At 65.1% G+C, this 57,414-nt stretch carries 50 protein-coding genes (1 of these 50 cut by a window edge); 25 read left to right on the top strand and 25 right to left on the bottom strand.

Going from position 1 to position 57,414, the window contains the following annotated elements; genetic code table 11:
• A protein-coding gene (locus tag AC1DRO_RS06970) for an HhH-GPD-type base excision DNA repair protein (RefSeq protein WP_476950295.1) crosses the window boundary here: on the bottom strand, positions 1-546 show its 5' portion. The gene continues 39 nt to the left of window position 1, outside the view; 546 of the gene's 585 nt are visible here — the first part of the coding sequence; it begins with the start codon at positions 544-546; its stop codon lies off the left edge, out of view.
• Positions 547-650: 104 nt separating this feature from the next.
• Between AC1DRO_RS06970 and AC1DRO_RS06965 the strand changes: the two genes are divergently transcribed.
• Positions 651-2,114, top strand: coding sequence for a protein adenylyltransferase SelO (locus AC1DRO_RS06965; RefSeq protein ID WP_476950294.1), 1,464 nt, complete (start codon positions 651-653; stop codon positions 2,112-2,114).
• A gap of 12 nt (positions 2,115-2,126) precedes the next feature.
• A complete protein-coding gene (locus AC1DRO_RS06960; protein ID WP_028276623.1) occupies positions 2,127-2,450 on the top strand; it encodes a hypothetical protein in 324 nt (107 codons plus the stop codon).
• Positions 2,451-2,522: 72 nt separating this feature from the next.
• Here the strand turns inward: AC1DRO_RS06960 and AC1DRO_RS06955 are convergent, their stop codons facing one another.
• The 6 genes from AC1DRO_RS06955 to AC1DRO_RS06930 form a co-directional block, all read right to left on the bottom strand.
• A complete protein-coding gene (locus tag AC1DRO_RS06955; RefSeq protein ID WP_476950293.1) occupies positions 2,523-3,713 on the bottom strand; it encodes a VWA domain-containing protein in 1,191 nt (396 codons plus the stop codon).
• The gene (locus tag AC1DRO_RS06950; protein ID WP_476950292.1) at positions 3,710-6,007 is read right to left on the bottom strand and encodes a DUF5682 family protein; all 2,298 of its coding nucleotides are present in this window, start codon (positions 6,005-6,007) and stop codon (positions 3,710-3,712) included. Before AC1DRO_RS06950 ends, AC1DRO_RS06955 begins: the two co-directional genes overlap by 4 nt.
• A 3-nt stretch (positions 6,008-6,010) precedes the next feature.
• Complete coding sequence (locus AC1DRO_RS06945; RefSeq protein WP_476950291.1) at positions 6,011-7,117, bottom strand: ATP-binding protein; 1,107 nt, start codon at positions 7,115-7,117, stop codon at positions 6,011-6,013.
• Positions 7,114-8,565 carry a DUF5691 domain-containing protein gene (locus AC1DRO_RS06940; protein WP_476950290.1) on the bottom strand — a complete coding sequence of 484 codons (1,452 nt, stop codon included), beginning with the start codon at positions 8,563-8,565 and terminating at the stop codon, positions 7,114-7,116. The genes AC1DRO_RS06945 and AC1DRO_RS06940 overlap by 4 nt, the downstream gene beginning before the upstream one ends.
• Entirely contained in the window at positions 8,562-9,860 is a 1,299-nt protein-coding gene (locus tag AC1DRO_RS06935; RefSeq protein ID WP_476950289.1) for an SWIM zinc finger family protein, read from the bottom strand. The genes AC1DRO_RS06940 and AC1DRO_RS06935 overlap by 4 nt, the downstream gene beginning before the upstream one ends.
• 91 nt (positions 9,861-9,951) lie before the next feature.
• The gene (locus AC1DRO_RS06930; RefSeq protein ID WP_476950288.1) at positions 9,952-10,290 is read right to left on the bottom strand and encodes a hypothetical protein; all 339 of its coding nucleotides are present in this window, start codon (positions 10,288-10,290) and stop codon (positions 9,952-9,954) included.
• A gap of 123 nt (positions 10,291-10,413) precedes the next feature.
• Between AC1DRO_RS06930 and AC1DRO_RS06925 the strand changes: the two genes are divergently transcribed.
• Both AC1DRO_RS06925 and ppsA read left to right on the top strand, forming a co-directional pair.
• Complete coding sequence (locus tag AC1DRO_RS06925) at positions 10,414-11,232, top strand: pyruvate, water dikinase regulatory protein (protein WP_476950287.1); 819 nt, start codon at positions 10,414-10,416, stop codon at positions 11,230-11,232.
• Between the two features lie 151 nt (positions 11,233-11,383).
• Positions 11,384-13,801, top strand: coding sequence for a phosphoenolpyruvate synthase (gene ppsA / locus AC1DRO_RS06920; protein ID WP_476950286.1), 2,418 nt, complete (start codon positions 11,384-11,386; stop codon positions 13,799-13,801).
• Between the two features lie 107 nt (positions 13,802-13,908).
• On the opposite strand, the gene AC1DRO_RS06915 is transcribed toward ppsA, so the two are convergent.
• The gene (locus tag AC1DRO_RS06915; protein ID WP_476950285.1) at positions 13,909-14,370 is read right to left on the bottom strand and encodes a hypothetical protein; all 462 of its coding nucleotides are present in this window, start codon (positions 14,368-14,370) and stop codon (positions 13,909-13,911) included.
• Positions 14,367-16,874, bottom strand: coding sequence for a molybdopterin oxidoreductase family protein (locus tag AC1DRO_RS06910; RefSeq protein ID WP_476950284.1), 2,508 nt, complete (start codon positions 16,872-16,874; stop codon positions 14,367-14,369). Before AC1DRO_RS06910 ends, AC1DRO_RS06915 begins: the two co-directional genes overlap by 4 nt.
• Before the next feature lie 344 nt (positions 16,875-17,218).
• Between AC1DRO_RS06910 and AC1DRO_RS06905 the strand changes: the two genes are divergently transcribed.
• On the top strand, positions 17,219-17,989 hold the full coding sequence (locus AC1DRO_RS06905; protein ID WP_243177900.1) for a sigma-70 family RNA polymerase sigma factor: 771 nt from the start codon (positions 17,219-17,221) through the stop codon (positions 17,987-17,989).
• Here AC1DRO_RS06905 and AC1DRO_RS06900 read toward each other — a convergent pair.
• Positions 17,947-18,894 carry a glycosyltransferase family 9 protein gene (locus tag AC1DRO_RS06900; protein WP_243177899.1) on the bottom strand — a complete coding sequence of 316 codons (948 nt, stop codon included), beginning with the start codon at positions 18,892-18,894 and terminating at the stop codon, positions 17,947-17,949. The genes AC1DRO_RS06905 and AC1DRO_RS06900 overlap by 43 nt on opposite strands.
• Positions 18,895-18,991: 97 nt before the next feature.
• Between AC1DRO_RS06900 and AC1DRO_RS06895 the strand changes: the two genes are divergently transcribed.
• The 7 genes from AC1DRO_RS06895 (at position 18,992) to AC1DRO_RS06865 (ending at position 25,824) form a co-directional block, all read left to right on the top strand.
• The gene (locus AC1DRO_RS06895; RefSeq protein WP_476950283.1) at positions 18,992-19,546 is read left to right on the top strand and encodes a D-glycero-alpha-D-manno-heptose-1,7-bisphosphate 7-phosphatase; all 555 of its coding nucleotides are present in this window, start codon (positions 18,992-18,994) and stop codon (positions 19,544-19,546) included.
• The gene (locus tag AC1DRO_RS06890) at positions 19,543-20,619 is read left to right on the top strand and encodes a glycosyltransferase family 9 protein (protein WP_476950282.1); all 1,077 of its coding nucleotides are present in this window, start codon (positions 19,543-19,545) and stop codon (positions 20,617-20,619) included. Before AC1DRO_RS06895 ends, AC1DRO_RS06890 begins: the two co-directional genes overlap by 4 nt.
• The gene (locus AC1DRO_RS06885) at positions 20,616-21,632 is read left to right on the top strand and encodes a glycosyltransferase (protein WP_476950281.1); all 1,017 of its coding nucleotides are present in this window, start codon (positions 20,616-20,618) and stop codon (positions 21,630-21,632) included. The genes AC1DRO_RS06890 and AC1DRO_RS06885 overlap by 4 nt, the downstream gene beginning before the upstream one ends.
• Entirely contained in the window at positions 21,629-22,909 is a 1,281-nt protein-coding gene (locus tag AC1DRO_RS06880) for a glycosyltransferase (protein WP_476950280.1), read from the top strand. Before AC1DRO_RS06885 ends, AC1DRO_RS06880 begins: the two co-directional genes overlap by 4 nt.
• A gap of 62 nt (positions 22,910-22,971) precedes the next feature.
• Positions 22,972-23,625: a D-sedoheptulose-7-phosphate isomerase gene (locus AC1DRO_RS06875; RefSeq protein ID WP_439954083.1), complete on the top strand. Its 654-nt coding sequence runs from the start codon at positions 22,972-22,974 to the stop codon at positions 23,623-23,625.
• Positions 23,622-25,025 (top strand): PfkB family carbohydrate kinase, encoded by a 1,404-nt coding sequence (locus AC1DRO_RS06870; RefSeq protein ID WP_476950279.1) that lies wholly within the window; start codon positions 23,622-23,624, stop codon positions 25,023-25,025. Before AC1DRO_RS06875 ends, AC1DRO_RS06870 begins: the two co-directional genes overlap by 4 nt.
• 85 nt (positions 25,026-25,110) lie before the next feature.
• A complete protein-coding gene (locus AC1DRO_RS06865; protein WP_476950278.1) occupies positions 25,111-25,824 on the top strand; it encodes an SDR family oxidoreductase in 714 nt (237 codons plus the stop codon).
• On the opposite strand, the gene AC1DRO_RS06860 is transcribed toward AC1DRO_RS06865, so the two are convergent.
• Complete coding sequence (locus AC1DRO_RS06860; protein WP_476950277.1) at positions 25,790-26,947, bottom strand: glycosyltransferase family 9 protein; 1,158 nt, start codon at positions 26,945-26,947, stop codon at positions 25,790-25,792. The genes AC1DRO_RS06865 and AC1DRO_RS06860 overlap by 35 nt on opposite strands.
• A gap of 304 nt (positions 26,948-27,251) precedes the next feature.
• On the opposite strand from AC1DRO_RS06860, the gene rfaE2 reads away from it, so the two are divergent.
• From rfaE2 to AC1DRO_RS06845, 3 genes are all read left to right on the top strand, one after another.
• Complete coding sequence (gene rfaE2, locus AC1DRO_RS06855; RefSeq protein WP_476950276.1) at positions 27,252-28,862, top strand: D-glycero-beta-D-manno-heptose 1-phosphate adenylyltransferase; 1,611 nt, start codon at positions 27,252-27,254, stop codon at positions 28,860-28,862.
• Positions 28,859-29,383 (top strand): hypothetical protein, encoded by a 525-nt coding sequence (locus AC1DRO_RS06850; protein WP_476950275.1) that lies wholly within the window; start codon positions 28,859-28,861, stop codon positions 29,381-29,383. The genes rfaE2 and AC1DRO_RS06850 overlap by 4 nt, the downstream gene beginning before the upstream one ends.
• A gap of 155 nt (positions 29,384-29,538) precedes the next feature.
• Positions 29,539-29,712: a CsbD family protein gene (locus AC1DRO_RS06845; protein ID WP_476950274.1), complete on the top strand. Its 174-nt coding sequence runs from the start codon at positions 29,539-29,541 to the stop codon at positions 29,710-29,712.
• 102 nt (positions 29,713-29,814) lie between these two features.
• On the opposite strand, the gene AC1DRO_RS06840 is transcribed toward AC1DRO_RS06845, so the two are convergent.
• Positions 29,815-30,072 (bottom strand): hypothetical protein, encoded by a 258-nt coding sequence (locus tag AC1DRO_RS06840; RefSeq protein WP_028276206.1) that lies wholly within the window; start codon positions 30,070-30,072, stop codon positions 29,815-29,817.
• Between the two features lie 191 nt (positions 30,073-30,263).
• Positions 30,264-30,689, bottom strand: coding sequence for an Hsp20/alpha crystallin family protein (locus AC1DRO_RS06835; protein WP_476950273.1), 426 nt, complete (start codon positions 30,687-30,689; stop codon positions 30,264-30,266).
• A gap of 132 nt (positions 30,690-30,821) precedes the next feature.
• On the opposite strand from AC1DRO_RS06835, the gene AC1DRO_RS06830 reads away from it, so the two are divergent.
• Entirely contained in the window at positions 30,822-31,121 is a 300-nt protein-coding gene (locus tag AC1DRO_RS06830; RefSeq protein ID WP_476950272.1) for a MerR family transcriptional regulator, read from the top strand.
• 125 nt (positions 31,122-31,246) lie between these two features.
• Here AC1DRO_RS06830 and AC1DRO_RS06825 read toward each other — a convergent pair whose 3' ends face one another.
• Positions 31,247-31,936 carry an HAD family hydrolase gene (locus tag AC1DRO_RS06825; RefSeq protein WP_476950271.1) on the bottom strand — a complete coding sequence of 230 codons (690 nt, stop codon included), beginning with the start codon at positions 31,934-31,936 and terminating at the stop codon, positions 31,247-31,249.
• Between the two features lie 186 nt (positions 31,937-32,122).
• On the opposite strand from AC1DRO_RS06825, the gene AC1DRO_RS06820 reads away from it, so the two are divergent.
• Positions 32,123-32,947: a VOC family protein gene (locus AC1DRO_RS06820; RefSeq protein ID WP_476950270.1), complete on the top strand. Its 825-nt coding sequence runs from the start codon at positions 32,123-32,125 to the stop codon at positions 32,945-32,947.
• Positions 32,948-33,031: 84 nt separating this feature from the next.
• Here AC1DRO_RS06820 and AC1DRO_RS06815 read toward each other — a convergent pair whose 3' ends face one another.
• Complete coding sequence (locus AC1DRO_RS06815) at positions 33,032-33,808, bottom strand: ion transporter (RefSeq protein WP_243177885.1); 777 nt, start codon at positions 33,806-33,808, stop codon at positions 33,032-33,034.
• Positions 33,809-34,198: 390 nt separating this feature from the next.
• Here AC1DRO_RS06815 and AC1DRO_RS06810 point away from each other — a divergent pair, with 390 nt between their 5' ends.
• Genes AC1DRO_RS06810 through AC1DRO_RS06800 form a run of 3 tightly spaced genes read left to right on the top strand, consistent with a single transcriptional unit; the run spans position 34,199 to position 38,282 of the window.
• Positions 34,199-35,323 carry an S-(hydroxymethyl)mycothiol dehydrogenase gene (locus AC1DRO_RS06810; protein WP_476950269.1) on the top strand — a complete coding sequence of 375 codons (1,125 nt, stop codon included), beginning with the start codon at positions 34,199-34,201 and terminating at the stop codon, positions 35,321-35,323.
• The gene (locus tag AC1DRO_RS06805; protein ID WP_476950268.1) at positions 35,320-35,940 is read left to right on the top strand and encodes an MBL fold metallo-hydrolase; all 621 of its coding nucleotides are present in this window, start codon (positions 35,320-35,322) and stop codon (positions 35,938-35,940) included. The genes AC1DRO_RS06810 and AC1DRO_RS06805 overlap by 4 nt, the downstream gene beginning before the upstream one ends.
• Complete coding sequence (locus AC1DRO_RS06800; protein ID WP_476950267.1) at positions 35,937-38,282, top strand: FdhF/YdeP family oxidoreductase; 2,346 nt, start codon at positions 35,937-35,939, stop codon at positions 38,280-38,282. The genes AC1DRO_RS06805 and AC1DRO_RS06800 overlap by 4 nt, the downstream gene beginning before the upstream one ends.
• Before the next feature lie 242 nt (positions 38,283-38,524).
• Here the strand turns inward: AC1DRO_RS06800 and AC1DRO_RS06795 are convergent, their stop codons facing one another.
• From AC1DRO_RS06795 to AC1DRO_RS06750, 10 genes are all read right to left on the bottom strand, one after another.
• Complete coding sequence (locus AC1DRO_RS06795; RefSeq protein WP_476950266.1) at positions 38,525-39,724, bottom strand: amidohydrolase; 1,200 nt, start codon at positions 39,722-39,724, stop codon at positions 38,525-38,527.
• A gap of 1,290 nt (positions 39,725-41,014) precedes the next feature.
• A complete protein-coding gene (locus tag AC1DRO_RS06790) occupies positions 41,015-41,272 on the bottom strand; it encodes an FUSC family protein (RefSeq protein WP_476950265.1) in 258 nt (85 codons plus the stop codon).
• Positions 41,269-41,475, bottom strand: a complete 207-nt coding sequence (locus AC1DRO_RS06785) for a hypothetical protein (RefSeq protein ID WP_476950264.1) — start codon at positions 41,473-41,475, stop codon at positions 41,269-41,271. The genes AC1DRO_RS06790 and AC1DRO_RS06785 overlap by 4 nt, the downstream gene beginning before the upstream one ends.
• A gap of 692 nt (positions 41,476-42,167) precedes the next feature.
• Positions 42,168-42,386: a hypothetical protein gene (locus AC1DRO_RS06780; protein WP_243178584.1), complete on the bottom strand. Its 219-nt coding sequence runs from the start codon at positions 42,384-42,386 to the stop codon at positions 42,168-42,170.
• The gene (locus tag AC1DRO_RS06775; protein WP_476950263.1) at positions 42,386-43,594 is read right to left on the bottom strand and encodes an acetyl-CoA C-acyltransferase; all 1,209 of its coding nucleotides are present in this window, start codon (positions 43,592-43,594) and stop codon (positions 42,386-42,388) included. The genes AC1DRO_RS06780 and AC1DRO_RS06775 overlap by 1 nt, the downstream gene beginning before the upstream one ends.
• Before the next feature lie 73 nt (positions 43,595-43,667).
• A complete protein-coding gene (locus tag AC1DRO_RS06770) occupies positions 43,668-44,768 on the bottom strand; it encodes a 3-hydroxyacyl-CoA dehydrogenase family protein (protein WP_476950262.1) in 1,101 nt (366 codons plus the stop codon).
• A gap of 18 nt (positions 44,769-44,786) precedes the next feature.
• Complete coding sequence (locus AC1DRO_RS06765; RefSeq protein WP_476950261.1) at positions 44,787-46,298, bottom strand: aldehyde dehydrogenase family protein; 1,512 nt, start codon at positions 46,296-46,298, stop codon at positions 44,787-44,789.
• The gene (locus tag AC1DRO_RS06760) at positions 46,295-47,497 is read right to left on the bottom strand and encodes an acyl-CoA dehydrogenase family protein (protein WP_476950260.1); all 1,203 of its coding nucleotides are present in this window, start codon (positions 47,495-47,497) and stop codon (positions 46,295-46,297) included. Before AC1DRO_RS06760 ends, AC1DRO_RS06765 begins: the two co-directional genes overlap by 4 nt.
• Before the next feature lie 68 nt (positions 47,498-47,565).
• The gene (locus tag AC1DRO_RS06755) at positions 47,566-48,738 is read right to left on the bottom strand and encodes a CaiB/BaiF CoA transferase family protein (protein WP_476950328.1); all 1,173 of its coding nucleotides are present in this window, start codon (positions 48,736-48,738) and stop codon (positions 47,566-47,568) included.
• 34 nt (positions 48,739-48,772) lie between these two features.
• A complete protein-coding gene (locus AC1DRO_RS06750; RefSeq protein ID WP_476950259.1) occupies positions 48,773-50,131 on the bottom strand; it encodes an aminotransferase class III-fold pyridoxal phosphate-dependent enzyme in 1,359 nt (452 codons plus the stop codon).
• Between the two features lie 123 nt (positions 50,132-50,254).
• On the opposite strand from AC1DRO_RS06750, the gene AC1DRO_RS06745 reads away from it, so the two are divergent.
• From AC1DRO_RS06745 to AC1DRO_RS06725, 5 genes are all read left to right on the top strand, one after another.
• Positions 50,255-51,694, top strand: a complete 1,440-nt coding sequence (locus tag AC1DRO_RS06745; protein ID WP_476950258.1) for a PucR family transcriptional regulator — start codon at positions 50,255-50,257, stop codon at positions 51,692-51,694.
• A gap of 377 nt (positions 51,695-52,071) precedes the next feature.
• Complete coding sequence (locus tag AC1DRO_RS06740; protein WP_476950257.1) at positions 52,072-53,223, top strand: alcohol dehydrogenase catalytic domain-containing protein; 1,152 nt, start codon at positions 52,072-52,074, stop codon at positions 53,221-53,223.
• Positions 53,224-53,256: 33 nt separating this feature from the next.
• Positions 53,257-54,744: a flavin-containing monooxygenase gene (locus AC1DRO_RS06735; RefSeq protein ID WP_476950256.1), complete on the top strand. Its 1,488-nt coding sequence runs from the start codon at positions 53,257-53,259 to the stop codon at positions 54,742-54,744.
• A gap of 101 nt (positions 54,745-54,845) precedes the next feature.
• Positions 54,846-55,694, top strand: a complete 849-nt coding sequence (locus AC1DRO_RS06730) for an alpha/beta hydrolase (RefSeq protein WP_476950255.1) — start codon at positions 54,846-54,848, stop codon at positions 55,692-55,694.
• Positions 55,695-55,797: 103 nt separating this feature from the next.
• On the top strand, positions 55,798-57,306 hold the full coding sequence (locus AC1DRO_RS06725; RefSeq protein WP_476950254.1) for an NAD-dependent succinate-semialdehyde dehydrogenase: 1,509 nt from the start codon (positions 55,798-55,800) through the stop codon (positions 57,304-57,306).
• Positions 57,307-57,414 lie beyond the last annotated feature (108 nt).

Raw genomic sequence — 57,414 nt, 5'->3', positions numbered from 1 at the left:
GGCAGCCTGCTTGCTGGCGCGCACTCTTTTCAGCGACTCGGGGTCCACGATGTCGGCGACAGAAAGAAATGCGCTCTCCTGGCCATAGGGGCCGGCGGCCTCACGCCAGCCTGGCGCCTGCAGGCCGCACTGCTTGCCGAGCAGCGCAAGGAAGATCTTGGCCTTTTGCTCTCCGAAGCCGGGCAAGCCTTTCAACCTGCGCAGCACTTCCTCACCGTCCGGGCCGTCCTGGTTCCAGATGGCAGTTGCGTCCCCATTCCAATCGCCTTGGACGGTCGCGGCGAGGTCCTGGACGCGGCCGGCCATGGAGCTGGGGAAGCGGTGGATGGATGGACGCTCCTTGAAGATCTCAACGAAGCCGGCCGGGTCGTATTCGGCGATTGCGGCAGGGGCCATGGACCCGATGCGCGTCCGGATCTTTTCGGGTCCGGCAAACGCAGACTCCATGGTCACCTGCTGGTCAAGCAGCATGCCAACGAGGAGTGCGAACGCGTCATTGCTGAGCAGTTGGTCGGCGGCGGGGTCGCCCGTGATGTGCAGTTCCATGCGCCCATCCTGCCACCAGCTCCGCGCCACGTCATGGCACCGGCCCGAATCTGCTCCGCCGCGACCAGCGGCATTGCTGACGCTGTGGCCGGTATCCTTGAAAGATGAGTGGCACAGCGCATTCAACCGTCACATTTGATGGCCGCTTCGCCCGGGAGTTCCAGGAGATGGCCATTCCCTGGCGCGCGGAGGAGGCGCCCGAGCCGCACCTTTTGGTGCTCAACGAGCACCTCGGCACTGAGCTGGGCCTCGATCCGGCCTTCCTCCGGAGTCCGGAGGGTCTGCGCCTGTTGACCGGCAACGCCGTCCCTGCCGATGCCAGTCCGGTGGCGCAGGCCTACGCCGGCCACCAGTTTGGCTGGTACGCGCCCCGCCTCGGCGACGGGCGCGCGCTCCTGCTGGGCGAGATCGGGCACGCGGACGGGCAGCTCCGCGACGTCCACCTCAAGGGATCAGGACGCACGCCGTTTGCCCGCAACGGGGACGGCCAGGCGGTGGTCGGTCCCATGCTGCGCGAATACATCGTGAGCGAGTCGATGCACGCGCTGCACATCCCCACGACCCGTTCCCTCGCCGTCGTCGCGACGGGACGTTCGGTGCAGCGCGAAACGCTCCTGCCGGGCGCCATTCTGACCCGGGTAGCCAGCAGCCACCTGCGCGTGGGCAGCTTCCAGTACGCCCGGTCCACGGGCGACATCGGCCTCCTTCGCCGCCTCGCCGACTACGCCCTGACCCGTCACCACCCCGCCGCCGCGGAGGCCGGGAACCGCTATCTAGCACTCTTCCAAGCGGTCATATCCGCCCAGGCTTCGCTGGTGGCCCAGTGGATGCTCGTCGGATTCGTTCACGGGGTCATGAACACCGACAACATGACGATTTCGGGCGAAACGATCGACTACGGGCCGTGTGCCTTCATGGAAGGCTTCGACCCGGCCGCCGTCTATAGTTCGATCGACGAGAGCGGGCGCTACGCCTACCGCAACCAGCCGGTGGTGGGGGAGTGGAATCTTGCCCGGCTCGCGGAGTCGCTTCTGCCCCTGCTCCACGATGACGAGGAGCAGGCGGTGGAGCTCGCGGTGGGAGCCCTCGGCGAGTTCCGCCGGCAGTACAGTGACGCCTGGTCGGCAGGCATGAAGGCCAAGCTGGGGTTCCGTGACGGGCTCGACGACGGCGTGACCTCGGCTCTCGTGGATGAAGTTGTGGCCTTAATGCAGGAGTCACGGGCCGACTACACCTCGTTTTTCCGGCACCTCGGCAAAGCCGCCCGCGGCCGTGCCGAAGCCGCGCGGGCCCAGGTCCTGGACACGGCAGCCTTCGATGCCTGGGTAGGGCGCTGGCGTGCCTTGGCGCCGGATGCTGACACCATGGACCGGGTCAACCCGGTCTACATCCCGCGGAACCACCTGGTGGAGGAGGCCCTGGCGGCCGCTACCGGCGGAAACCTGGATCCGCTGGCACGGCTGCTGGACGCAGTCGCCGCACCTTTCGACGAGCGGTCCGGCCTCGAGCGCTACGCCGCTGCCGCCCCGGAAAGCTTTGGCCCGTACCGGACCTTCTGCGGAACCTGAGGGGAGCTGATCATGGATACGGAATTCGCCGAGGTCATCGATCATGACGTCACCACCATCACCTGCGTTTGCGGCAATACCGTCAGCAGCGAGGGATTGATTCAGGCCAACTCAGAGGGAATGCCCGTTCACATTGGCGGCAACGTTCCCGTGCCCGCGGGCCTGGCTACCTGGCCTGAGGACGAGGATCTCTACACCCTGTGCTCCTCTTGCGGCCGCGTTTACCATGACGCCGTCATCGAGGAGACTGGGACCGCGCCCGTTGCTTTCCGGATTGATGTCACCGCTGGGCCGGTTGCCGAGGCGATCCGTGTCCACTGGGACCTCAACACGTAGCCACCTTCGGGGAAACTTCCGTTTCCCGGTCTTTCCCGGACCGGGTACCGTGCCGGGCAAGCCGTCGACCCTCTAACCTTCGTGGCTCGTCGGGATGTCCTGGGCGGCTGCCCATTCGCCCACGTCCCGGCGTTCAATGGCCGCGGCCATCAGATCCGGGAACAGGTCGGGCGTGCAGGCGAAGGCCGGGACGCCAATTCCGGCAAGTGCCCTGGCATGGTCTGAGTCGAACGACGGATGACCGCTGTCACTTAACGCCAGGAGCGCGATCATGGTCGTCCCCGACCCGACGATCGTGGCCGCCCGTTGCAGCATCTCTTCGGCGATGCCGCCTTCGTAGAGGTCGCTGATGAGCACCAGAATCGTCTCGGTGGGCCGGGTGATCTGGTCCTGGCAGTATGCCAGGGCGCGGTTGATGTCCGTGCCGCCGCCGAGTTGCACACCAAAGAGCACATCAACCGGATCGTCCAACTCGTCCGTCAGGTCGACAACCTCCGTGTCGAAGACCACCAGGCGGGTCCGCACCGACCGCAGCGAGCTGAGCACCGCCCCGAACACGCTGGAGTAGACCACGGACTCGGCCATCGACCCGGACTGGTCGATACACAGGATGATTTCACGCTGGACCTCGGTGCTGCGCCGGGTGTGCCCGACCAGACGCTCGGGCACGATCGTCCGGTATGCGGGCTGGTAGTGCCTAAGATTTGCGGCGATAGTTCTGTTCCAGTCAATGTCCCGATGCCGGGGCCGTCGTGTCCGTGCCGCCCGGTTCAATGCTCCGGAGAGCGCCTGTATCGTCTTGGAGCGCAGACGGTCCTCAAGCTCGTTCGTCACCTGACGGATGACTGTCCTGGCGGTCTCGCGTGACTGCTCGGGGATGACACGGCCGAGGCCGACGAGCGTGCTCACCAGCCCGACGTCGGGCTGCACGGTTCGCAGCATCTCCGGCTCGAGGAGCAATTGCCGAAGGCCGAGCCGGTCCATGGCGTCGGCCTGCATCACCTGGACCACCGTGGACGGGAAATAGCCCCGGATGTCGCCGAGCCAGCGGGCAACGCGAGGGCTGGACGCGCCCAGACCCCCGCGGCCCTTCTTTTCTTCGGCTCCGTACAAGTCCTCCAGGGCCCGGTCGCGCCGGGCGTCAGCGGTGGAGAGGACGACGCTGTGTCCCTCCGCTGTGGTGACGCCGTCGGCCTCATGGCCGCCGAGCACAAGGCGCCAGCGGCCCAGCCGGCCGCGGCCGTCGGTATCTGCGTCGGTCACGCGATCGCCTCCCATCCGAGGTACCTGGCCATCGTCCGGACCGCGGGGCCCGCGGCGGTCAGGTCCAGGTCGGTCTGGCTGACGATGCCCACTTTGTCGCCAATGCGGCTGACTTGCTCTCCGATCTCGCGCCGCTCCGGCCGGCTGAATGCTGAAAATGTCCTGCGCAGGAGCGGCAGGACGTCGTCGAAGATGGCGTCGTCCACCCCGGCGACCCAGTCGTCCACGATCTGCAGGAGCCGCCGATCATGAATCAGCAGTGTTGCGTCTCCGGAGATGAGGCCGTCCAGCCAAGCGGCGGCTTGCCGTGAGGGAGTGGCGATCGAGAGCCGCCGGCTCAGCGTCGCCGCGACGTCGTTCCCGTCGACCAGGCCTGCGTCCAGAAGGAGCCTCGTGGCCCGACCTGCCACCGAGCCGTGGATGCCGTCCGAGCCTGCGACGGCGGCAAGCGCCCGGTGCCAGTCGTCCGGTGGCAGGTCGGGCAGCAAAATGAGGCCCTGTTGGGCCGAATCGACGGCGCGTCGCATGGCGTCGGCGGCCTCGTCGTCCAGCCCGGCGCAGGCGGTGGGCAGCCCCACGCACGCCCGCACAACCGTCGTGTCAAGAATCTTCCGTACGCCCGTGACGTTCACGCCGCGCACGTTGCCGTACCGGCAGGTCCGGGCAAGGGGGGCGATGGTTTCCAGCAGCGGCGCGACGTCTTGTTGCAAGGCGGTGCGCTCGGCAAGCACCGACACCACGCCGCCGATGCCGTCCGGCAGGTCAGCGAGCAGGCAGCTTGCGAGCAGTTCGCTGAGCGCCGTCAGGCTGCCTGCGTCCTGGGCGCGTTCGGCCACGCAGTTCGCGGCAGCGGAGGCGACCGTGGTGCCGTAGCGGCTGGCCTCCACCACGGCCACCGTCAGCTCCGGCTCCCAGTTCAGTGTCCACACCTCCTTGAACGTGCCCGTCGTCCGGCCGGATTCGCTCTGTGTGCCCCAATGCACTCCAAGCAGCGCCAGCCGGTGCAGCAGAACCGAGCGGGCCAGCTGGTTTGGCTTGCGCAGGTCAAGGGTAAGGACCTCTTCCATGGCGCTCGGTTTCCACCGGAGCCTGCGTTGAGTGGCTGCCAGATCGGCGGCCAGGGGGACTGTGGGCGCAGACTCCGGTACATTCCCCAGCTCGAGCCCAACGGTGAGTTCACGGTGGACCAGGGCCAGCGGCAGAGGTGAACCGTCGCACAAAACTGCCTGCGCGGCGTCGTCCAGTTCGGACAGTCCCGGGCTGGGCCGTCCACGGACGGCGGCAAGGGCATTCGCCATTCGGCTGGCGTCCACTACAGAGGCAGTCGATGCGTCGAGGTGTTCACGGCGCAGTGCATGGGCTACCCGGACGAGCCAGGTAGTGGAAACGTCCGTGCCGGGCTCCTGCGCCATCCAGTGTGTGAAGAGGTGCTGGTACCAGCCGGGCGCAGTGACACCGGCCCCATAGCCGCTGCGCAAGCTGAGCCGGTCCGAGGTCCATGGCACCCAAGTCACCGCGACCTTGGCCTTGGGCAGCCCGGCCAGCACCTTGTTGTCGGCAGAGACCGGGGGAAAGCCTGAGGGCACTAGGGCAGGCGCATGGTACGCACCACACACCACGGCGATCCGCCCATGCCCTTCGCGAATGGCGGCACGCAGCAGGCGGCGCATCGCCGCTTCCCGACGGTTGTTCTCCATAACGTCGGGATGGCTGCTGGGCCTGTCGTCGGCCGCCCGGATCTCCGCAATGGCCTCGGTCAACGCCGCGAACCGCTCGACGGGGTCTGTATTCGGTTGCTCGATGGCGTCCTCCCACCACCGCTCCGGATCGGTGTAGCCGGCGGCGCCGGCCAGCATCCCAATCGCATCGGGGCGGTACGGCTGCTGCATCGGGGCAGGAGGTTCGGCGCCATCCACGGGGGGATCGCCGTCGTCGATGGCTGTTATTGGCCCGTCCGGCGCGGGAGCCATGCGGAGGGCGAAGGTGTGCGCCGCGGGCAGGTCGATCGCCCGCACCTGGGTGCCGGTGGAAAGCGCCCAGCCAAACGCCACCCACTCCGGCGAGAAGCTCGCCATCGGGTAAAAGGAAGCGAGCCGAGGCTCATCGGCTGCGTAGATCAGCCCGGCGATGGGCGGCGTCATCTGCGGATCGGACAGCAGCGGAATCACCTGGTCAAGTTCCGGGGGACCTTCAACCAGCACCAGATCCGGCCGGAGGGATGCCAACGCCTCGGCGACGGAATGCGCCGAACCGGGGCCGTGATGCCGGATCCCCAGGACGTAGACGTCTGTCATCGGTCAGTTCGATGATTCGAGGTCGCGGCAGGCCCGGTACAGGTCCTTCCACTCCGGCCTGTTCCGGACGACGGTTTCCAGGTACTCCTGCCAGATCACACGGTCCTGGACGGGGTCTTTGACCACTGCGCCCACCAGGCTGGCCGCCACATCCGGGGCCCGGACGGTGCCGTCACCGAAGTGGGCGGCGAGGGAGAGCCCGTTCGTCATCACCGAGATGGCCTCTGCCGTCGACAGGGTCGCTGAGGGCGATTTGATGGTTGTGCGCTGGTCCTGTGTTACTCCGGCGCGCAGTTCCCGCATGACGGTGACCACCCGCCGGACTTCGGAGAGAGCTCCCAGATCAGCCGGAAGCTCCAGGGCAGTGCCCAGGCTGCGGACGCGGGTGGTGACGATCTCGATCTCCTGCTCGATGCTGTCCGGGAGCGGCAGCACCACGGTGTTGAAGCGGCGGCGCAATGCCGACGACAGATCGTTGACGCCCTTGTCCCGGTTGTTGGCCGTCGCGATGATGTTGAAGCCCTTGCGGGCCTGGACCTCTGCATTGAGTTCGGGGATCGGCAGGGTCTTCTCGCTGAGGATCGTGATCAGCGAGTCCTGCACATCGGACGGGATCCTGGTCAGTTCCTCCACCCGTACCAGGCTCCCTGCCTCCATCGCGCGCATCACCGGTCCCGGGACCAGGGCCGCCCGGGACGGGCCGTCCGCGAGCAGCCGGGCATAGTTCCAGCCGTACCGCAGTGCCTCTTCCGGCGTGCCTGCGGTGCCCTGCACCACGAGGGTAGAGGCTCCCGAAATGGCCGCGGCCAGGTGCTCTCCCAGCCAGGTTTTCGCGGTGCCCGGCAAGCCAAGCAACAGCAGCGCGCGGTCTGTGGCAAGCGATGCGACGGCGATTTCGACGAGCCGCGCGGAACCCAGGTATTTTGGTGTGATCTGTACGCCGTTCGGCAGGGTGCCGCCGAGGATATAGGTGGTCACCGCCCACGGAGACAGCTGCCAACTGGGCGGCCGGTGCCGGTCGTCAACAGCCGTCAACGCGCTGAGCTCCTCAGCGTAGGCGTTTTCGGCATGGGCGCGGAGGACATCGGGGGCGGTCGGGGCGTCGTTCATTGAAAAGCCTCCGTCAGGGATTGTCGAAATGATTGGTATTGAACGGCATCACGAAGCACGCGGCGCCGGGCGGCGTCTGCGTCTGGATGCTCAAGCAGCCGCCGGGTTTGTTCGGCGGCCTCGGGCGGCAGCGCCGCAGGGAGGGTGTCGGCCAGCATGGTTGCCAGCTGGCCGCCGTTCTTGGCGTTGATCTGCTCAAGCACGGCATCAGCCAGGGGGCGTCCCCATGGTCTTGGCATGTCGCGCAGCGGTTGAACGAGTGTCCAGGGGTTTGCCGTGCCGCCGCGCAGGTGCCCGACGAGCGTGTCCTCGCGCTCGGCGGCGGGCAGGCAATTCAGCAGCCGCAGGTCCGTGCGGACGTCGAGCAGCGCACGCACCCAGTCAAGGTCGGCCCGCAGCGCAGCGGTAGTGACGATCGTTTCGAGGGCGCGGGGTTCGCCCTTCAGCAGCGCCACGCTCGCCGCTGGCGTACGGCCGGCCGCCGTCGTCCAAACATCGAGGGGGGCACCCCTGATGATGGCGTCGAGCCGGCCCAGCCGGTCGGGTTCACCACTGCGTGGGGCCGGCGCGATCCCGTCGCGCAGTCCTGCCGCGTCCGGCTCAGGCGGGAGGTCGATCTCGAATTGCTTGCGCAACAATCCTTTGAAGCGAAGCAGCGGCCGCAGCCTGGCAGCCATGCGGACCGCGCGGGCGCTCTCAGGGAGCCGGTCCAGTAGGGCGGCGGCTACCTCCCGCACGCTCTTTGCGGTGTCGTCAAGGGCTCGCTCCAGCAACTCCTCGTCATCTGCCCGCAGGTTCGCGGCCAGGGTGGCCAGATGGGCGGCGCGCTCCCGGGCACCGAGCGTATCCCAATGCGTGACCAGCAGCTCGCGGGCGGTGGCCGGATTACTACGGCGACGCCGTTCCAGTTCCGTCGTGGCGTCAGCACTGTTCAACTCTGCCCAGTCGGTCGTCATCGCCGGACGCGGATCGGCGCCCCCGGCCGTTAGGTCCTGAAGCCAGCGGCCCCGGGTTCCGATCGCAGGATGTAAATGCTCCGCCACACTGGATTTTGCCTCTGCCAACATCAGCAGGCTGGGCAGCAGCCGGTGCGGAACACGCCGTCCGGAAGCCTCGGCAAGCATCAGCCAATCGACCACCAGCAGGCTTCGGAGTTCCAGCCCGACGGGCGGCTGGGTGAGCAGCAGGTCCAGCAGGCGGCAGGCCTCGCCCGGGGCCTCGGGCGCATCGTCCGGTGGGGCCGGACGAGGGAAATCTGGAGCGTCCATAGAAGTGGAAGGCCGGGCAGCGCGGGTGACTGCATCGGCCATGGCTGCTTGGTCCAGCAGTGACTCCTCGCCGGAGACGCCATCCGGCGGGCGGACACCCAATTCCACAGGCGGAAACGGGGCCGGGTGGCGCGCGGTGCCAACGAGTGCCGCCGTTTGAAGCTCGGCCAGCCAAGTCATGGGGTTACCACCGCTCCACCGACGACTGCGGACAGAGGCCGGAAGCGGCCCTCCTCCAGTTCGCCGAACAGGTCCACAGGGTGGCCGCCGGTCAGGGCCAACAGGGAATCCAGGGGCGCGTCGACCAGGGGGAGTGCGTTGCCGGATCCGTCCCGGAGCCAGCCGTAATTGCCAGGGCAGATGCGCACCCCGCTCAACAGGACCGGGTGACGCTCACACCACGGGGAGACTGCCACCGCCGCCGATTCAATTTCCAACGCTTGCGCAATGTTCCCACCCTCGCCGAGGCTGGCCGCCAGTCCTTGCGGGGCTACGGGCCCGGTGAACATTGCCCGCCGGGGTCCGGAGCCAGGATACCGCGCGACGGTGACATCCAGCACCGCACCCGCGAGCTGGGGCGTCGCCAGAGCGTCGCTGTGGGCAGCAAAATCGAGTACCACGATGACCGTTCCGTCGGGTGCGCGAAGCCAGGTCCGCTGCTGCTGGAGCCGGCCGTCGTCGCTGCGGTGAGTGCCAAGCACCAGCCACGGACCGTGCAGCGCTTCGGTGCCCTCAACTTCGGCGGTGGGCACCGCCCAGCCGACGGCCACCCGGAGATCGGCGAGCTCGTCGGGAGTCAGGGTGTCCCGTCTGCGCCACGCCTTGGTCAGCGCCCACCAGCGCCCGGCCCGCAGAAGCAGATGAACACCCCAGTCGGTCCGGGCGTGCACATCTGATCCCATCGCCCGCACCTGGGCGGCTAACCCCGGAAGCTGGGCATCCACAAGGCGCCCCGCCACGCCGTCCCACCATGAATACGGCTGGGTGCGGGCCGAAGCCAGACCGGTCCGCACCAGGTCCGTAAGCCACCGGGCAAAGTCGTCAATCCCCGCATCCATCAATGCCAGCCGGTCGGCCAGTCGCTTGGCCTGTGCCGCCGGATCCACAATCGGCTCGGACTGGCGCCGCTCGCGCACGGCCGTCCGCTCCGCCCGCTGGGAGGCCCAGTCCTGTGCGAAGGCGGCTGTCTCCGCGGCGGCGTCGGCCGCCTCGCCCCGCGTCCACATAAGCAGCAGCGCCAGGGCATGCTTGCACGGGAACTTCCGGCTCGGGCAGGAGCATCGATAGGCAGGAGCGGCAACATCAATGCTCACTTGGTAGGGAGTCTTTCCGCTGCCTTGGCATTTCCCCCAGACCAGGACGTCGTTGCTCCCCGTGTCGGACCAGGGGCCGGGATGTGCCAGCTTGCGGGCGGCCGTCAGTGACGATGGGTCGGGCGCGGCGCTGATCACCCGTTCCTCGCTCCAACGCCCCATGAAGCACATTGTGCCCGATGTCACAGATACCGCAAGGGAGGCAGAACGGTGTGGCGGCGGCGCACCACGCCGGTAAATGGTCAGTGACGCCCTACACGGTGTCCGGCCGCTGATCTCCCTTGTGGCTCCGCAGATTCTCCTGAACCTTGCCGAACAAATCCTTGATGGTCGTCTCCGTATTGGTGAGCATGTCCGGCTGGATGTAGACCTGTTGGGCGGGAGGCAGGCTGTAGTGGGACGCCAGGCCAGCTGTACCGTCCACCCCTGCCAGCGCGATGGTCACACCACCCTCCTTGCGCGCAATGGCGCCAATCCGGCCGAAGACCACGGTAAATTCGTCCGGCTGGAAGCTCACGGTCAGTCCGACATGTGTCCGGTTAAGGTCACTTGCCGCGACGGCCTTCTCGTTCCCGGTCCCTGCATAGTTCATGTCGATCTCCCGGATAGCTGGTGGCGTTGTAAGCGAGCAGTCTACGTCCGGGACCGGAGGCCGGGTAGGGACCCGCCGGCTGCCCGATACCGGACCGGTCCCGGCGTGGGGGAGAATGCGTTCATGACCAAAGACGATCTTCGGCCTGTCTACTTCCTTTCGGACAGCACCGGCATCACCGCGGAAACGCTCGGCAACACCTTGCTGACGCAGTTCCCCGCAAACCACTTTGACCGCATTACGGTCCCCTTCATCACCACGGTCGAACAGGCCAGGACGGTGGTCGGCACTATCGACAAACTGGCCGCCACGGGCCTGCAACCGATCGTTTTTTCCACCGCGGTAAGCAGCGATATCCGCCAGGTCCTGGGTACGTGCCAGGGAATCATCGTGGATCTCATCGGGACACATGTCGGACAGCTGGAGCAGGCCCTCGGTTCCGCGGCCAGCGGCGAACCCGGCAGGGCCCATGGCCTGGGCAATGCGGAGCGGTATCAATCCCGGATGGCCGCCGTCGAATACGCCATGGAACACGACGACGGCCAAAGCCTGCGGGCGCTCGAAAAGGCCCAAGTCATCCTGGTGGCGCCGTCCCGCTGCGGAAAAACGCCCACCACCATGTACTTGGCCCTGCAGCACGGCATTTTCGCCGCCAACTTCCCGCTGGTGGACGAAGACTTTGAACGGGAAGGACTCCCCAAGCCGCTGAGGCCCTTCGTTGAGAAGTGTTTCGGGCTCTCCTCCAACCCCTTGCGCCTGAGCCAGATCCGCACCGAACGGCGCCGGGGCTCACCCTACGCGTCCCTGCGGCAGTGCGGCTTCGAGCTGCGCAGCGCCGAGCAGCTGTACGTCTCCCATAGGATTCCGTACCTGAATTCGGCCACGGTGTCCGTCGAGGAAATGGCGGCAACCATCCTGCAGCGGATGAACCTCAAGCATTAGGGAAAAGTTTCACAAACTCAGTGTGGCGCACGTCATGTGGAAAGTGCGCTGGAGACCTGTCACTGTGGACAGGACTTGCGCCCATCAACCGGCCATCGCCGCAAGCGGGGCGGCGCACTTGCATGCCATCATCTGCAAAGGAGCAGTAACTATGACGACAGACATCCTGTGGTTCTCAGAACTCGGACTCAAGGACCTGGACCGGGTGGGCGGAAAGAACGCCTCCCTCGGTGAGATGGTGCAGAACCTGACCTCCGCCGGCGTCCAGGTTCCCGACGGCTTCGCCACCACCGCGGATGCCTACCGCAAATTCCTGGCGGATTCGGGCCTTGACCAGAAGATCGCCGACCGGCTGGTCGGCCTGGACACCGATGACGTCACCGCCCTGGCGGCCGCCGGGCAGGAGATCCGGGCCCTCATGCGCGAGACGCCCTTCCTGCCTGACTTCGAAGCGCAGATCCGGAACTCATACCAGCAGCTGGTGGACAAGCACGGCGGCTCTGAGGACCTGTCCTGGGCCGTCCGTTCCAGCGCCACGGCGGAAGACCTCCCCGATGCCTCCTTCGCCGGGCAGCAGGAAACCTTCCTGAACGTCCGCGGCATCGAGAACATCCTGCTCGCCATCAAGGACGTGTTCGCGTCCCTCTACAACGATCGGGCGATCGCCTACCGGGTGCACCACAAGTTCGAGCACGCCGAGGTGGCGCTCTCGGCCGGCGTCCAGCGCATGGTGCGCTCCGATGTCGGCGCCTCCGGCGTCATGTTCACCATGGACACGGAGTCCGGGTTCCAGGACGCCGTGTTCGTCACGTCCTCCTACGGCCTCGGCGAAGCGGTCGTCCAGGGCGCCGTCAACCCCGACGAGTTCTACGTGTACAAGCCCGCGCTGCAGGCCGGCCGGCCCGCCATCCTCAAGCGCGGACTGGGCGAGAAAGCCCTGCAGATGACCTACACGAGCAGCCGCGAAATCGGCCGCACCATCGACTTCGTGCCGGTCGAGGCGTCCCTGCGGAACCGCTTCAGCCTCACTGACGACGACGTCGAGCAGCTCGCCCGGCACGCCGTCGCCATCGAGAACCACTACGGCCGCCCCATGGACATCGAATGGGGCAAAGACGGGATCGACGGCGGCCTGTACATCCTGCAGGCGCGCCCGGAGACCGTGCAGTCCCGCCGGGCCTCCGGCAGCCTGAGCCGTTTCCGCCTCAACGGGACCGGCCGGGTGCTGGTCGAGGGCCGCGCCATTGGCCAGCGCATCGGCGCCGGCAGCGTCCGCATCCTCACCGCGATCGACCAGATGGCCGCCTTCAAAACCGGTGATGTCCTCGTCGCCGACATGACCGACCCGGACTGGGAACCGATCATGAAGCGTGCCTCCGCCATCGTGACCAACCGCGGCGGGCGCACGTGCCACGCGGCCATCATTGCCCGGGAACTTGGGATTCCCGCCGTCGTCGGCACCGGGGACGCCACCGATGCCCTCTCCGACGGCCTCGACGTGACCGTGTCCTGCGCCGACGGTGAAACCGGCGTGATCTACGAAGGGCTCCTGGACTTCAGCGTCGAGGAAACCGAGATTACCCAGCTGCCCGAGGCCCCCGTCAAGGTCATGATGAACGTCGGCACCCCGGAGCAGGCTTTCACCTTCGCGCAACTGCCCAACCACGGAGTGGGCCTGGCCCGGCTCGAATTCATCATCAACCGCCAGATCGGCATCCACCCCAAGGCACTGCTGAACCTCGACGAGCAGCCGGCGGACGTCGCCGCGGAAATCCGTGAGCGCATCGCCGCGTACGAGTCCCCGCGCGACTACTACATCAAGCGCCTGGCCGAGGGCGTGTCCACCATCGCGGCGGCGTTCGCGCCGGAACCCGTGATTGTGCGCATGTCCGACTTCAAGTCCAACGAGTACGCCAACCTGATCGGCGGACCCGCCTACGAGCCGCACGAAGAGAACCCGATGATCGGCTTCCGCGGCGCCTCACGCTACCTCGAGCCGTCCTTCCGGGACTGCTTCGACCTCGAGTGTGAGGCCCTGTCCTTTGTCCGCAACGAAATGGGCCTGACCAACGTCAAGCTGATGATCCCGTTCGTGCGGACCCTGGATGAGGCCCGCGGCGTTATTGAACTGCTGGGGGAGAACGGCCTCACCCGCGGCGAGAACGGCCTCGAGGTGATCATGATGTGCGAGATCCCATCCAACGCGCTGCTCGCCGACGAGTTCCTGGACTACTTCGACGGGTTCTCCATCGGCTCCAACGATATGACCCAGCTGGCCCTGGGCCTGGACCGGGACTCCGCGATTGTCTCGGGCGGCTTCGATGAACGCGATCCGGCCGTCAAGAAGCTCCTCAGCATGGCCATCGCGGCCTGCAAGGCGCGCGGCAAATATGTCGGCATCTGCGGCCAGGGTCCGAGCGACCACGCGGACTTCGCCGAGTGGCTGGTCGAGGAAGGCATCGATTCGGTCTCCTTGAACCCCGACACCGTGGTGGACACCTGGCTCCGGCTCGCCGGCTCCACAGCCGGCCCGGCCGTCGAGGCAGGCGTCGGCGCCGGGGCGAACTGACGGCCGCGGCGTCCAGGTAAGACACGCAGGGCACCCGCCGGGCAGCACGGACTGAGAATTCCAGACTGTGCTGCCCGGGCGGCCGTTCAGGCGTTGGATGCCAGGTTTTAGCGCGCTAAAACGAGCGCCTGCGGGGCTGCCTGCTTCATCCGGGTCTGCAACCAGCGCAGCTGGACGGCTGTTTCGCCGTCGCAGCGGGACACGACGTCAAGGAGTTCCCGGTCGCGGAGCGCCGAGCCGGCCTGTTTGACCATGGCCCAGGTGACATCGACGAGGCTCGCCAGGAGATAGAGGTCCTGGAGGTCGCGCAGCAGGCCCACCGGACCCTGCCGCGTTGCGGACAGCCCTTCGGCATGGATCCGTTCGGGCTCGTTATCTGAGCGGTCCTCGCCGTAGCGCTGAACGACGGGGAGCAGCAGCCGGCTGTGCTCCTCACACTGCGTTGCCAGCGTATGGCACAGGAAGTGCACGTCGGGCTCGGCGGCGTGGCCGTCTGCCACTTGGCGGAAAGACTCCGCGAGGGTCAGTTCGGCCTTACGGAGCATACCCAAATAGATTTTCAGGTTCATGGCGTTCCTCCCTGCGGGCCGCGCCGGACCGCATCGGGAAAACGGGGCGGAGAGGCGCCGACCCGTTCAGTGGCTTCGGCGTCTTTGCCTCCAGCGGTCGGCCGTATGGATCGTGGCCCAGCGGCAGCAGCCGGGCGCGATGCCGTCGTGGTGGGTGCCGGGGCGGGCCCGGTGGCGTCACTGATCTTCTCGACACTCACGGCGGCATTCTTGAAGACGGGCTGTTTGGACACAGGATCCCACTCCGTGATCGTGAGTTCATTGGCAGCCGTCGGGTGTTCTCCGGGGGCACCGTCCTGGTCCCAATAACCGTAGTGAAACGGTGCGAAGACGGTGCCGTTTCGGATGTCGCTGACACGGGCAGGGACCTCGATCCGGCCCCGCCGCGACGTCACCTTGACGAGGTCGCCTTCCCGGATTCCCAGCCGGCCGGCGTCGTCCGGGCTGATTTCCACCCACGCGGTGGGGGCCGCGCTTGTCAGTACCCGGGATCTTCCGGTTTTGGTCCTCGTGTGGAAGTGGTAGGCGGTCCGGCCGGTCGTATACCGGAACGGGTAGCGGCCGTCGGGCTCCTCATGCGGGGGACGGTAGTCCGCCGCTTTCAGGATGGCGCGGCCGCCCGGCGCCTGGGCTCGGAATGCTTCCGGCCCGGCGGTGGCGCCGGTGAGGAGATCGTGACCGTAGCTTTCGCAGTAGTCAGGGTCGGTGGGGAAGATGCCATCCTCGTAGAGCCGTTCCCTGCCCTCCGGATTGCCGGTGTTGCACGGCCACGGGATGCCGCTGCCGCCGCGGAGCCTGTCATAGGTGATGCCGGTATAGTCGCAGGGCCGGCCGCGGGAACATTCCTTCCACGCCTCAAAGGCCTCCTCAGGGCCCGCCCACGGCAACAGGGGTTCCCCGCGTAACGTGGTGAAGCCCATGCGGCGGGCGTAATCGAGGAAAATGTCCAGGTCGCTGCGTGCCTCCCCGGGCGGCTCCACGGCCTTGTCCGAGAGGTGGATTGTCCGGTTGGCGTTCGTGAAGGTACCGGTCTTTTCGCCCCACCCGGCGGCGGGAAGCACGACGTCCGCGAGCTGCGCCGTCTCTGTCAGGTACAGATCCTGGACCACGAGGAACAGCCCGGGGTTGGCCAGGATGTTCCGGATTCTAGGGAGTTCGGGCATGGACACGGCTGGGTTGGTTGCCGAAATCCAGAGGAATTCGATCGAGCCCTGTTCGGCGTAGCGGAAGATCTGCATCGCATGGGTCGGGGGAGCCCAGTGCGGGATGGTCAGGGGGTCCACGTCCCACAGCGCCGCGAGTTCCGCGATGTGGTTCGGGTTTTCCCAGTTCCGGAAGCCGGGGAGATCGCCGTCTGCCCCGCATTCGCGGTTGTTCTGGGCCGTTGGCTGGCCGTTCATCTGCAGAATCCCGCACCCTGGCCGGCCCAGCAGCCCCCGCAGCAGGTGGAGGTTGTTGACCTGGCACGACGCCGCGGTGGCTTGGGCGGACTGGTAGAAACCCTGAAGGACAGTGGAGAGCACCCGCGATGAGGTGCCGAAGATCCTCGCCGCTTCCCTGATGCCGGCGGCGTCCACATCGCAGACTGCTGCGGCCGCTTCAGCCGTCCATGGCTCGACCGCGGCCCTGAGTTCGTCCAGGCCGAGAGTATGCGCCCGCACGTACTCCTGGTCGGCCCAGCCGTTGGCCAGGACTTCACGGACCAGCGCGTTCATCAGGGCGAGATTGGTACCGGGCCGGACAGCCAGATGAACGTCCGCATACTTGGCAACCTCGGTGTCGCGGGGGTCGACGCAGACGAGCCTGGGCCGGTCCGGTCCCGCAATGCGGTCAAGCACACGCGACCACAGCACGGTCTGCGTTTCGGCCATGTTGTGCCCGTAAAGGAAGATCGCGTCGCAGCTGTCGATGTCCGCATAGGTTCCGGGCTGGCCATCCGCCCCGAAAGACTCCTTCAACGCTGCAGCCGCCGTCGCCGTGCAGAGGCGGGTATTGCCGTCCATGTGGGGAGTGCCAATCCCGGCCTTGCCGAGGACGGCAAGGGCGTAGTACTCCTCGAGGAACAGCTGGCCGCTGGTGTAGAAACCATGGCTGAGGGGTCCCCGTTCCCCCAGCAGCTGCCGGCTTCGCTGGGTGATCCGGTCCATCGCGGTATCCCAGTCGCATTCGATGAACCGGCCGTTCTCGCGGATCAAAGGCCGCGTGAGCCGGTCTTTCCCGGACATCCCCTGCCAGCTTGCAAAGAGGCCCTTGGGCCCAAGCCGGCCATGGTTGACCAGATCCCCTGCGCGGCCGCGGATCCCGACCATGGCGCCGTCTTTTACGGCGATGTCGCACGCGCAGCCGTTGCTGCACAGCACGCACGCTGATTGAACCCACCGGTCCACGTCGCCCTCGGTGACGGTCGCATCCAGAGCCTGGTCCACCCGCACCGGCCACAGGCCGTCCTTCGGATAGGGGGTTCGTGTGCCCCAAATCTCGGCAATCCGGTCAACCACTCTCATCCTCCTGTTCAGCTGCCCCGCACGTTAGGAGCGGTACCCCTGCAGTTGCCGGACCCGGCACATCCGGCCGCCCCGGCTGTTGGCGAGACCACGCGGCCATTGAAGTGCGGGTCCCGTTGTTGAAACATCGGCCCGAGAACCAGATTTATCAGCATGCTTAGCAACAGTCCAGAGTTTTCCGAAGAGTCCCATCCTGGCATCGCACGGCGGTGTTTCGCGCCTCGGGGGTTCCGAGGAGGGACTCGAGAAGGAAGGGGCATTGAATTATAAGTAGACTTATGTTTTCCTGCTTCTAAGTCCTGCCACGGGCTAGACCAGAATCCATGTTCAAAGGGACCACTGACATGGCTGACTCCAGGAAAATTCCGGCCCCGCACGGGCAGATCCGCCAGGCTTTCGAGAACCGGCTTGTCCTTGATTACTTGGATCTCGCTGAGTCCCTGGCGGCACGCTTCGCCGGCCGGGGCCACGAGCGGGAAGACCTGATCCAGGTGGCCTATCTGGGACTCGTCAAGGCGGCTAGGGCGTTCGACGAATCCAGAGGCACCACCTTCCCCGGTTTTGCCGCCCCAACCATCACCGGGGAATTGAAACGCTATCTGCGCGACCGCTGCTGGGTCGTCCGGCCCCCGCGGCGCATACAGCTCCTCCGTGCCGAACTCCTGCGCACTGAGCCGGCCCTGGCGCAGACCCTCGGCCGCACCCCCACTCCTGCGGAGCTGGCGCGGGAACTTGGTGTAACGGTCGAGTCCGTCCTGGAGGCAGCGGCAGCTGTTTCCAGCATGCGCCCCGATTCGCTCGATAGTTCCGACGGCCGCGGTGACGCACCGCCGGCCGCGGAAGAGCCGGCGGTGCAGGAGCCGGGATTTGAGCGGCTTGAGGAGGTGATGTGCCTGACCCGGGTCATCGCCGAGCTCTCCGCCCCGGAGAGGGCGCTCTTGTACCGGCGCTATTTTTGCGGGGAAAGCCAAACGGAGTTGGGCAGGAGATTTGGAGTGTCGCAGATGCAAATTTCGCGCCGGCTCTCACGGGTGCTCGTGCAACTGCAGCGGCGGCTCACGGAAACGGAATCTCAGAGCAACCCCAGCCCACGGACCGCTTCGAGCACATCGTGAACAGAGACACCCAAAAGCGCAGGATCCGGGTCCCCGGCAAAGGGGTCGCCGCGCCGCAGTTCGGCTTTGGTCAAGGTGATGTGCGGCCCCGGCGGGGGGCCCCATTCCGCCGGCGTGGCTGGCCCGAAGAGCACAACGGAGGGCCGCCCGTAGGCCGACGCGAGGTGGGCCGCACCCGTGTCAGCCGAGATGACCAGGCGGGCGCCGGCAATCAGAGCCGCGAATTCCCCCAGCGGTTGGCGGCCTGCAAGGACGGCATCGGCCCGGAACCCGGCCCCGCTGGCAACTTCCGAGGCGCGGCCCCGCTCCGCGGCGCTGCCTGTGAAGAGCACGCTGTGCCCGGCGTCCCGCAGGAGTCCAGCAACCTCGGCGAACCGTCCGGCAGGCCACAACCGGCTGCCGTAGGCAGCGCCCACATGGACCACTGTGGCCCCCGGCTGCGGCGTCGGGACGGCCGGGGCGGCCAGGCGCAGATCCTCGGCGTCGGCGTCGATTCCATGCCATTGCAGTAGCCGCGTCCAGCGTTCGCGCTGGTGGATGCCCTCCACCCAAGCCGGCCCGGAACCAGCACCGGCGCCCGCTTCGTGGGCGATCACCCGGGTGGCCAGGAGCGCTTCAATCCGGGATTGGCTCTCGGGGCCGCGGCCGTGGAGGTTTACCGCAACGTCCACGCTCCCGGGTTTCAGTGCCAGTGGCTCATTTAGCCCTTCCGCCGTCAACAGTTCAAAACCCCCGACCAGCTCTACCGCCTCGCCGAGCCAGCTCGGTGCCGCGTACAGCCGGCGGTGGTTGGGGTACGCGCGGCTCAGGGCGTGCAGAGCCGGGACGGCAACCAGCAGATCGCCGAGCTGCAGCGCCCGTAGGACCAGCAGTACCGGCCTTCCATCTTCTCGAAATCCGCCCATCGTGGCCGCCCTTCCGAGTTCGCCTGATTTCGGATTTTAGTCCGGAGATGGACCCGCCGGGCGTTTAGCTGGACTGATATCGGGGAACAAGGCACTTATGGGACCTTTTGCCCGACCACCGCTGAGGGCCGTACTCTTCGATCGGGACGGCACCCTGATCCGTGACGTGCCATACAATGGCGTTCCCAATTTGGTGGAACCGATGCCTCACGCCAGGGACGTGCTGCAAACCCTTCGGTCCATGGGAATTGCCGTAGGCGTCGTGAGCAACCAATCGGGGATAGGCCGCGGGATCCTGACCACGGAGCAGGTTGTGGCGGTCAATCTTCGGGTTGAGCAGCTCCTGGGACGGTTCGATGTCTGGGAACTGTGCCCGCACCGGCCCGAGGACGGCTGCAACTGCCGGAAGCCGGCACCCTTCATGATTTGCGGGGCGTGCCGCCGGTTGGGAATCACAACCGCCGAGGCCGCGTACATTGGCGACATTGGAGCTGACGTTGAGGCGGCCCGCGCGGCGGGTGCCCGCGGCGTCATGGTCCCCACGCCCCTGACACGACCGGCGGAAGTTGACGCTGCTCCAGAGGTCGCTGTGGATCTTCGTTCCGCGTTGTGCCTTTTGATGAAGGCACCATCCGGACGGGCCGCCTCGTGAGCAGCGTCCTGGTGGCTCGGCTGGACGGGGTCGGCGATGTCCTGCTGGCGGGGCCAGCGATCCGTGCAGTCGCGAACGGGCGGCATCCGGATGGCGGGGCGCCGAACGATGTCATCCTGTTATGTGGCCCCCAAGGTGAACCAGCTGCGTCCCTCCTGCCTGGCGTGTCCGAGGTCTACAGCTGGAGTTGCCCGTGGATCGTGAAGCCTGCTCCACGAGTCGCTGGGCCCCATCTGGAAACCCTGACATCGTTCGTGAGGGACTCCAGGGTCACCGAGGCCGTCATTTTGACTTCCTTCCATCAGTCTCCCTTGCCGCTGGCCTTGTTGCTGCGGCTTGCCGGAGTCGGACGGATCACGGGAGCTTCAGTGGATTATGCCGGCACTCTGATGGACGTTCGACTCAGGCCCGGTGAGGATTTTCCCGAAGACCAGCCTGAAGCCGAACGTGCGCTCGGCATCGCCCAGGCAGCTGGCTTTACCTTGCCCCGCGGAGATTCCGGGAAGCTCCGGGTGCAGGATTATCCCGATGTCCGGGATCTGGTGGGGGAGGAGCCCTATGTCGTGGTCCACCCCGGGGCGTCCGCCCCCGCACGGGCGTGGCCCCCGTTGCATCACGCCGCGGCCGTGGAACTGCTCGAAGGGGCAGGACACCGGGTAGTGGTGACAGGAGGGCCCGGAGAAACGGGCCTCACGGCGACAGTCGCCGGCCCATCCGCCTTGGACTTGGGCGGCCGCACGGACCTGAGGGCCCTAGCCGGTGTGCTTGCCGGAGCCGAAGCCCTGGTTACCGGAAACACAGGGCCCGCTCACCTCGCTGCCGCTCTGGGTACGCCGGTGGCATGCCTGTTCTCGCCCGTGGTGCCCGCGATCCGATGGGCCCCCTACGGCGCGCCCCTGGAGATCCTCGGCGACCAGAACGCACCTTGCAAACTCAGCCGTGCCACGGAGTGCCCGGTCCCGGGCCATCCTTGCCTGTCGACTGTGGCTCCCGAACAGCTCGTGGATGCAGTGGAACGACTGATCGGCGGCGTGTCCTCGCTATCCACCCGCCGAAAGGTGCGTCACCCATGAGAATCCTGCTCTGGCACGTACATGGATCCTGGACGGACGCGTTCGTCCGCGGTGCCCATCAGTATCTCCTGCCGGTCCTGCCCGAAGGGGGGCCATGGGGTATGGGCCGGGCAGGCCGGCCCTGGCCGACCTCTGTCCGCGAAGTCCGGCTCGTCGACCTTGATGCCGACAGTGTGGATGCTGTGGTGCTGCAACGGCCGGAGGAACTGGGCGAGGTGACCCGCGTCTTGGGCCGTCGGCCCGGGAAAGACCTGCCGGCAGCCTATGTAGAGCACAACACCCCCAAGGGGAACGTGCCGAATTCGGTGCATCCGCTGGCAGACCAGCAGTTCATCCCCATAGTCCACGTCACGCATTTCAATGAACTGTTCTGGGATAACGGCGCCGCGCCCACGCTGGTGATTGAGCACGGCATCCCTGATCCCGGGCATACCTACACCGGGGAGATTCCCGAGCTGGCAGCCGTCATCAACGAGCCCGTCCGGCGGTGGCGGGTGACCGGCTCAGACCTCCTGGACCGGTTTACTGCGGCGGCGCCGTTGCGGATATTTGGCATGGGCGCCAACGGGTTGCGGGCCGCTGTCGCGTTGCCGCCCCAAAGGCTCACAATCTGCGGAGATCTGCCCACGCCCGAGCTGCACCGGGAAATGTCCCGTTGCCGTGTCTACCTCCACCCCTTCCGCTGGACCTCTCTAGGCCTGGCACTTCTCGAGGCCATGCACCTCGGCATGCCCGCAGTAGCGCTGGCGACCACAGAGGCGATACGCGCACTGCCGCCGGAAGCGGGAGCGATCTCCACCGACGTCGACGAACTCGTGCGCACCGCGAGGGTGCTCATCGAGGACCCGCAGGAAGCAAGACGGCGTGGTGACATTGCCCGCGAGGTGGCCCTGGACCGGTATGGCCTCCAGGCCTTCCTCGCTGCCTGGGATGTCCTGCTGGGGGATGTGACCGACCCGCGCTTCCGCACCGGCCGGCTCCTTAGTCCAACTCAAGAAGGGAAGAACCAGTGAAAGTTTCAATGGTTTCCGAGCACGCCAGCCCCCTGGCCGCCCTCGGCGGAGTTGATGCAGGTGGGCAGAACGTCCACGTGGCGGCCCTGTCGGCCGCACTGGCGAGGCGCGGCCACGACGTCACGGTGTACACCAGGCGGGACTCAGCGGACCTGCCGGGCAGGGTCCGGATCTCCCCGCGGCTGGAAGTGGTCCACGTCCAGGCCGGCCCATCGATGCCGGTACCCAAGGACGAACTCCTTCCCTTCATGGGGGAACTGGCGAACGGATTGGCACGCGATTGGGAGCAACGGCCCCCTGATCTGGTGCACGGGCACTTCTGGATGTCCGGCGTGGCGGCACTTGACGCGGCGCGGCGCAAGCCGGGCGGCAGCGCCCACCTCCCGGTGCTCCAGACCTTCCACGCCCTCGGCACAGTCAAACGCCGCCATCAGGGCCGAGCGGACACCAGCCCCCTTGAGAGGCAATGGCTGGAGCCGTCTGTCGGCCAAGGTGCGGACCGGATCATCGCCACGTGCTCCGACGAGGCCTTCGAGCTCAAGGCGATGGGGATTCCTCCGGAGAAGATCTCGATAGCCCCATGCGGGGTCGATCTGGATCTCTTTACCGGTTCCGGACCCGCCGACAAACGCAACAGGACCCACCGAATCCTGTCTGTCGGACGTCTTGTGCCTCGAAAGGGCGTCGACGTGGTCATCCGGGCACTGCCGCTGCTGATGGACGCCGGATTTTCCGACGTCGAACTCCTGATCGTTGGCGGCGGAGGCGATGCCACAGCAACCGAGTCAGACGCCGAAGCCCGCCGCCTGCTGGCCATCGCTGCGGAACTCGGTGTCCGGGAGCACGTCATCTTCCGTGGACAAGTGCCCCGGGAGGCCATGCCGGAGATCTTCCGCAGCGCAGACGCCGTCGCGTGTACGCCGTGGTACGAACCGTTCGGCATCGTGCCCCTCGAAGCCATGGCTTGCGGCGTCCCGGTGGTCGCCTCGGCCGTGGGCGGCCTCAGGGACACCGTAGTGGACGGCGGCACTGGCCTGCACGTTCCGCCTTTGGAACCCGGGGCCACCGCTGCTGCGCTCGCCCGGCTGCTGTCCGATAAGGGGCTGCGGGAGGAGCTGGGCCGCGCAGGCCAGCAGCGCGCACGGGCCCGCTACAGCTGGGACCGGGTGGCGGCCGAGACTGAGAAGGCCTATTTGCAGACCCTCACCGGAAACGCTACGGCCCGGCGGCTGGGCGCCGCCGGCCAAGTGCACGCCGCGGAAGGAGCAGTGCTGTGACTATCGAGCCGCCGCTTACGCAGGCACAAATCACATCCCGATCGGTCCCGTGGGCCGGCCTGGTGTCGTCAGCGGTTCATGGTGGCGAAAGCGCGGACACCAAGACTCGTCCTGACTCGGTCGCAGCAGTCCAGGCGCACCTGGGATGTGTGTTGCCGTCCCTGGAATCGTTACTGAGCCAGTCCCCGACACTGGCTGCCTGGGGCGAGGAACTTGCCCGGCGGCTGCTGGGCGGAAACCGCCTGCTTGCCGCCGGGAACGGCGGTTCCGCGGCGGAGGCCCAGCATCTCACGGCCGAGCTGGTGGGACGTTTCGACGCCGAAAGGGCGCCGTTCTCCGCCATTTCGCTGCACGCCGAGACCTCCGCGGTGACAGCCATCGCCAATGATTACGGCTTCGAGGAGCTGTACGCCCGGCAAGTGCGGGCGCACGGCCGCCCCCGGGACATCCTGATGCTGCTGTCCACAAGCGGAAAAAGCCCCAACCTCCTCCGCGCGGCCGAGGCTGCCGCCCGGGTGGGCGTCACGACGTGGGCTATGACCGGCCGGGGGCCGAACCCCCTGTCGCTCAGTTGCGATGAAGCGATTGCCATCGACGGGCCCGCAGCCAACGTCCAGGAGTGCCATCTGATCGCCTTGCACGCAATGTGTCGGGCGTTCGACGCCGAGATCCATCGACTGGACCGGCACGACCAGCAGCAACGGGGCAGGCGATGACGATCGCGGTGGTGGGTGACGTGCTGCTCGACGTTGACCTTGACGGTTCGGCGACCCGGCTCTGCCCGGACGGGCCGGTGCCCGTCGTGGACGTCGCGGCCGTCAGAGCGAGAGCCGGGGGTGCCGGGCTCGTGGCCCGGATGCTGAGCAATGACGGCCACCAGGTGTGCCTCGTGACCGCACTCGGCCGGGACGAACCAGGCCATCGGCTCCTGGAACAGCTGGGCGGCATCACCGTGGTCGTCGGCCCGTCAGGAGCGCCGACCCCGGTCAAGACCCGCCTTCGGGCAGGAGGGCACCCGGTGGCCCGGTTTGACGAAGGTTGCCAGTGCCGGCCCCTGCCGGAAGTGACGCCAGACATGCTCCAGGCACTGGAGGGAGCCGGGGCCGTGGTCGTGGCGGACTACGGCCGCGGCCTGACGTCGAACCGTGCCCTGCGCACTGCACTCGAACGCCTCGCCCGGGACATCCCCGTCATCTGGGACCCGCACCCGGCCGGAGCCGATCCTGTTCCAGGGGTCGCCGTCGTGACACCAAACCACTCCGAGGCCTCCAACATCGCGGCCGCCCTGAGGGCCAGGGAGTCGGCGGCTCCGTTCCCGGAGGCAGGGACGGACTCGATGGCGGGGACCGGTGAACTCGCGGGCAAGCTGTTGCGGCATTGGCGCAGCAGGGCCGTCCTCGTCACGCAGGGCGGACAGGGAGCGACCCTCGTACGGGAGTCGTCACCCGCGCCTGTTCAGCTCCCGGCGCCGCGGACCGCTGTGGCTGATGCTTGCGGTGCGGGCGACAAGCTCGCGGCCAGTCTGGCGGTCCACCTTATGGCCGGAGGGGGGCTCGAAGATTCCTGCCGCCGAGCGGTCCGCGAGGCCTCTTCATTCCTGGCTACAGGCGGCGTTGCCGCCCTGCCGTCGGCGCCTCCGCCACTTCCCTTCCCGGTACAGGAAACTGACGCGCTGGACTGGATCCGCAGGGTGCGGCAAAACGGTGGAACCGTGGTTGCGACCGGCGGGTGCTTCGATCTCCTGCACGCCGGACACGCCCGCACCCTCGCAGCAGCCAGAGCCCTGGGCGACTGCCTCGTCGTCTGCCTGAACTCAGATGCCTCGGCCCGCCGCATCAAGGGGGCAAGCCGTCCCATCATGGGCGAACAGGACAGGTCCGAGCTGCTGCTTTCCCTCGAAAGCGTCGACGCCGTAGTGGTGTTCGACGAGGACACCCCGGAACGGTGCCTTGAACGGCTGCGCCCGGACATTTGGGTGAAGGGCGGTGACTACGACGCAGAACAACTGCCCGAGTCCGCCTTGGTGGAGAGCTGGGGAGGCCGTTGCCTTAGCGTTCCCTTCCACCCTGCCCGCTCCACGACCCTGCTCGCCGCGGCGCTCGCCCGGGTGGGCTGACCCAGCGGCAAATGGTCAGATCATCTGAATCCAATTCCCGTGAATCCAACCCGGCCAGGTATTGGCCGCCAATGAAAGGAACACCATGAAAAGGTTTAGCCCACCTGCCCCATCCACGCCCGGCAGGGTCGTGGTGAGCGGAGGGGGATCAGGACTTGGTGCCGCCGTCGTCAACGCCGTGCTCGACGCCGGCGGGACGCCGTTCGTCCTCGACCGCGATGTCCGGAACGTGTCCGCGGCGAAGGCCCTCGAAGTCGATGTTGCTGACCGGGCAGCGGTGACGGCCGCCATTGCGCAGGCCGCGGAGGCCCTGGGAGGATTGGACGCGGTGGTGACAGCGGCAGGAATTGACCGGTGCGGAAAGCTTGAGGACGTCCCGGCAGACGACTGGGAACAGGTCATCTTCGTCAATCTCCTCGGTACAGTCTCGGTGGTGCGGGCGGCCCTGCCGTACCTGAAATCCTCCCGCGGCCGGGTTGTCACGGTGGCCTCGACGTTGGGGTTGCGGGCGCTGCCGGAGGCTTCGGCATACTGCGCGTCCAAGTTCGGCGTCATCGGATTCAGCCAGGCGCTTGCCGCGGAGACGGGTGCAGAGATCGGCGTGACCACGCTGATCCCGGGCGGGATGAATACCCGGTTCTTCGACGACCGGGCCGAGAAGTACAAGCCCCAGGACGGTTCGCGCCTGAACGATCCGGCCAGGGTGGCGCAGGCCGTGATGTTTGCACTTTGCCAGCCTCCGGGTTGTGAAGTCCGCGAGTTGCTCATCTGCCATGCGCAAGAGGAGTCCTGGCCGTGAACAACCGCACGTCCGCGTAAACATCCGCCGGACTGATTCCCGCCAGGAGGGAGGTATCGTGCTCGCAGCGCGGCGCCGTCCATCCCACCTGGGTGAGGTCGGCGCCGCATTGTGAGCACCGCGTCACCCATGACAGATGGATGCGGTGCAGGCTTCGGCCCAGCGGCCCTGCGTTGATCAGGTTGCCAACCCAGTACAAGCCCACCGTCGGCGTCCCCAGGGCCTGGGCCAGATGACGGGGGCCGCTGTCATTGCCCAGCAACACAGCACAGCTGTCCAACAACGCCGCCAAGGCGCCCAGGCTGAGTGTGCCGGCCAGTGAGATGACCCGGTCTGAGCCGGCCGCCGTCACGACCCCGTCAGCGAGTTGCCGTTCGTCCGCGGTGCCCACTACCACCACACGGCAGCCATCGGCGGCGCAGGCCGCCGCCACCTCGCCGAACCTCTCCGCCGGCCAGCGCCGGCGGGGATCCATGGCGCCGGGATGGACAGCCACAACAGGGGTTGCCGGGCTGTCGCGGAGGCGATCAAGGAATTCCTTGACCTTGGACAGGTGCTGGTCCTGTGGCCGCAGCCTGGCTTCCAGGTCAACCGGGGGAGCGCCGGCCAGTCCCGCCACCTCCAGCCCCCGAAGCGGCTCGTGCTGGTAATAGGCGTAGGGGACGCTACGCTCCAGTGGCGCAGCGTCGGCCGTCCGCGTTCCCACGGTGTGGCGGGCCCCCAAGCGCAGGAGGAACGGATTGGAGTAGCGGCCGCCGCCATGGAGCTGAACCGCGAGATCGAACTCCTCGTCCCGCATGGAGGCCAGGAAGGCGTCGATCGCTGCGGGGTCTTCCCTGCCGGGCCTCAAGCCTTCCACTATGGGCAGCACCCGGACGTCTCTGACCGGCCCCAGGGTGCCGCCCAGCAGTTCAGTGTGGACGGGGGTCCCCAGCATCGTGACACTTGCCCCGGGGTACGCCGCGACGAGCGCCGACACTGCCGGCAGGGCAAACAGCAGATCACCCAGCCCGCCGCCCCGCAGGACCGCGATCCGCGAGACCTTCGGAAATTTTTCCAGCACCGGCCCGACGCCCCAGCCTGCTATGTCAGCTCCACCGAATTCCACCCTGAGGTCCGCCACCACCCGTCCTGTCCTGTCCGTCCGGTGCACATGTGTGGGGCCACCATAAATCCCGGACGCAACGTTTGGCTACATTTCGCCCCGCAAGCAATGGTCCGGTTTCCGCGGACCGGCACTGGATGTTCGGGAACGTGAAACTGTCCGTGGCTGCAGGGTGTAGATGCCCCGGCACGAGGGTATGGGTCTACGTAGGAGTGATCTCCCGCCCGGACCGTGACGGGGCAGTCTGCATTCAAACCACAGGGCCGCCGGAAAGGAACAACATGCCAGCGATCGTGCAGATCAGACACTGCGGGGTGAAGCCGTGACCCGCCCGCGCCCGCAGGATGGCGACGAGCGCCGGGGCGGCCTCTCGGACCAGCGCGGCCTGACCGGCTGGCTGCCCCGACGGCTGGCGGCGGCTGAGCCTTCCATCACCGTCATCGGCGATGTGATGCTCGACGGCTGGTGGTCGGGATCCATTGACCGGCTCTGTCGTGAGGCGCCGGCCCCGGTCGTGGAAGTCGGCCAGCGGAAATTCTCTCCGGGCGGCGCCGCCAACACCGCCGTGAACCTGACCGCCCTCGGGGCCAAGGTACGACTGGCAGGGCTAACGGGGCGCGATGATGCCTCGGCCGAGCTGCTCCGCCAATTAAGGGACAGTGGCGTGGACGCCACCTACGTGGACCAGGTGGCCGGTCTGACCACAACCACCAAAATCCGGATCAGCAGCGGCGGCCAAATTCTGCTCCGGCTCGACGAAGTCGCAGGTGAGACCCCGGCGGACTCCTTGAGCCGATTGGCACAATGTATCCCTCAATTGCTGCAAGACCAGGACGCAGTGGTCCTGTGTGACTACGGAGCCGGGGCGCTCAGCGGAGCGGTACGGAGCGCCCTGTTTGACGTGCTGCCGGGACGCTCGGATCTTCTGCTGGTCGTGGACGCGCATCAGCCACGCGCCTGGGCCGGACTGAAACCGGACCTGGCCACCCCGAACGCCCTGGAAGCTGCCGCCATGCTCGGCGTTAAGCTCACCGCCGGACCCGAGCGGGCGGCCGCCGTCGTCGATCACCGCAACGAGCTGCTGGAAGCGGCCGGCGCGGAGGCGGTCGTTGTGACGCTGGACCGCGAAGGGACGGTTCTGTTGCCCAAATCCGGGGAAGTCCACCGGACCTGGGCACGTCCCGTCCAGGAGGCGCAAGCATCCGGCGCAGGCGACACTTTCGTTGCCGCGCTGACAGTTGCCCGGGCGGCGTCACTGCCGCTGACCACCAGCGTTGATCTTGCCCAGGCCGCCGCCGACGTTGCGGTGCACCGTCCGGGAACTTCGGTGTGCAGTACTGAGGATCTCAGCCGTCACCTTGAGGGGTTCACCGGCGCCGCCCTCGACGCCGACGAGCTCGCCCGGCAAGTGCGCCGGCACCGTGAGGAGGGACGCCGCGTGGTTCTCACCAACGGGTGCTTCGACGTCCTGCACCGCGGCCACACCCGTTACCTCAATCAAGCCAAACAGTTGGGCGATGTCCTGGTGGTGGCTCTGAACAGCGACGAATCCGTCAGCCGGTTAAAAGGGCCCGGACGGCCCATTAACACCATCACAGACCGTGCCGCTGTGATTGCCGCCCTTAGCTGCGTGGACTATGTCACAGTTTTCGACACTCCCACGCCCATTCCCCTGCTCAAGAGGATCCGTCCGGAGATCTACGCAAAGGGCGGCGACTACAGCCCCGAAATGCTGGCAGAAACCTCCGTCGTGGAGCGCTATGGCGGCCGGGTGGCGATCCTGGACTACGTTCCTGAACAGTCCACCACTGCGGTGGTGGACCGGATCCGCAGCTTCGACGGCACACCCCGCAGCACATCCCCCGACCATGCCGGGGACACAGCCGGTCCGCAGACGACCATCAGTCCGATCACAGAGGGGAAATCGCGATGAAGAAGAGCGCCGATTCCGAAGATACAGCTGCCAGCCATTCCTTGTCCGCATACTTGCACAGCCATCTGACCGCCGCCAGCGCGGGGGAGCGTCTCTTCGAGCAGGCCGCCAAGTCCTGGCGGGACACGTCCCATGCCGGCGAAGTCGGCAGGCTCGCAGCCGAGGTGAGTGAAGACAAACGGGCGCTGGAAGAAATCTGCGAACAACTTCATTCGAGCATGCCTGCCTACAAGAAGCCCGTTGCCTGGGCCGGGGCGCAGGTTGCCGCCCTCGATCCGCTCAACCCGCTGCATTCCATCGAGGGAGCCAAAGGGCAACTCGAGCTTGAGTCGCTGATCTCAGCCGTCACCGGAAAACTGCTGCTCTGGAAGACACTCCAGGTGCTGTCACGTGAAGACAAGCGCATCGACCCGGACCGCATGGAACAGCTAAGCAACCGCGCGGCGGCCCAAATTCGGGCCCTGGAGACATTGCTGCTGGACACTTGCCGGACCAGACTCGCGCCTGCCGCGAAGCCGTGAGCATTCCGGAACCGTGAGCACCCAAAGAGCCGGCAGCACCTGGGCTGTGATCCGCCCACGCGATGCCCAGCATCTCGCGCTGCAAACCCTGGGTGCTTAAACTTTTAGTATCGCCGCTGGCGACCGGCCCGCGGCGGAACCATCGGAGGACCATCATGGGAGCGGGAGACAAGATCCAGAACGCCGCCGAGAATCTCGGTGGCAAGAGCAAAGAAGCGGCCGGCAAAGCTACCAACGACCCGGCGCTGGAAGCCGAAGGCAAAAGGGACCAAGTCAAAGCTGACCTGAAGCAGGCCGGCGAAAAGGTCAAGGACGCCTTCAAGAAGTAATGATTCCGGGAACGACGCGAGCACACCGGCGGGCGCACTTGTGACCTGCTCCCGAGAGTTGGAGTGGGTGCGAGGCCTGCGCCCGCCGGGAGGTGTGCCGGATCAGGCCAGGTTGGGCGCGCTGGCCAGGATGTAATCCGTAGCGGCCGGTCCGGTCATAGTCAGGCGGTTGTCCGCAGGATTGATCCGGTGTTCCTTCAGTGCCGCCCAGAGGGACCGGGCGGGCTGTGGCCGGTCCTGGTTTATCAGGCACCAACTCGTGTAGAGGCCGTAGAGCTCGTCCTTCCCCAATCCGGTGTCGGACTCGCGGCCAGTGGCGAGAGCTTCGCTAAGGAACCGGTCAAAGTGGGTGGTGGTCATGTCAGTTCCTTTCCTGCAGTTGCTCGTGGCCGGCCCCTCGGCTTCAGCTTGGCTGACTTCGTTGTTCCGGATCCGGCCTGGGATGTGGTGAGAATTCTGCCCGGTGCGCGACGCCCCCGCCTGGGCTGGGCGCCGTCGCTCAATTCCCTGCTTGGCTGACTGCTTTCCTGACGGCGTCAGTGTGGAGGCAGTCAGGCGCTGATCTCCTGGGCCTGGTCACTGCTGGTCTCGATCTGGATCCGGCGGGGTTTTGCCTTTGCGGCGATGGGGATCCGTAGCAACAGCACGCCCGCGTCGTAGCTGGCCTTCACCGCCTCGGTGTCCAGGGCATCGCCGAGGATGATCTGGCGGCTGAAAACGCCGCGGGGACGCTCGGACGCAATCAGTTCCGTGGTGTCGTCCGTCAGATTCTTCCGTTCGGCGCGGACCGTCAGGACGTTGCGTTCGACGTCGATCTCCACCGAGTCGACGTCCACCCCGGGCAGATCGAATGCGACGACAAATTCCTCTCCGTCTCGCCAAGCGTCCATGAGCATCGCGGCGGGCCTGGCCGCCGTGCCGAGGACCTGCTGGGTGAGCCGGTCGAGCTCGCGAAACGGGTCGGTGCGCATCAGCATGGCTATCTCACTCCCTACAGATCGTGTATGACGTTGCCCAGCCAGATTATCTATCCTGGCTGCGATAGATTTTTTATAACACCGGTGCCACACTGGTGCAAGAGGTTAATTAACAGGTCTTAGGAGGATCCTATGGGGCCGGACACCGGCGGGGCCGCGGGCGTCTATGCCATCTCTGTGGCGGCCGAACTCGTGGGGATGGGACAGCAGAATTTGCGTCTCTACGAACGCAAGGGGCTGTTGCAGCCGGGCCGGACCGACGGCGGTACCCGCCTGTACAGCGAGCAGGATTTGGTAGCGCTTCGCAGGATCAGCGCGCTCCTTCAGGACGGGCTCAACCTTGCCGGGATCCGGGTCGTCCTCGAGCTGGAGGCGGCCAACCGGCACTTGGAACGCGAACTCAACGCAGCCAAACGACGAAGTAATCCCTGAGCCGGGCCGTCACATCACAGCTCAGCGGACCACGCTGTGTTCAATTCGCCGCTGGCTGACTTGGCCCCTGGGTGGGCAGTCCGCGCCGGAAGGCTCCGGGCGCCCTGAGACCAGGCGTGCCACAATCAGGCGCTCAGCTTTCCAATCGCGCTGCTTTCAAGGTTCTCCAACAGGTGCCGCGGATTGTCGTAGACCTCTGCGGCACCGGCCTCCCGCAGTTCGGCTTCGCTGATTCCGCCACAGGTCAGGGCAATGGCGGGAACTCCGATTGCCGCGGCGGCCAGCACGTCCCAGACGGCGTCGCCAACAAACACGACGTCCGCCGGGCTGAGTTCAAGCTTGTCCAGGCACGCCAGCAGAATGTCGGGAGCGGGCTTGCTCTCGGCGGCGTCGTTGGAACTGGTCCACGCATCGATAGACGTGCCGGCGTCGAGGAGGCGCCGGGCGACGTCCAGGTCGCGCTCCTGTGCCGATGATGCCAAGCCTACGGCCAGCCCTGCGCCGGAGCATGCGGCAAGGAGGTCCCGGGCAGAGTCGAAGGGCCGCAAGGAAGGCCAGTAGGTGGAGAACACGGCGCCGTGCGCTGATTTGAGGTCTTCCTGCATGTCCTTTGTGCACCCGGGAACCAGGTGTTCGATCAGCTTGTCGCCGCCCATGCCGACGCAGCGGTGGATAGCCGAGATCTGGACGTCCAGCCCCTCCCGCCGGAACGCCTGCCACCAGGCAAGGGAATGGAAATAGCTGGAGTCAATCAAGGTCCCGTCGACGTCGAAAAGGACGCCGCGTTTCTTCTCGGATTTTGAACCTGGCACCATTGCTACCCCACCTTTAGTTGAGGGCCGCATGTGCCTGACCAGGCAACGGCTCGGCCCATAACGGATCTTTCCAGACCGGGGTCCGAAGAACCTCTCAAAGACTCATAGTAAGACTACTTAATAGAGGAGTTGAGCGCCCGGCCGGGCGCCCGCTCGCTAGGCTATGTCCATGGACGGGAGCGAGATGTGACGCAGCGAACCTACCCTCAGGGCGTACCGTGTTGGATCGACACCGAGCAGCCCGACGTCGAGGCGGCCGCCGGGTTCTATGCCGGCCTCTTTGGCTGGACGTTCGAGGACGCCGTGCCGGCGGGCGCGCCGGGCCGATACTTGATAGCCAAGCTCGATGGCCAGGACGTCGCCGGGATGGCGGACACCCGGGGTGCCGCGGCATGGAATACCTACATATCCGTCGAGGACGCGGATACCGCAGTGCAGCGTCTGGTCGCAGCCGGCGCTACGGTGCGGTCGGCAGCCGCAGACGCTGGAGAAGGCGGCCGCAGTGCGGCGTTGACCGATCCAGGGGGCGTCGGGTTCCGCATCTGGCAAGCCAGGCGACGCTTGGGGGCACAGGTCGCCAATGCGCCGGGGTCCTGGAATTTCAGCGACCTCCACACGCCTAACCCCGGCGCGGCCATCAAGTTCTATGAGGACGTGTTTGGCTGGCAAGTCGACGACCTCGGCTTCGGGATCATGGTCCGCAGGCCCGGTTACGGTGATCACCTTGAGGCGACAATCGATCCGGGCATCAGGGCGAGGCAGTCAGCCCTGGCCCCTCCACCTGGCTTCGAGGATGCGATCGCCTGGATCGCGACCACGGCCCCCGACGAACTGCCGCAGTGGCACGTCTCGTTCACCGTTGCCGACCGGGACCAGACGGTGGTTGATGCGAAACGGCTCGGCGCCCAAGTCCTTAGCCAAAGCGAGACCGAGTGGACGCGCACGGCACTGATCCGGGACCCCCAGGGGGCGGAGTTCACCGCCAGCCAGTTCACGCCCCCGTCTGGTTGAACAATCCCTTCAACAGAGGCGCCGGGTCAGAGGCGCCGGGTCACGAGGGGCTGGCACACGTGGCGTCGGGTCTGGCGCGAACTTTCACTCGGTTGGCCCGGCAAGGAGCTTTCTGATCTCGGCGAGCTTTGCCTCGGACTCTTCGAGGCTCAGGCGGAGCCCCTCGACCGTTGCGGCACTCGTGTCAGCCGCATCGACGGGCGGTGCGGAAGCCTTCTTGGGAGCCAGGAAGAAGTTGGCCAGATAGCCGGTGAATGTGCCGAAGATGCCGACACCGACGACGATGATGCCCGTCCCGATCATGCGGCCCGCATCGGTGACCGGATATTGGTCACCGTATCCGACGGTCGAGATCGTGACGATCGTGTACCAGAGGGAGTCCGAGGCGGTCGTGATGTTGGCACCTGGGGCGTACTGCTCGACGCCGAGCATCGTGAGGCTTCCGAATTCCAGCACGAAAATGCCCATGAGCAGCAGTATGTACAGGGAGCTGCCGGCCCGATCTTTGATCAGCGCTCGGCCGACCGTCTGGATGCCGACATCGCGAAGCAGCCGGTACACCCGGGCAAGCCGGAAAACGCGCAGGATCTTGAACTGCGCCAAAGGCACACTGGCCAACAGGTCGGCCCAGCCGAAGTGCTTGAAGAAATAGGCGCCCGCCGATGGTGCGGTGAAGATCCGGTAGAGGAAGTCGGCGACGAAGATAATGCTGAACAGGGCGTTCATCGCCTTCAGTACGGTGTCGAGCGACTCGTCCTGCGCGGCGTACAAGAGTACGAGATTGACGATCGACAGGATCGAAAGGATACCGATGAAGATTTCGTATCCGATGCTCTTCAGTTCATTGCGTTCCTTGCTCATGTGAGGATTCTGGCACGCGGGCGGCGATGTAGCTGACACTTTTTGCCCAGGTTGCTGGCGCGTACAAAAGGGATCTGCGTGGAGTTCTGTACGGTGTCGCGCGCCGCAGAGCTTTCACGTCAGGACGCGAAGGTCGCACTGCGGGAATCTATTGACACCCCGGTGTGATGACTGCCATATTTTCAGAGTACGCGCTATGTGAATCGTGTTGTGTAATACGCAATTCGATGGCAGGTGGGGGACGTGCCCTCACCGTCCAAGCACAAGAGCTTGGGGGCACGGGCAGACGATTTCGGGCCGCAACGGCTGGGCCAGATTGGCATCGCGTGTCCGTCGCCAAGAGTCCCGCAAAAGAGTCCCTCGCGGACTCAGGAAAGGAACACAGGAACGATGGTTCACAAAGTAAAGGCGGTCATCGCCAAAGAAAAGAATGCCCCTGTTTCGGTCGAGAACATCCTCGTGCCGGATCCCGGACCCGGTGAGGCGCTCGTGGACATTCTGACCTGCGGCGTCTGCCACACGGACCTCCACTATAAGCAGGGCGGAATCACCGATGATTTCCCCATCCTGCTGGGCCATGAGGCCACCGGCGTGGTCAGCGCCGTCGGCCCGGACGTCACCGAAGTGGCTCCCGGGGACCGCGTGATCCTGAACTGGCGCGCGGTGTGTGGCGAGTGCCGTGCCTGTGCCAAGGGCCAGCCGCAGTACTGTTTCAACACCCACAATGCAACGCAAAAGATGACTCTTGAGGACGGCACGGAGCTCTCGCCGGCGCTCGGCATCGGGGCCTTCGCCGAGAAGACGCTCGTCGCGGCCGGGCAGTGCACGAAGGTTGACGAGGACGCCGATCCCGCAGCTGTCGGGCTGCTCGGCTGCGGTGTGATGGCGGGCATCGGCGCCGCCATCAACACCGGTGAGGTCAAGCGCGGCGAATCCGTCGCCGTCATCGGCTGCGGCGGCGTGGGCATCGCCGCGATCGCCGGCGCGAAGCTGGCTGGCGCGACGACGATCATCGCGGTGGATATCGACGCCAACAAAGTGGAAATGGCCAAGTCCCTCGGCGCCACCCACGGCGTGGACTCCAGCAGGGAAGACCCGATAGAAGCCATCCGGGCGCTGACCGGCGGCAACGGTGCCGACGTCGTGATCGAGGCGGTGGGACGCCCCGAAACGTACAAGCAGGCGTTCTACGCCCGGGACCTCGCCGGCCGCGTGGTGCTGGTGGGTGTGCCGACGCCGGACATGTTGCTCGAGTTGCCGCTGCTGGATGTCTTTGGCCGCGGCGGGTCGCTGAAATCCTCCTGGTACGGAGACTGCCTGCCGTCCCGCGACTTCCCGATGCTGGTCCAGCACTACAAGCTCGGCAATCTGGACCTGGACGCCTTCGTCACCGAACGCATCACCATCGACCAGGTGGAAGAGGCCTTCGGCAAGATGCACGAGGGCAAGGTCCTGCGCTCCGTGGTTGAAATCCGGCCGTCCGCCGATCTCGCGGCCGTGGCGGAGTCCGCATGAGCGTCACCATCGAGAGCCTGGTGACGTCGGGGACGTTTTCGCTCGACGGCGGCACCTGGGACGTGGACAACAACGTCTGGATCGTCGGCGACCGCGAAGAATGCGTGATCATCGACTCCCCGCACGACGCAGCAGCAATCATCGACCAGGTCCGCGGCCGGAAGGTCCTTGCCATCCTGCTCACCCATGCGCACAACGACCACATTGGCGCGGCCCGCGAGGTCGCAGCGGCGGTGAATGCCCCCATCCACCTGCACCCCGATGACCTGATGCTCTGGGAACAGGTTTATCCCGACGTCAAGCCGGACCGTGATCTTGCCGATGGCGAGGTCTTCCGCGTGGGAGGCGCGACACTGAGGGCCATCCACACCCCCGGCCACTCACCCGGATCCACCTGCTTCCTGCTGGCGGGGAAGGGAACGGTGTTCACCGGCGACACTCTGTTCAACGGGGGCCCAGGGGCGACCGGCAGGTCCTACAGCGACTACCCCACCATCCTCGCCTCGATCCGGGAACGGCTGCTGACGCTCCCTCCCGAGACCGTGGTCCGCACCGGGCACGGCGACAGCACCACGATCGGGGCGGAGCGGGAGACGCTGGCCAAGGTGAAGCTGTGAAATTAGGCAGGCAGCCGGCTCCCGTTGCAGATATCAACGAGGAGGAGCTCTCGGTCCACAAGCCCAAAACCGAGGCGGCCGGGGTTAAGGCGGTGATGGTGGCGCTGGAGCGCGCCGTGGCCCAGGCCGGGGTGTCCCGGACGGCCCAGTCGCTGCTGCGGCTGAACCAGCGCGGCGGGTTCGACTGTCCGGGTTGCGCGTGGCCGGAATCGGACAAGAAGCGCAAGGCGGCCGAGTTCTGCGAGAACGGCGCGAAGGCGGTGGCGGAGGAGAACACCCTGCGCACGGTCGGGGCGGAGTTCTGGGCCCGGCATTCCATCGCCGAACTGGCTGGGAAGACGGAATACTGGCTGGGCAACCAGGGCCGGCTCAGTGAGCCCGTGGTCATCCGCGAAGGAGACACGCATTATTCACCGATCTCCTGGGCCGAAGCGTTCGGTCTGATCGGGGAGCACATCCGCGCTTCAACCCCTGACCGCTGCGTCTTTTACACCTCCGGGCGCACGGCCAACGAGACCGCGTTCATGTACCAGCTGTTCGCCCGGGCCCTGGGCACCAACAACCTGCCGGACTGCTCAAACATGTGCCACGAGTCCTCGGGCTCGGCGCTGAATCCGACCATCGGGATCGGCAAGGGCACCGTGTCCCTGGACGATATCCACGACGCGGAACTGATTTTTGTGGTCGGGCAGAATCCCGGCACCAACCATCCCCGGATGCTCTCAGCGCTCAAGGAATGCAAGGACAACGGCGGCAAGGTGGTGGCGGTGAACCCGCTGCCCGAGGCCGGGCTGTTCAACTTCAAGGACCCGCAGACCGTTTCGGGTGTGGTGGGCGGCGGCACGCCGCTGGCCGACGAGTACCTGCAGATCAAGGTGGGCGGTGACCTGGCACTGTTCCAGGCCCTCGGCCACCTGCTCCTGGCGGAGGAGGAACGGAACCCCGGCACCGTCGTCGACCGCTCCTTCATCGACGCGCAGACGGACGGCTTCGACGCGTACCGCGACGCCCGCAAGGCGCTGGACTGGGACGAAATCGAGAAGGCCACCGGCCTGGCCCGGACGCAGATCGAGGACGTCGCCGGAATGCTGATCCGGTCCAAGGCCACGATCTTCTGTTGGGCCCTTGGCGTGACGCAGCAGCCGCACTCGGTGGACACCATCAAGGAAATGGTCAACGTCCTGCTCCTGCAGGGCAACTTCGGCAAACCCGGGGCCGGGGCCTGCCCGGTCCGCGGGCACTCCAACGTCCAGGGCGACCGGACCATGGGCATCTGGGAGAAGCCCAAGGAATGGCTCCTGGAGGCCCTCGACAAGGAATTTGGAATCCAGTCCCCGCGCGGCCACGGCGTTGACGCCGTGGAGGCCATGGAGGCCTTCGAACGCGACGACGTGGACGTCTTTGTGTCGATGGGCGGCAACTTCTCGCTGGCCTGCTCCGACACGGAGATGCTGGAGGCGGGGATGCAGCGGATCGGCCTGACCGTGCACGTGTCCACCAAGCCGAACCGTTCCCACGTGGTGCACGGGCGCACCTCGCTCATCCTGCCCACGCTGGGCCGGACGGACAAGGATGACAAGCACCCGGGCGGCGCCCAGTTCCTGTCCGTGGAGGATTCCATGTCCGTGGTCCACTCCACCCGGGGCAGACTCCAGCCGGTCTCCGAGCACCTCCTGGCCGAACCGGTAATCGTCGCCCGGATGGCAGATGCCACCTTCGGCGAGGACCATCCGGTCAACTGGAAGGCCATGGCTGCGGACTATGACGTCGTCCGGGACCACATCTCCCGCGTCATCCCGGGTTTCCAGGACTTCAACACCCGGGTCCGGACCAGGAACGGCTTTGTGCTGCCCAACCCGCCGCGCGACACCCGGTCCTTCAAAACGGACATCGGCCGGGGACGCTTCACGGTCAGCCCGCTGGAATACCTGACTCCGCCGGACGGCCACCTGGTGCTCCAAACCATCCGCAGCCACGACCAGTACAACACCACGTTCTACGGCCTGGACGACCGGTACCGCGGGATCTGCGGCGGACGCCGCATGATCCTGATCCACCCCGAAGACCTGGCGGAACTGGGTTTCAAGGACCGCGACCTGGTGGACGTGGTCAGCACCTTCCGCGGGCACGACCGGAAAGCGGACAAGTTCCGCCTGGTGGCCTACCCCACGGCCAAGGGCTGCGCCGCCGCGTACTTCCCCGAAGCCAACGCCCTGGTCCATAAAGAAAACGTGGCCCGCGAATCCAACACCCCCGGGTTCAAAGCCATGTTCGTCCGCTTCGAACCGCATGCCTCGCTCGCGTCGAGCGAGGCAGTGGCACTGGCGGGCGCGCACGCCTGACTCTGCCGTTGATAGTTCGACGTGGGGACGGATGGAGGTGAAGGATCTAGCTGAACGGGTCCTTCCCTTTTGCCAGGCAAAGATGATCCACTTTTCAGTGGCACCGGAGATCGAATCACTCTGCAGGTCTCGGCGGAAGTGGCTGGCAGCCCTGAGAGCTAGTCAAAGCCAACCCTCCGCGGTCGCGCTGAGGTGCAAGGACGTAAAGGGCTAAGACGAGTTTGGAGTTGCCCCGACGAACCTCATGACAATCTTTCCCGTGTAGAAGCCTGAGGGTTGTATGCCGATTTGATGAAGCGTTCTCGTTCATTGGGGCTGGTCGCGGAGTCAGCTATGGTCCAGGCGAGTGCAGTGGCTGCCTCGAACATCACGCTGTACGCCTCAGGGGAGTCGGCAAATGCTGCGAACCCGTGTGAGTGGATTGGTACGTTCGCTCCAGGGATGCTCAGCCAGGGATGCAGGGTAGGAATTACCTGGGAGACGTTGCCCATATCAGTTGATCCACCGCTCATGCCGGCGGAGCTGGTTGTCTCCTTGCCGAACCTGGACATGGCGTCAGTCCAGTGTGCAGCAAGGGCGTTGTCCTGCACTAACGGTTCGTATGCGGGTTCTGTAGCCTCAATGGTCAGCGTTGTTCCGGTGGCCAGGGCGGCTCCATCGAAACAGCCGCGGACGCGCTCAAGCAAGGCTTCATATTCCCTTAGGGTGAATGCTCGGCACTCAAACTCGACTACCGCCCGTTCCGGAATGATGTTCGTGGCGTGCCCGGCCTCAGCTACAAATAGAGCTATTCGGTGGTCTCCAGGTATTTGCTGGCGCAGTAACCCTACGGCGACTTGGCTCAGCACAGCTGCATCTGCAGCGTTTATTCCCAGATGGGGTGCTGCTGCCGCATGGGCGGCCTTTCCAATAAATATCGCCTTATACCTGCCCATCGCCTGGGCGCTGGTACCTGCTGGGTTATAGGTTAATCCGTCCTGGACTGGATGGGCCATCAGGGCGAGGCCGATACCGTCAAACGCTCCACGTTCAAGAAGAAGCACCTTACCGCCGCCGCTCTCCTCAGCAGGGGTTCCAATGGCTTTTAGCGTGATGCCGAGCTCGTCTACATAGGGTCTCAAGGCAAGGGCCGCGGCGACGGAGGCACCTGCAATCAGATTGTGCCCGCACGCATGTCCAATGTCGGGAAGCGCGTCGTATTCCACGCACAGTGCCACCTTCAGATCACCGCTCCCCACTGTGGCTGTAAAAGCTGTAGGAAGGCCACCAGTGCCACGCTCAACTGTGAAGCCGCCTGTGGCCAGCAGCGCCGCTGCTGCCTCCGACGAACGGACCTCCTCGAAAGCCACCTCGGGGTTGGAGTGGATTTCGTGGGCCATTGCCTGAACCTGCGACTTCCACTCCTTGACGCCCTCTGCAAGGGCGGTGCGCAGACTTGCCATACCGATTGCTGTGCCTTCCTGATTTCATGAGTATCGCCTGCTTAGGCAGGACAATAACGAGTCGGCCCTGGCTGCCTCAGAAAGGTCGAACCATCCGACATCTCTGTTGGCTTTCTGGAGTGATGACCATCGAGGCACCTCAGCCTATGCCCAATAGAGCAGCACGACGGGTGAGCGCTGCTGGTGCAGGAGCTGCTTGCCGGAAAGCTAAGCGCTGCACCACTTCGTTTAGATATCCCCTGGGCGGGAACCCGGCGCTCATCGAATGTGCCAGGGTCAGCTCGAGAAAATCTGAAGCCCAAAATTTCGGTGTCTACGGAGAAAAACGTCCGGGGGTCTGACCAGGCTTGAGATCAATACAGCGAAAATATCGGGCTCTGACCTCCGCGGGCCTCGTAGTCGTCCGAGGATATCTGTGTACATCTTAACTCTGCCATGAAGGGACTCTATCGATGGCAGGGAGAGCGATGATGGGCACTTTCGGCGATCAGTACAGACAGAAGCGGATGTTTTGACGAACTGTACGGTGACTCTTGTTTGGGGCTTCCCTACGATCAGGGGACAGCCTGATTCTCCAAAGCGGCATCCATGTTCAGGTGTTCGCAATCGAAACCACGCGAAGGAAGGCATATTCATGCTGCAGCTTCAGGTGAATCGTTCAGACAGTTTGACCGTCGACGCAAAAACAGGGCATCACGCGCCTGCCAGTGGCTGGTGGCGACCCGAAAATGATCCCCTCCGCGTCCGTTACCTGCAGCAAGGAGAGATCATGCCTCCGCTGCATGGCTCACAGACCGTGTGGACGCTCGTTCGCAATGTGCCCCTTCGGTAAGAGCCAGCTCCCGAAGCACATACTCCTGACGTGCAACGTCTTGTCGTTCCCCTTTTCACCTACAGATTGAGAGAAGAGAAAAGCTCATGAAAAGCAGAATTCTAGTTCAAAGCAAGAACACCTCCCGGCGTATCGGATCACCTGAAGAAGTGCTCGGTACTTCCTCGTCTGTTGCCGGTGCGCAGCAGTCCGGGTGGGTAGGCTTGGCAGGTAAGCAGGAGCACGCCGATCGGCGGCCGGCCGAATCGACGCACAGGGCCGCATACGGCGCTCAGAACCGCTAGCAGAACTGCGCCGGTTTCCTGCAGGCTTCACTTGTCGCCCGGCGCTTTTGCGGCTGGCAAGAATCCTATGAGCCAGCCGACTCGGTTCTGTCGCTGTCGTTCTCATCAGGAGGGACCGACGGTGTTTGTGCGCCGCCTTGTGGAGTGCCCACAGAACCAGCGCTCCTTGACATGTCACCTCTCTGGAAGCTGGGCTTCAGTTTGGTAGGACCCGCTGCTGAGCGGGTGACCCTCTCCTCTACTTATAGCGTGTCTTTTGTGGCCGTCATCTCCAGAGATAATCAGGACGATGATCCCTACGATTGCACCGATCAGTGTCTCGACGCCGCGTTCGGAGAGGAGGACATAGGGGTCCGCATGTGCAGCGAGCTGGGTAACGAGAAGTATCACCGGTGTGAACGACACCATGGCCAGGCCGTAGTGGCGCATCATGAAAAGTTCGGTGGTGAACTGGAGAAGATGATGGCAATCACCAGCGCAGGTGCGTCTCTCTGTGCGTCCAGCTGCCAAGGCGAAGGCAGCAGAAGGACTGCGACGATGACAAGGCCAAGAAGCGTTCCCACAACCCTGTGGATTCCGCGATAAATGCCGCCGGCCAGATATGTCGCGGCAAGCGGTACCGCCGCAGCCGCCATGGCCCAATGCGGGTACGCGCTTCCACTAAGCACGCCAGCGGCTCCAGCCGTGCCGACCGCAAGGACGTAGCGTCCGGCATGGATGAACGCCCTTTGTTTTCGAGGGCCGGCAAGGGCTGCCGTATTTCGGGTTCCATTGGGTCGCCACGCCCTTTCCCGTATCCAGCCAAGAAAACCGACGGAGATAGCAGTGGCCGGGCTGAAGCCACGCCGATGAGCACAGCAAAGAGCCATGGAACCGTTGTGGGGATCGAGGCACATGCCCCTAGGGCGAGGATTCCAAAAAAGGGTCCGCTCGGCTTAAAGTTCAGCCTGTCCGCGACAAGCGATCCCACTCCTGCCAGGAGTGTTTCGACGCCCACGAGCCACCTTGATTGGAGTCCACTAACCGACAACCCGGTGCCGATCATCACGCCGGTCACGAGCATCCCGGCTGCCTGCAGTTGGTGTTGGAGACGGAGTTGGTGGGGTTCGGTCCTGCCATACATGCCAGTCAGCGCGCCAAAAAGGGCGTAGATAACCAGCTCTGGGTGTCTGAACATCAGTAGAGTCAACGATGGGATTGCCAGGCCTGTGCAGACCCGTAGGGCCGAGAAGTGGTCCCTGCTTGGAGGCGCAAAGCTGTGGAGTGCTCGGACGTGATGTTTCACGGACCCCTGCTCCTCACCAAATCGCTGATTGTCTGCTCTGCACTAGACCCAAAGCACGTAGCCAAGATCTTTGTGGAAGTACTCCCGGCGATCAGTGACATCGGCGGCCAACCATAGGCCTGAGCCGTCCGGCATTTCTTCTTCGACGATCCCCCGGCGAACTACGTCTTCGTTGCGACGGATCTCCACGATGTCGCCCACATGGTTCTGCCAGCTTGCTGTCTGGCGGAGGTGTGAGATGGCGTGCCACTGCTCGAACATCAGCGTTCCAGGAGCAGTGCGTCGCCCTGGCCCCCGCCCCCACATAGTGCAACGGCGGCCCGGCCCGTTTCACGGCGGATGAGTTCGTGTACGGCCGTGACAACCAGCCTGGCCCCTGAAGCGCCGATTGGGTGTCCGATGGCAACTGCGCCGCCGTGTATGTTGATCCGATCCTCGGGCACGCCGAGCAGTCCACCGGAATGCGAAGCAACTGAAGCGAAGGCTTCATTGATCTCAACCAGGTCGAGTTCTTCGGCCGGCCAGCCTTCGCGCTCCAGAGCGGCGCGGATGGCTTTAGCGGGTTTGTCCGGCAGGGATGTGTCAGGACCGGCGATTTGTCCGTGGGCCCGAAGGACTGCGAGGACATCCCATCCATGTCTTTGGGCGGTCTCCCGAGTGGTCAGCACAACTGCCGCGGCGCCATCGGTCAAAGGTGAGGCGTTGCCCGCCGTCACAGTCCCGTCCGGAGAGAATGCGGGGCGCAGACGGGCCAGCGACTCCTGTGAAGCATCGGGGCGGATGCCTTCATCCTGGGTGACTTCGAGGATGCCAGTTCGTGTGGGAACCTTCACAGGGATAATTTCCTGGGCCCACACTCCTGACGCTTGGGCGGCAGCTGCTCGCAAGTGGGAGGTGACGGCGACGGTGTCTTGGGCTGCACGTGATATTCCAAGTGCGGAGTTCGCGCGGTCAGTGGCCAGGCCCATGGCCTCGTGGTCGAATGCATCTGTTAAGCCGTCCTGGGCAGCTGCGTCCACCAGAGTAAGCGCCCCGTATGGATTCCCGGTCCGTGTTCCTGCGACAAGGCGGGGGGCTTGGCTCATCGACTCCTGGCCGCCGGCGACGACGACGGCTGCGTCGCCGAGGCGTAGCATTCGGGCGGCCTCAATGATGGCCGACAGTCCCGAGAGGCACACTTTGTTGACTGTCACTGCGGGTGCGCTCAGGGGAATCCCCGCGGCTACTGCGCTCTGCCGGGCAGGGTTTTGTCCGGCCCCTGACTGGAGAACTTGTCCCATGATGACGGCATCGACGGTGTCTGCCGGTACGCCGGCCCGTGCAAGGGCGCCAGCGATGGCTGCTCCGCCCAGTTCAGTGGCGGAAAGTGGTGCCAGTTGGCCCAGGAGTCGTCCGTGAGCGGTGCGTGCTGCGCCGACGATGACGACATCCCTTGGATCGGGTAGTCGGAAGTTGGATTCTGTTTTCACTGCGGTTGCTCCGGGATTGTTGGTGGCGACGGCCCGAAAAATGGCCGTTCTTCGTTTGAAAGGTTATGCGCGGTCATGTAGCGAGGAGTCGGGTAAGACCGCCGGGCGGGAAGTTGGCACCGAGAGTCATGCAGCGGTCGATGTCCCCCCGCGTAGCGACGACGCCCTCGTCCAGCATCAGCTGGGCTTCTTGTGCCAGGGCATCGCGGACGCGACGCCGTACCCGGTCCGGGTCAACTTCGTGCGGCTCCGGGGGCAGGATCAGGGCTGCCGGCGGAACCTTGCCGTTTTCATCACAGAAGCCCGGCAGTCCGGCTTCGACGACCGCCGTGAGAGCAGCTGACCGGCCGAAACGATCGGGGTAAGCGCGGTGCAACGCGTCGCAGATGTGCCGTTGCACCGCGGGACCGATGTAGCCGATCAGGTGCAGGGGCGTCATAGGCACATCCCACGGTTCCAGGGAGCGGTCAACGGTAGCGGGCTCCCCGCCCTTATCGATTTCGGCCAGTATTTCGCTAAACAGGCGCGTGAGTAGCCGATTGACGACAAAGCCAGGAGTGTCAGCGACAGGTACGGCTGTTTTGCCTAGGCGTACGGCGAGATCCGATGCGGTGAAGAGAGCGGCGTCCGATGAGAACGGGGTCCGGACCAATTCGACGAGCGGGAGGACAGCGACCGGATTAAAGAAGTGGAACCCGAGCACCCTTTCGGGGTGCCTGAGGCCACGGGCCATGCCGGTGACCGGAAGCGAGGACGTGTTGGTGAGCAGGAGGGCATCCGGCCCGATGGACTCCTCCAGCTGCCGGAATACGTTGCGTTTGGTTTTTTGGTCCTCGAAGACGGCCTCGATGGCGGCGTCGCACCCCCTGAACTCCGAGGGATCGGTGGTGCCCCGGATCAAACCGGCGATTTCCGCTGCCTCGCCTGGTTGAAGCCTGCCTCGAGACTCCTGCCGATCAAGGTGTCCGCGCATCCTGTGGAGGGCTGCGGACACCCGGTCGGCGGAAAGATCGCTGATGAGGACCGGGATGCGGAGCTTTTCCGCGACCAGAAGGCCGAGCTGACTCGCCATGAGACCGGCGCCGACGACGCCGAAAGTTTTAATAGTTTTCGGCCGCCCCTGGTTTTCGGCTGATACCGGCACGGGGTCAGCCGTTGAAAGACTGTGAGACATCTGATCCTGCTTCTGTGCCTACCCGCGGAGGTAGACCGTTGTCGTGTGTGTGTAGAAGTCTTTGGCAGCGCCACCCTGTTCCTTGGGCCCGAGGCTGCTCTTCTTTGATCCGCCGAACGGCACGTGAGGATCCGAACCAGCAGATTCCGAGTTGAGGTGAAGGATGCCCACATCGAGGGCGTCGACTGCTTCCAGCACTGTCGCAAGGTCACGGGTGAACAATGCTGCGGACAAGCCGAACTCGGACTCTTCGGCCAAACCGAACGCCTCCTCGGGGGTCGCGGCGCGGCGGACCGCCAGGACGGGGCCGAAAAGTTCTTCTCGCCAGGCGAGGTTGGTAGATCCGGCCTGACCAGTGGGGAGCTCCAGCACAGTCGGTGCGATGAAGGCGCCGGGAGTACCGGCAAAGGGATTCTCGGCAGATGTTCCGGCGATGGCGACCGCACCGGCTTTTACGGCTGCGTTGATTCCGCTCGTGATGGACCTGCGTGCCGCCTCGTTGATCACAGGCCCCATCTGTATTTCTGGGTCAACGGGGTCCCCGGTCAGCCAGCCGCTGAGCCGGAGCGTGAGGCGCTCCAGGAATTCGTCGGCGATGGAGTCCGCGAGAATGAGCCGTGAAGTTGCGGTACATTTCTGTCCAGTGGAGCGGAACGCCCCGAAAAGCACCTGTTCCGAGGCTAGATCCAGGTCAGCATCGTCCAGAACCAGCGCCGCGTTCTTGCCCCCCATTTCGCCTTGCATGGGAATTCCCCGGACGGCAGCTTGGGCCGCCAGTGCACGTCCGACCCCTGAGGAGCCGGTAAAGGACATGGCGTCCACGCCAGGGCTCTGAACAAGGGCAGTTCCGAGAGAGCCGGGCCCAACGACAAGGTTAAGTACGCCCGAGGGCAGCCCGGCGGCAACGAGCGCTTCGGCAAAGCGCATGGCGAGAAGCGGGACGGTGGAAGCCGGCTTCCACACCACCGCGTTACCGTGCACCAGGGCGGGCGCGATCTTCCATGCCGGGATGGCGATCGGAAAATTGAACGGGGTGACGATGCCAACTACGCCCAGCGGCTTGCGAGTTACGAGGATACGTTCCCCGCGCCGAGGCGAAGCAAAGTGCTCCCCGGCCACGCGGTCACCCTCTGCGGCGAAGTAGCGCAGAATTTGAGCTGCACGCAGCACCTCTGCCCTTCCCTCGGTGAGGGTCTTGCCTTCTTCGCGGGAAAGTTCGAGGCCAAGTACGCCAGCTTGCGACTCCAGGGCTGCGGCGGCCCGAGACAGGACGGCGCCGCGTTCGTGGATCGGGGTGCGGTTCCATGCCCGTTGTGAGACGCGTGCTGCCAGGACGGCCCTGTCGAGATCCGCAAGGACGGCGGTGCCGCCTTCGGCGACGCTCTCCTCCGGGCGGCTGGGATTTACAGAGGTGAGGTGGCCGCCGTTGCCTGCTACCCAGTCTCCGTCTATGAGGAGCCGGAGCTGCGACGTCCCCGTCGCACCAGGGGCGGTGCCTGACGTGGCCGGCGCATCTACGGCGGCACTCACCGAAAGGCTCCTATACCTGTTAGCTTCTGGCCAAGGATGAGGGTGTGGACCTCATCGGTGCCTTCGTAGGTACGAACGGATTCAAGGTTGTTCGCGTGGCGAAGGGGCGAGTGTTCGAGAGTTATCCCGTTTCCGCCGAGGATGGTGCGTGCTTCGCGGCAGATTTCGATCGCTTCGCGACAGTTGTTCAGTTTGCCCACGCTGATCTGATGGTTCTGCAGCTTGCCGGCATCCTTGAGCCGTCCCAGGTGCAGGGCGAGAAGAAAGCCCTTGTTGATCTCGAGTGCCATGTTCACGAGCTTCTGCTGAGTCAACTGATAACCGGCCAACGGCCGGTCGAACTGCAGCCGATGCTTGGAGTAATCCAGGGCATCTTCGAAGGCGTCACGCGCGGCACCCATGGTGCCCCAGGCAATGCCATAACGTGCCTCGTTGAGGCAGGCGAAAGGGCCGCGGAGGCCAGTGACATTTGGCAGGACCGCGTCGGCAGGCAGACGTACGTCATTCAGGGTGATGTCACACTGAACAGAAGCACGCATTGACAGCTTTGGTTCGATCGGTGTGGCGGTGAAGCCGGGAGTTTTGGTTGGTACGACGAAGCCGCGTACGCCAGTGTCCGTCTGGGCCCAGATAACTGCCACCTGGGCCACGTTGGCGAGTCCGATCCACCGCTTGGTGCCGGTCAGTATCCAGTCCCTGCCGTCGCGGCGGGCAAAGGTGGCCATGGCAGAGGGGTCCGAACCGGCGGTGGGTTCCGTGAGGCCAAAGCATCCAATGGCCGTACCAGCAGCCATCTGGGGAAGCCATTCCTCTTTCTGTTCCTCGGAACCGTGCTTGGAGATCGCAGACATGGCCAGAGAGCCCTGGACGGACACGAAAGTGCGTATGCCTGAATCACCGGCCTCGAGTTCGGCAGCAGCCAGCCCATAGTCCACTGCGGTTCCCCCGGCGCAGCCGTATCCTTTCAAATGCATTCCAAGCAGGCCGAGTTTCGCGAGATCAGGGACGATTTCCAACGGGAACCGGGCCTCTTCGTACCAGGTGGCGATGTTCGGTTTGATCTCCTCCCGAACGTAGGTCCGGACCCGGTCGCGCAGTGCAATCTCCTCATCCGTGAGGAGAGTATCGAAAGAGATCAGGTCCGAAGGTTCGAGTGCGGTAGCGGCCTCGATGTCGGCCGAACTAGGGGCGAGAGTCATGATGTGGTCCCTCCTGGGCATAAACGACTTGGGGAACGGGCGGCACTTTGAGGGGTGGAGGTAAACGTCTAGCTTTTAGTCTGACGCAGCCACTCCAGCACTTCCTCGGTGTGCTCGCCGAGGGCGGGTGGGGCCTGGGTCCGCGCTGGCAGCGCCGGCGTCCAGGTGATCGGATGGCGGATTTGGCGGCCGGTGACGTTCCCGTCTGTGTCATGGACTTGAATTGTCGGTTCCAGACCCAAGGTATCGGCGTACGCGATGCCTTCATCTATGCTGGCCACGCGGCCGGCGGGTACTCCCGCAGAAACGAGCTGGTCCTGCCATTCCGTCGCTCCGGCGCGTGCAAGCCCGTCTTCCAGCAGTTGGACAAGTTCCCGGCGGTGCTTGACCCGCGCTGAGTTGGTGACAAACCGGGGATCAGCGGCCAGCTCCGGATTGCCGATGGCGCTGCAGAGTTTGGCGAACTGTGAGTCGTTTCCCACGGCAACGGCAAGTGGGTCATCACTCGTGGCAAGAAGCTGGTACGGGACGATGGAAGGGTGGTCGTTGCCCAGTCGCGTAGGAGTAACACCGGCTCCTAGGTACGCCTGAGCTTGGTTGGCTAGAGCGCCCTGCAAGCTTGAGAGGAGATTGACCTCGATCCGCCTGCCGCGACCCGTTGAATTGCGCTCTGAAAGGGCGGCGAGGATGCCGATCGTGGCATCTTTCGCTGTCAGTACATCTACCAGGGCGACGCCTACTTTGTAGGCGTCGCCCTGCGGGTCGCCGGTAATACTCATCAGTCCGCCGACAGCCTGAACTATGAAGTCGTACCCGGGCAGATCACGGCCGCCTTCCGAGCCGAAGCCCGAAATGGATGCGTACACCAGGCCGGGATTCTCCTCGGCCAGCACCTCATATCCCAGGCCCAGTTTGGCGAGCCCGCCGGGTTTGAAGTTCTCCACCAAGACGTCGGCGCGGCGTGCCAGTTCCCGGGCAAGCTCTAGGTCCCCGGGGTCCGTCAGATCGAGGGTGACTGATTCCTTATTCCGGTTAACGCTTTCGAAGTAAGTCGCGCCTGTCTTTGAGGAAGGTGGCGCCCACGCCCGGGTGTCATCCCCGGTTCCGGGCCGCTCCACTTTGATGACCCGGGCACCGAGATCAGCCAGGGTCATGGTCGCGAGCGGACCGGCAAGCACGCGTGAGAAGTCGGCGACGACAATCCCATCAAGTGGCGCGCCCGATTCCGCCCCCCACCTCATGGCTGACCCCGCACGGTCCACCGTCCCCGGTAAATCATGACAATACCGACCGAATGGATGCCTCCAGCACCGCAAGGCCCTCGCCAAGGACGTCGGCTTCGATTCCGAGCGGAGGGAGCAGCCTGATGATATTTCCGTTGGTTCCGCAGGTAAGAGTCAGGACACCATGGGCGTTGGCTGCCTTCGCTGCTGTGGTGGCGAGGTCTTTGCGTGGTCCGGAGGCGTCGCTGAACTCGATCGCCATCATCGCACCCCTGCCGCGAACGTCTGCGACGCCGTCCAGTGCGACGAGTGGTTCCAGACGGTGACGCACCGCGGCTTCGATGGCAACGGCGTTCTCCAAAAGGGTGCCGTCTTCTAGAATTTCGAACACGGCCAGAGCGGCCTCACAGGCTACGGGGTTGCCAGCATAGGTTCCGCCAAGGCCGCCGGTGTGGACAGCGTTCATAAGCTCGGCACGGCCGGTAGCGGCCGAAAGCGGCAGGCCGCCGCCGAGGGCCTTAGCGGTCAGTGTGATGTCACCGGCGATTCCGTCGTGCTCGGACGCGAACAGCGTTCCGGTCCGGCCCATGCCGGCCTGGATCTCATCGATAACCAGCACGATGCCGTGGCGGGTAGCGATTTCACGAAGGCCTTTGAGGAATCCGGGGGCCTGGACAATGAACCCGCCCTCGCCCTGGATCGGTTCGATGACCATGGCCGCGAAGGTTTCCGCGCCGTGTTCGGTGAGAAGCGCCTCGATCTGCTCAAGCGCCTCCCCCGGTCCGTCAGGAGAGGTGTGGGCGGGGGCGGTCGGTCCGCGGAAAACAGAGCCCGGCAAGGGTCCAAAGTTGAGTCGGTACGGGTTTTCCTTTGCCGTCATCGCCATCGTGAGCTGCGTGCGGCCGTGGTATGCCTCGTCGAAGACGAGAATGTTGGGGCGGCGAGTGGCGGCCCTGGCGACTTTGATCGCGTTTTCAACTGCCTCCGCACCGGTGGTGAACAGTGCGGTCCGCTTCTCGAAGTCGCCAGGGGTGTGCTCATTGAGCCATCGGCAGACCTCGACGAAGGACGAATATTCGGTCACCATGAAGCAGGTGTGGGTGAAGCGCTCGAGCTGGGCGGCGGCGCGCTTGGCCACCTTCGGGTTTGCGGCGCCAACGCTGGTTACGGCAATGCCTGAGGCGAAGTCGATGAGATGGTTTCCGTCAACGTCTACGAGCAGCGCATCCTGCGCGTGGTCGATGAATACGGGCAGGGTGATACCAAATGCGTCGGTGACGTGCTGGCGGCGTTCGGTCTCCAGCTCACGGGAACGCGGTCCCGGGAGCTCGGTGAGCAGGCGGCGTGCTGTGGCTTTGACGCTGGCCGGATCGTTGGCCTGGTTTGCTGTGAGTTCTGATGTGACAGTCATAGGTCCTCCTCGTGTGGTGAAATCCACCATAGGGACAGTCCGACGGCGTGTCGTTGGATAATCCATCCAACGATATTCCTTGTACGGTCTCAGCGTACAAAACCGATCGCCTATGATTTACCCATGATTACCCTCGCAAGGCTTGTCGAGGCTGCAAAGCGTGACCTGGCGCCCTACTGGCCCATACCGCTCCCCCGTGTGGAACTCACTGGCGTGCATGTCTCTGAGCTGGAGGATCCCACGATGTTCCTCTATGGAGGCGAGCTTCTCCTCACCGTCGGATTGCAGCTCACCGGCCTGGATGGAGACGCACGTCAAGAGGCCGCTAAAAACTATGTGCAACGCTTGGTGAAAGGTCGCGTCGCTGCCCTGGGTCTTGGCCTGGGCTCAGGACATGCGATGGTGCCGGACGAACTGCGGGCCGCCTGCGTTGAGGCCGGCCTTCCCCTTCTGACCATTCCCCGTGAGTCCCCCTTCCTGGCCGTATCTCGCGCCTATTGGGAACTTGTCAGGCAGGGCGGCGAAGCCGAACTCACTGCTCTGTTAGGACTTCAGGTGGCGTTGACGCGGGCCGCGGCCCAGGATGACGCGGAACCGAAGATCGTACGCGAATTGTCGCGCGCCCTGGGAACCTGGGTTGCATACCTGCCTGAAGGTGACGGGACCCCATCGTCCGCCGCCAGCGGTGCTGAGTTTCCACCCGGACTGCTGGCGGAACTGACACGGGAATCTGCCATCTTGAGGAACGCCCGGCGAGGCGCCACGGGCAATATACAACTGGCATCCGGTGTTGCTTCCCTCTACCCGGTATCTGACGGTCCGGCGGCTTCGGGGTATCTTGCGTTGGGCAGAAGCGGGCAACTGGCAGCTGCCGAGCGGCACTTGTTCCTCACCGCATCCACGCTCCTGGCCGCCAGGGCAGCCGGACAGCGACACGCTGCCGCTGAGCGTCGGCGTGCCGAAGGCATGCTCGCGGCCCTGGTCCTGGAAGGACATGACGACGCAGCACGCCTCCTCGCAAAGCAGATGGATTCCGGTCCACTACCCGAAACAGCATTCGTCGCCGTCCTGCCCGATACCGAACATCTGGTCACGCAGCCCGCTCTGTCCGGTCTGGTACTCGAACGCTCCGGCGTCACATTTGTGCTGCAACCAGCGTCGAGCCCATATCCGAGGCTGCCGAAAGGTGTCCGCGGTGCATGGGGTGGCCCGATGCCTCTCCGGCGCCTCCACGAAATTGGAGCGCAAGTCGCCGAGGTCGCCGCCTCAGCGCCCGCCGGACAGCTGATACGCGTTGGTCACGGCCTCGACCTGCCAGCCGATGAGTGGGTGGATGAATTGGCGGCACGCCCCGGCCACCTCCTTGAAACGGTCCGCGCGTACCTTGCCCACCGCGGTCAATGGGAGGCTGCCGGTCGCGAACTAGGTGTACACCGGAACTCAGTGCGCTACCGAATCGCCCAGGCTAAGGAACTGTTGGGGGCTGACCTGGATGACCCCGACGTAGCAGCCCAACTCTGGCTCGCCCTCAGAGGCCGCTTCCAGACGACCAATAAAGACTAGAGCGCATACCTCGCGCACGGGACGGCTGGCCGCTCGCAGCGGATCCCCGTCCCTGATGCCAGGCGCTCTCCCTATCCGCCTCCAAACCTCCACAAAACCCAGTGGCAAAACCGTGCCCGCACGCCTTTTGACGTTTCGTACAAAGGAAAGCGCATATATCGACTTTCCGCACCGTGACGCGGGCTCCCAGCCTGCCTACTCTCAATGGACAGTCCGTCGTCGGAGGAACACTCCCCTCGGGAATGAGCACACCCGTTGCAGGAGGAACGATGATAGCACCCCACGAGCCAGCACGCATGGTGTTGCTCAGCGCCGCACGCTCCCTCCCCACAAACCTTCCCCTGCACAGCTTTACTGCACCACCTGAGAGGACAATCGTGACGATCGAAGATACGAACACCATCGCAAAGGCAACCCCCACCAGGACCATACGCGGGGCGGTACTTGAGGCCATCGGGGCAGAGCGGCCCTACGCTGACACCCGTCCCATCCATGTGGAAAACCTTGAGCTCGAAGGTCCAGGCAAGGGCGAGATCCTGGTCCGCATCGAGGCGGCCGGCGTATGCCACTCCGACCTTTCCGTCGTCAACGGGAACCGGCCGCGGCCGGTCCCGATGCTGCTCGGCCACGAGGCAGCCGGCATCGTTGAGGAACTGGGCGAGGGCGTCAATGACATCTCCTTGGGCCAGCGCGTCGTTATGACATTCCTCCCCCGCTGCGGTGAATGCGCCGGATGCAACTCCAACGGCAAGACGCCGTGCGAGCAGGGCAGCGCTTCCAATACGGAAGGAACGCTGCTGGGCGGGAACCGCAGACTCTCCCGCGAGGGCGAGCCGGTCCAACACCACCTTGGAGTCTCGGCATTCGCCACCCATGCCGTGGTCTCCCGACGTTCCGTGGTGCCGGTCGGGTCCGACGTCCCGGCGCACATCGCCGCTTTGCTCGGATGTGCCCTTCTCACCGGCGGAGGAGCCGTCCTCAATGTCGCCAAGCCGGCGCCTTCCGCCCGGGTAGCCATCGTCGGTCTCGGCGGGGTAGGCATGGCGGCACTCATTACTGCAATCGCCACCGGAGTTGAACACGTCGTCGGCGTCGATACCTTGCCGGCCAAGCTGGAAGCCGCCCGGAACCTTGGTGCCGCGGATGCCATGACCTCTGCTGATGCCCTGGAACGCGGCGAAAAGTTTGACGCCGTCATCGAAGCCGCCGGACACCCGCGCGCTCTGGAAGCGGCTATCGCACTGACAAAGCCCGGCGGCATCACTGTCACCGTGGGATTGCCGGCACCGGGCCAGTCGGTTTCCATCGACCCCCTGACCCTGACAGCAGAGGCCCGGTCAATCGTGGGCAGCTACCTCGGCTCGGCAGTCCCGGAACACGACATCCCGATCTACGAACAGCTCTGGCGATCCGGCCAGCTGGCCGTTGAAGGCCTGGTCTCAGACACTATCCCGCTCGAAGAAATCAACCGCGCCCTGGACACGCTCGACGGCGGCCACGCACTGCGCCAGATCATCACCTTTTCCTGACCACCCACATTCCAGCTCCGAAGAGAGAACATCATGACCTCCACAAATGACCACATCTACAGCGCTATCATCATCGGCGCAGGCTTCGGCGGCCTGGGCCAGGGAGCCCAGTTCGTCCAGGAAGGCATTGAGGACTTCCTGATCCTCGAGCGCGGCAACGATGTGGGAGGCGTATGGCGCGAGAACACCTATCCCGGTGCCGCATGCGACACGCAGGCCCTCGTGTACTGCTACAGCTATTTCCTGAACCTCAAGGTTTCCCGTATGTTTGCCGGCCAGGAGGAACTTCAGGGCTACCTGCGCTCCGTGGTTGAGGAGTTCGGGCTGGGCAAGCACATCCACTTCGGCCAGAACATCACCGCGTCGGAATGGGACCAGGACCGCCGCCTCTGGACCGTGCACACGGCCGACGGCTCGGAGTTCCTGACCCGTTCGGTGGTGGCTGCCTGGGGCCAGCTGAACGAACCGAACATCCCCAACTTCCCCGGCACCGAAACCTTCGAAGGCGTAGCCTTCCACTCCTCAAAGTGGCGGCACGACCTTGACCTGACCGGCAAACGCGTCGCTTCCATCGGCTCCGCTGCAACTGCCGTTCAGTACGTGCCCGAGGTTGCCAAGATCGCATCGAACCTGACCGTATTCCAGCGCTCAGCCAACTACATCCTCCCCCGTGACCAGTACATCTTCACGGAGGAAGAGAGCGCCCGCTTCCAGGAAAACCCGGACACCTACCGCCAGTTGCGCCAGGAAATCCACGAATTCCGCGAAGCCGGATTCGAACGTACCCGCCGCCACACCGCAGCTTCCGAGGAAGGAGTCGAACTGGCCCGCCAGCACCTCGAGACCCAGGTCTCGGACCCTGAACTGCGGGCCAAGCTCACCCCCGACTACGACTTCGGTTGCAAGCGCATCCTGCGGAGCGACGATTTCTACCCCGCACTGACCCGCGAGAACGTAGAGCTCGTGACAGAGGCAATCACCGAATTCACTCCCCGGGGCCTGCGCACCGCTGACGGCGTCGAGCACGAATTTGATGTCATCATCTACGCCACCGGGTTCAAGAGCCACGCCTTCATGGGATCCATGCGCGTCGCAGGGCGCGACGGAATCGGCCTCGACGAGCGGTGGGGCAACGCCCCGGAAGCCTACCTGGGCATCACCGTCGACAACTTCCCCAACCTCTTCCTGGTTTACGGCCCCAACACCAACCTCAACCACAACTCGGTCGTGTCAATGTTGGAGGCCCAGCACCGCTACATCGCCCAGGCTGTTCAGTACATCGCAGCCGGTGAATCACGGTTCCTGGAAGTAGACCGGGCGGTCGTCGAGAAGTTCAACGCACACGTTCAGGAAGAACTCCAGAAGTCCGCGTTCTCCTCCGAATGCTCCTCCTGGTACAAGAACGAGGACGGCCGCGTCATCAACAACTGGTCCGGAACTGTCGAAGAATACCGGGCCCACACCCACGACCTCCAGCTTGACGATTACCTGCAGCTGGCCGAATCCGGGCCCGCAAAGTGACAAAAACCGACCGGTTCAGCGGGAGGCCCGTAGCACCGGACGCTGCAGAGGTTCTGCAGAAATTCCGGGCCTCCGGCGGGCGCCCGTTTCACTCCTACCCTGTGAAGCAGGTACGCGAGCTCTACGAGAGCGGCTGCGCTGTTAACGGACTGAGCGGTGACCCGCTGTCGTCGGTCACAGATTTCAACGTGGAGGAATTCAGGGTTCGGGTCTATGACCCCCGCAACACCGGAGGACCCACCCCCGCCGTTCTGTTTTTCCACGGCGGGGGATGGGTCATGGGCAGCCTCTCAACTCATGACGGGTTGTGCCGTCGATTGGCCTCCCTCACCAACCTGCCCGTCATTGCGGTGGACTACCGGCTTGCCCCGGAGTATCCCTACCCGGCCGCGATTGACGACAGCCGCAGCGCGATGCGTTGGCTCTTTGATGCCGGCAACGAGCACGGCCTGGACGTGACCGAGGCTGTGCTCGTCGGTGACAGCGCGGGAGGGCAATTGGCCGCAGTCCTGGCCAATGAGAATGCCACCGCAACGGATCCCCTGCCCGTCGTTGGCCAGGTCCTCATGTACCCCATGGTGGATCTGACCATGTCCTCGCCGTCCTACAACCGCGTCACTGATGGGTTCCCCCTGGTTGCCGACACCATCGCCTGGTTCGCGGGCCACTATCTGCCAGAGGGTGTAGACCGCTCTGTACCGGATATCAGCCCCGCCATGGCTCAGCTTCCTGCAGGACTGCCGCCAACGTACGTGATCACTGTGGACAACGACCCGCTGGTTGATGAAGGCGCAAACTACGCCGCCGCACTAGCCCGGGCAGGCACGGAAGTCCTGTACCAGCACCTTCCCGGGTACGCCCATGGGCTGTTCACCTCTGCGGGACGCATTCCCCGGGGAGAACAAACAGTGGACCAGGTCGCTGCCTTTATCAGGGACCGCACTATCTGACTGAGATGGAGTACGTCCCTTCATCTGATCAATCAAAGGACGGCGATAGCCCGCCACCTAAGGGCGGGGGCTATCGCCGTCACTCACGTTCTTTAGGAATCTCATGACTACTGCCCTCGTTGATCCGACTGCTGTCCCACGCCAGCGTGAGGCCGATCTCCTCGCCTCTGTCCCCACCGGTTTGTTGATCGGAGGTCAGTGGCGGGAGGCGTCCGACGGCGGCACGTTCGATGTTCACGACCCCGCCACCGGAGAGGTGCTCGCCACCTTGGCCTCGGCCACGAGCGAAGACGCCGTCGCCGCCCTCGACGCGGCGGACGCCGTCCAGGCATCCTGGGCGCGCAGCGCGCCTCGGGAACGCGCGGAGATCCTGCGCCGTGCCTTTGACCTTGTGACCGAGCGGGCCGAGGACTTCGCGCTGCTGATGACCCTGGAGATGGGCAAGCCGCTGGCTGAATCCCGTGGCGAGGTCACCTACGGGGCGGAGTTCCTGCGTTGGTTCTCCGAAGAAACGGTCCGGGATTACGGCCGCTACCTCACCACCCCGGAAGGCAAGAACAAGATCCTGGTCCAGCACAAGCCGGTGGGACCCTGCCTGCTCATCACACCCTGGAATTTCCCGCTCGCCATGGCCACCCGGAAGGTGGCCCCGGCCATCGCCGCAGGATGCACCATGGTCCTGAAGCCGGCCAAGCTGACCCCGCTGACCTCCCAGCTTTTTGCGCAGACCATGATCGAGGCCGGCCTTCCCGCCGGCGTGCTCAACGTCGTCGCCTCCTCCAGCGCATCCGACATCTCCGGACCGCTCCTCGCCGACCCGAGGTTGCGCAAGGTCTCCTTCACCGGCTCCACCCCGGTGGGCAAGCGCCTCATGGCCGACGCCGCGCAAAATGTTCTCCGGACCTCCATGGAACTGGGCGGCAACGCGCCGTTCATTGTGTTCGAGGACGCCGACCTGGACAAGGCCGTGGAAGGTGCCATGGCTGCCAAGATGCGGAACATGGGCGAGGCCTGCACCGCGGCCAACCGGTTCCTGGTCCAGGAGTCCGTGGCACAGGAGTTCACCCGGAAGTTCGCCGCGGCCATGGGCGCGCTGAACACCGGGCGCGGCACGCAACCGGCCACCCAGGTGGGACCCCTCATCGACGCCGGCGCCCGCGAAGAGGTCCATGCGCTGGTCAGCGCCGCCATCATCGCCGGCGCCACCGCCATCACCGGCGGCGCACCAGTGGAGGGTGCCGGCTACTTCTACCAGCCCACCGTGCTGGGTGGTGTGCCCAACGACGCCGAAATCCTGCGCCAGGAAATCTTCGGTCCCGTCGCACCCGTCACCACCTTTGCCACCGAGCAGGACGCCATCCGGCTGGCCAATGCCAGCGAATACGGCCTCGCCTCCTACGTCTACAGCCGCGACTTCAACCGGCTCCTGCGCGTGGCCGAACAGATCGAATTCGGCATGGTCGGCTTCAATGCCGGCGTCATCTCCAACGCCGCCGCACCCTTCGGCGGAGTCAAACAATCCGGCCTCGGCCGCGAAGGCGGCACCGAAGGCATCGCCGAATACACCACCACCCAGTACATCGGGATCGCCGATCCATACGCCGGCAGGTAGTTGACAGGGTCCCTCATCAGCGGGAAAGCCAAATTTTAGGGCCATTTATTACCCGGCCCCGGCAGCCCCAAACCCCCTCATCCTGGGCGATCTCCCTGATCGTCAAAC

The organism is Arthrobacter sp. P4_F11, assembly GCF_056401395.1.
This window is presented reverse-complemented; position numbering and strand designations above follow the sequence as displayed.

Bases quoted from the DNA above. Each gene is read 5' to 3' on its own strand.
- AC1DRO_RS06965 (WP_476950294.1), top strand. From the start codon at position 651: ATGAGTGGCACAGCGCATTCAACCGTCACATTTGATGGCCGCTTCGCC.
- AC1DRO_RS06960 (WP_028276623.1), top strand. From the start codon at position 2,127: ATGGATACGGAATTCGCCGAGGTCATCGATCATGACGTCACCACCATC.
- AC1DRO_RS06950 (WP_476950292.1), bottom strand. From the start codon at position 6,007: ATGACAGACGTCTACGTCCTGGGGATCCGGCATCACGGCCCCGGTTCG.
- AC1DRO_RS06945 (WP_476950291.1), bottom strand. From the start codon at position 7,117: ATGAACGACGCCCCGACCGCCCCCGATGTCCTCCGCGCCCATGCCGAA.
- AC1DRO_RS06940 (WP_476950290.1), bottom strand. From the start codon at position 8,565: ATGACTTGGCTGGCCGAGCTTCAAACGGCGGCACTCGTTGGCACCGCG.
- AC1DRO_RS06935 (WP_476950289.1), bottom strand. From the start codon at position 9,860: ATGGGGCGTTGGAGCGAGGAACGGGTGATCAGCGCCGCGCCCGACCCA.
- AC1DRO_RS06930 (WP_476950288.1), bottom strand. From the start codon at position 10,290: ATGAACTATGCAGGGACCGGGAACGAGAAGGCCGTCGCGGCAAGTGAC.
- AC1DRO_RS06925 (WP_476950287.1), top strand. From the start codon at position 10,414: ATGACCAAAGACGATCTTCGGCCTGTCTACTTCCTTTCGGACAGCACC.
- ppsA (WP_476950286.1), top strand. From the start codon at position 11,384: ATGACGACAGACATCCTGTGGTTCTCAGAACTCGGACTCAAGGACCTG.
- AC1DRO_RS06915 (WP_476950285.1), bottom strand. From the start codon at position 14,370: ATGAACCTGAAAATCTATTTGGGTATGCTCCGTAAGGCCGAACTGACC.
- AC1DRO_RS06910 (WP_476950284.1), bottom strand. From the start codon at position 16,874: ATGAGAGTGGTTGACCGGATTGCCGAGATTTGGGGCACACGAACCCCC.
- AC1DRO_RS06905 (WP_243177900.1), top strand. From the start codon at position 17,219: ATGGCTGACTCCAGGAAAATTCCGGCCCCGCACGGGCAGATCCGCCAG.
- AC1DRO_RS06900 (WP_243177899.1), bottom strand. From the start codon at position 18,894: ATGGGCGGATTTCGAGAAGATGGAAGGCCGGTACTGCTGGTCCTACGG.
- AC1DRO_RS06895 (WP_476950283.1), top strand. From the start codon at position 18,992: ATGGGACCTTTTGCCCGACCACCGCTGAGGGCCGTACTCTTCGATCGG.
- AC1DRO_RS06885 (WP_476950281.1), top strand. From the start codon at position 20,616: ATGAGAATCCTGCTCTGGCACGTACATGGATCCTGGACGGACGCGTTC.
- AC1DRO_RS06870 (WP_476950279.1), top strand. From the start codon at position 23,622: ATGACGATCGCGGTGGTGGGTGACGTGCTGCTCGACGTTGACCTTGAC.
- AC1DRO_RS06865 (WP_476950278.1), top strand. From the start codon at position 25,111: ATGAAAAGGTTTAGCCCACCTGCCCCATCCACGCCCGGCAGGGTCGTG.
- AC1DRO_RS06850 (WP_476950275.1), top strand. From the start codon at position 28,859: ATGAAGAAGAGCGCCGATTCCGAAGATACAGCTGCCAGCCATTCCTTG.
- AC1DRO_RS06845 (WP_476950274.1), top strand. From the start codon at position 29,539: ATGGGAGCGGGAGACAAGATCCAGAACGCCGCCGAGAATCTCGGTGGC.
- AC1DRO_RS06840 (WP_028276206.1), bottom strand. From the start codon at position 30,072: ATGACCACCACCCACTTTGACCGGTTCCTTAGCGAAGCTCTCGCCACT.
- AC1DRO_RS06835 (WP_476950273.1), bottom strand. From the start codon at position 30,689: ATGCTGATGCGCACCGACCCGTTTCGCGAGCTCGACCGGCTCACCCAG.
- AC1DRO_RS06830 (WP_476950272.1), top strand. From the start codon at position 30,822: ATGGGGCCGGACACCGGCGGGGCCGCGGGCGTCTATGCCATCTCTGTG.
- AC1DRO_RS06825 (WP_476950271.1), bottom strand. From the start codon at position 31,936: ATGGTGCCAGGTTCAAAATCCGAGAAGAAACGCGGCGTCCTTTTCGAC.
- AC1DRO_RS06815 (WP_243177885.1), bottom strand. From the start codon at position 33,808: ATGAGCAAGGAACGCAATGAACTGAAGAGCATCGGATACGAAATCTTC.
- AC1DRO_RS06810 (WP_476950269.1), top strand. From the start codon at position 34,199: ATGGTTCACAAAGTAAAGGCGGTCATCGCCAAAGAAAAGAATGCCCCT.
- AC1DRO_RS06805 (WP_476950268.1), top strand. From the start codon at position 35,320: ATGAGCGTCACCATCGAGAGCCTGGTGACGTCGGGGACGTTTTCGCTC.
- AC1DRO_RS06795 (WP_476950266.1), bottom strand. From the start codon at position 39,724: ATGGCAAGTCTGCGCACCGCCCTTGCAGAGGGCGTCAAGGAGTGGAAG.
- AC1DRO_RS06790 (WP_476950265.1), bottom strand. From the start codon at position 41,272: ATGATGCGCCACTACGGCCTGGCCATGGTGTCGTTCACACCGGTGATA.
- AC1DRO_RS06785 (WP_476950264.1), bottom strand. From the start codon at position 41,475: ATGGCGGCTGCGGCGGTACCGCTTGCCGCGACATATCTGGCCGGCGGC.
- AC1DRO_RS06780 (WP_243178584.1), bottom strand. From the start codon at position 42,386: ATGTTCGAGCAGTGGCACGCCATCTCACACCTCCGCCAGACAGCAAGC.
- AC1DRO_RS06770 (WP_476950262.1), bottom strand. From the start codon at position 44,768: ATGTCTCACAGTCTTTCAACGGCTGACCCCGTGCCGGTATCAGCCGAA.
- AC1DRO_RS06760 (WP_476950260.1), bottom strand. From the start codon at position 47,497: ATGACTCTCGCCCCTAGTTCGGCCGACATCGAGGCCGCTACCGCACTC.
- AC1DRO_RS06755 (WP_476950328.1), bottom strand. From the start codon at position 48,738: ATGAGGTGGGGGGCGGAATCGGGCGCGCCACTTGATGGGATTGTCGTC.
- AC1DRO_RS06750 (WP_476950259.1), bottom strand. From the start codon at position 50,131: ATGACTGTCACATCAGAACTCACAGCAAACCAGGCCAACGATCCGGCC.
- AC1DRO_RS06745 (WP_476950258.1), top strand. From the start codon at position 50,255: ATGATTACCCTCGCAAGGCTTGTCGAGGCTGCAAAGCGTGACCTGGCG.
- AC1DRO_RS06735 (WP_476950256.1), top strand. From the start codon at position 53,257: ATGACCTCCACAAATGACCACATCTACAGCGCTATCATCATCGGCGCA.
- AC1DRO_RS06725 (WP_476950254.1), top strand. From the start codon at position 55,798: ATGACTACTGCCCTCGTTGATCCGACTGCTGTCCCACGCCAGCGTGAG.